The 57,671-nt window shown below is 69.7% G+C and carries 50 protein-coding genes (2 of these 50 only partly in view); 22 read left to right on the plus strand and 28 right to left on the minus strand.

Going from position 1 to position 57,671, the window contains the following annotated elements; translation table 11 throughout:
• Positions 1-384, plus strand: partial view of an META domain-containing protein gene (locus IC535_RS01020; protein ID WP_228884706.1) — the 3' portion only. It extends 381 nt beyond the left edge of the window; 384 of the gene's 765 nt are visible here — the last part of the coding sequence; the start codon falls outside the window, past its left edge; it ends in the stop codon at positions 382-384.
• 134 nt (positions 385-518) lie between these two features.
• Here IC535_RS01020 and IC535_RS01025 read toward each other — a convergent pair whose 3' ends face one another.
• The 12 genes from IC535_RS01025 to IC535_RS01080 form a co-directional block, all read right to left on the minus strand.
• Entirely contained in the window at positions 519-1,130 is a 612-nt protein-coding gene (locus tag IC535_RS01025; RefSeq protein WP_228884707.1) for a YbhB/YbcL family Raf kinase inhibitor-like protein, read from the minus strand.
• Positions 1,131-1,140: 10 nt separating this feature from the next.
• Positions 1,141-3,210 carry a tetratricopeptide repeat protein gene (locus IC535_RS01030; RefSeq protein ID WP_228884708.1) on the minus strand — a complete coding sequence of 690 codons (2,070 nt, stop codon included), beginning with the start codon at positions 3,208-3,210 and terminating at the stop codon, positions 1,141-1,143.
• A gap of 147 nt (positions 3,211-3,357) precedes the next feature.
• Complete coding sequence (locus tag IC535_RS01035) at positions 3,358-4,347, minus strand: YheT family hydrolase (protein WP_228884893.1); 990 nt, start codon at positions 4,345-4,347, stop codon at positions 3,358-3,360.
• A 57-nt stretch (positions 4,348-4,404) separates the two neighbouring features.
• On the minus strand, positions 4,405-5,196 hold the full coding sequence (locus IC535_RS01040) for a lysophospholipid acyltransferase family protein (RefSeq protein WP_228884709.1): 792 nt from the start codon (positions 5,194-5,196) through the stop codon (positions 4,405-4,407).
• Positions 5,197-5,386: 190 nt separating this feature from the next.
• Positions 5,387-6,226, minus strand: coding sequence for an MBL fold metallo-hydrolase (locus IC535_RS01045; RefSeq protein ID WP_228884710.1), 840 nt, complete (start codon positions 6,224-6,226; stop codon positions 5,387-5,389).
• Positions 6,223-7,215 carry an NAD-dependent epimerase/dehydratase family protein gene (locus IC535_RS01050; RefSeq protein WP_228884711.1) on the minus strand — a complete coding sequence of 331 codons (993 nt, stop codon included), beginning with the start codon at positions 7,213-7,215 and terminating at the stop codon, positions 6,223-6,225. The genes IC535_RS01045 and IC535_RS01050 overlap by 4 nt, the downstream gene beginning before the upstream one ends.
• Position 7,216: 1 nt before the next feature.
• A complete protein-coding gene (locus tag IC535_RS01055) occupies positions 7,217-8,233 on the minus strand; it encodes a 3-oxoacyl-[acyl-carrier-protein] synthase III C-terminal domain-containing protein (RefSeq protein WP_228884712.1) in 1,017 nt (338 codons plus the stop codon).
• A 132-nt stretch (positions 8,234-8,365) separates the two neighbouring features.
• Positions 8,366-8,803: a hotdog fold thioesterase gene (locus tag IC535_RS01060; RefSeq protein ID WP_228884713.1), complete on the minus strand. Its 438-nt coding sequence runs from the start codon at positions 8,801-8,803 to the stop codon at positions 8,366-8,368.
• A 26-nt stretch (positions 8,804-8,829) separates the two neighbouring features.
• Positions 8,830-10,872, minus strand: coding sequence for a phospholipase D family protein (locus tag IC535_RS01065; RefSeq protein WP_228884714.1), 2,043 nt, complete (start codon positions 10,870-10,872; stop codon positions 8,830-8,832).
• Complete coding sequence (locus tag IC535_RS01070) at positions 10,869-11,450, minus strand: YceI family protein (RefSeq protein WP_429000323.1); 582 nt, start codon at positions 11,448-11,450, stop codon at positions 10,869-10,871. Before IC535_RS01070 ends, IC535_RS01065 begins: the two co-directional genes overlap by 4 nt.
• A 12-nt stretch (positions 11,451-11,462) precedes the next feature.
• Positions 11,463-11,939, minus strand: coding sequence for a SixA phosphatase family protein (locus tag IC535_RS01075; RefSeq protein ID WP_228884715.1), 477 nt, complete (start codon positions 11,937-11,939; stop codon positions 11,463-11,465).
• Between the two features lie 16 nt (positions 11,940-11,955).
• Entirely contained in the window at positions 11,956-12,588 is a 633-nt protein-coding gene (locus tag IC535_RS01080) for a ParA family protein (protein WP_228884716.1), read from the minus strand.
• A gap of 130 nt (positions 12,589-12,718) precedes the next feature.
• On the opposite strand from IC535_RS01080, the gene IC535_RS01085 reads away from it, so the two are divergent.
• The 3 genes from IC535_RS01085 (at position 12,719) to IC535_RS01095 (ending at position 17,013) form a co-directional block, all read left to right on the plus strand.
• Positions 12,719-14,203 (plus strand): AAA family ATPase, encoded by a 1,485-nt coding sequence (locus tag IC535_RS01085; protein ID WP_228884717.1) that lies wholly within the window; start codon positions 12,719-12,721, stop codon positions 14,201-14,203.
• Positions 14,204-14,315: 112 nt separating this feature from the next.
• Positions 14,316-15,608, plus strand: a complete 1,293-nt coding sequence (locus IC535_RS01090) for an alkaline phosphatase family protein (RefSeq protein ID WP_228884718.1) — start codon at positions 14,316-14,318, stop codon at positions 15,606-15,608.
• Positions 15,609-15,765: 157 nt separating this feature from the next.
• On the plus strand, positions 15,766-17,013 hold the full coding sequence (locus tag IC535_RS01095) for an alkaline phosphatase family protein (RefSeq protein WP_228884719.1): 1,248 nt from the start codon (positions 15,766-15,768) through the stop codon (positions 17,011-17,013).
• A gap of 57 nt (positions 17,014-17,070) precedes the next feature.
• Here IC535_RS01095 and IC535_RS01100 read toward each other — a convergent pair whose 3' ends face one another.
• Together IC535_RS01100 and IC535_RS01105 are read right to left on the minus strand one after the other, a co-directional pair.
• On the minus strand, positions 17,071-17,721 hold the full coding sequence (locus IC535_RS01100) for a tetratricopeptide repeat protein (protein ID WP_228884720.1): 651 nt from the start codon (positions 17,719-17,721) through the stop codon (positions 17,071-17,073).
• Positions 17,722-17,891: 170 nt separating this feature from the next.
• Positions 17,892-18,518 carry a DUF938 domain-containing protein gene (locus IC535_RS01105; protein ID WP_228884721.1) on the minus strand — a complete coding sequence of 209 codons (627 nt, stop codon included), beginning with the start codon at positions 18,516-18,518 and terminating at the stop codon, positions 17,892-17,894.
• A gap of 141 nt (positions 18,519-18,659) precedes the next feature.
• On the opposite strand from IC535_RS01105, the gene IC535_RS01110 reads away from it, so the two are divergent.
• From IC535_RS01110 to IC535_RS01150, 9 genes are all read left to right on the plus strand, one after another.
• Positions 18,660-20,288, plus strand: coding sequence for a TldD/PmbA family protein (locus IC535_RS01110; protein ID WP_228884722.1), 1,629 nt, complete (start codon positions 18,660-18,662; stop codon positions 20,286-20,288).
• A 134-nt stretch (positions 20,289-20,422) separates the two neighbouring features.
• Entirely contained in the window at positions 20,423-22,057 is a 1,635-nt protein-coding gene (locus IC535_RS01115; RefSeq protein ID WP_228884723.1) for a TldD/PmbA family protein, read from the plus strand.
• A 21-nt stretch (positions 22,058-22,078) separates the two neighbouring features.
• Positions 22,079-23,413, plus strand: a complete 1,335-nt coding sequence (locus IC535_RS01120; RefSeq protein WP_228884724.1) for a TldD/PmbA family protein — start codon at positions 22,079-22,081, stop codon at positions 23,411-23,413.
• A gap of 66 nt (positions 23,414-23,479) precedes the next feature.
• Positions 23,480-24,181, plus strand: coding sequence for a DUF4159 domain-containing protein (locus IC535_RS01125; RefSeq protein ID WP_228884725.1), 702 nt, complete (start codon positions 23,480-23,482; stop codon positions 24,179-24,181).
• 64 nt (positions 24,182-24,245) lie between these two features.
• Positions 24,246-25,229: an AAA family ATPase gene (locus IC535_RS01130; protein WP_228884726.1), complete on the plus strand. Its 984-nt coding sequence runs from the start codon at positions 24,246-24,248 to the stop codon at positions 25,227-25,229.
• A gap of 11 nt (positions 25,230-25,240) precedes the next feature.
• Entirely contained in the window at positions 25,241-26,137 is an 897-nt protein-coding gene (locus IC535_RS01135; protein ID WP_228884727.1) for a DUF58 domain-containing protein, read from the plus strand.
• Between the two features lie 2 nt (positions 26,138-26,139).
• Positions 26,140-27,270 carry a BatA domain-containing protein gene (locus IC535_RS01140; RefSeq protein WP_228884896.1) on the plus strand — a complete coding sequence of 377 codons (1,131 nt, stop codon included), beginning with the start codon at positions 26,140-26,142 and terminating at the stop codon, positions 27,268-27,270.
• A complete protein-coding gene (locus IC535_RS01145; RefSeq protein WP_228884728.1) occupies positions 27,267-29,441 on the plus strand; it encodes a DUF4175 domain-containing protein in 2,175 nt (724 codons plus the stop codon). Before IC535_RS01140 ends, IC535_RS01145 begins: the two co-directional genes overlap by 4 nt.
• Positions 29,438-31,264 (plus strand): hypothetical protein, encoded by a 1,827-nt coding sequence (locus IC535_RS01150; RefSeq protein WP_228884729.1) that lies wholly within the window; start codon positions 29,438-29,440, stop codon positions 31,262-31,264. The genes IC535_RS01145 and IC535_RS01150 overlap by 4 nt, the downstream gene beginning before the upstream one ends.
• On the opposite strand, the gene IC535_RS01155 is transcribed toward IC535_RS01150, so the two are convergent.
• Together IC535_RS01155 and IC535_RS01160 are read right to left on the minus strand one after the other, a co-directional pair.
• Positions 31,261-31,698, minus strand: coding sequence for a hypothetical protein (locus tag IC535_RS01155; protein ID WP_228884730.1), 438 nt, complete (start codon positions 31,696-31,698; stop codon positions 31,261-31,263). The genes IC535_RS01150 and IC535_RS01155 overlap by 4 nt on opposite strands.
• A 124-nt stretch (positions 31,699-31,822) precedes the next feature.
• Positions 31,823-32,518: a hypothetical protein gene (locus IC535_RS01160; RefSeq protein WP_228884731.1), complete on the minus strand. Its 696-nt coding sequence runs from the start codon at positions 32,516-32,518 to the stop codon at positions 31,823-31,825.
• A 269-nt stretch (positions 32,519-32,787) separates the two neighbouring features.
• Here IC535_RS01160 and IC535_RS01165 point away from each other — a divergent pair, with 269 nt between their 5' ends.
• Together IC535_RS01165 and IC535_RS01170 are read left to right on the plus strand one after the other, a co-directional pair.
• Positions 32,788-35,268 (plus strand): DEAD/DEAH box helicase, encoded by a 2,481-nt coding sequence (locus IC535_RS01165; protein WP_228884732.1) that lies wholly within the window; start codon positions 32,788-32,790, stop codon positions 35,266-35,268.
• Complete coding sequence (locus IC535_RS01170) at positions 35,265-36,353, plus strand: ribonuclease H-like domain-containing protein (protein WP_228884733.1); 1,089 nt, start codon at positions 35,265-35,267, stop codon at positions 36,351-36,353. Before IC535_RS01165 ends, IC535_RS01170 begins: the two co-directional genes overlap by 4 nt.
• A 6-nt stretch (positions 36,354-36,359) precedes the next feature.
• Here the strand turns inward: IC535_RS01170 and IC535_RS01175 are convergent, their stop codons facing one another.
• A complete protein-coding gene (locus tag IC535_RS01175; protein WP_228884734.1) occupies positions 36,360-36,659 on the minus strand; it encodes a hypothetical protein in 300 nt (99 codons plus the stop codon).
• A 268-nt stretch (positions 36,660-36,927) separates the two neighbouring features.
• On the opposite strand from IC535_RS01175, the gene IC535_RS01180 reads away from it, so the two are divergent.
• Positions 36,928-37,257, plus strand: coding sequence for an I78 family peptidase inhibitor (locus IC535_RS01180; RefSeq protein WP_228884735.1), 330 nt, complete (start codon positions 36,928-36,930; stop codon positions 37,255-37,257).
• Positions 37,258-37,329: 72 nt separating this feature from the next.
• Here IC535_RS01180 and IC535_RS01185 read toward each other — a convergent pair whose 3' ends face one another.
• From IC535_RS01185 to IC535_RS01205, 5 genes are all read right to left on the minus strand, one after another.
• Positions 37,330-38,208, minus strand: a complete 879-nt coding sequence (locus IC535_RS01185) for a hypothetical protein (protein WP_228884736.1) — start codon at positions 38,206-38,208, stop codon at positions 37,330-37,332.
• 207 nt (positions 38,209-38,415) lie between these two features.
• A complete protein-coding gene (locus tag IC535_RS01190; RefSeq protein ID WP_228884737.1) occupies positions 38,416-40,215 on the minus strand; it encodes a M56 family metallopeptidase in 1,800 nt (599 codons plus the stop codon).
• A 3-nt stretch (positions 40,216-40,218) separates the two neighbouring features.
• Positions 40,219-40,605 carry a BlaI/MecI/CopY family transcriptional regulator gene (locus IC535_RS01195; RefSeq protein WP_228884738.1) on the minus strand — a complete coding sequence of 129 codons (387 nt, stop codon included), beginning with the start codon at positions 40,603-40,605 and terminating at the stop codon, positions 40,219-40,221.
• A gap of 282 nt (positions 40,606-40,887) precedes the next feature.
• Positions 40,888-41,976, minus strand: coding sequence for an SDR family oxidoreductase (locus IC535_RS01200; protein ID WP_228884739.1), 1,089 nt, complete (start codon positions 41,974-41,976; stop codon positions 40,888-40,890).
• 24 nt (positions 41,977-42,000) lie between these two features.
• Entirely contained in the window at positions 42,001-42,234 is a 234-nt protein-coding gene (locus IC535_RS01205; RefSeq protein WP_228884740.1) for a hypothetical protein, read from the minus strand.
• A gap of 152 nt (positions 42,235-42,386) precedes the next feature.
• Here IC535_RS01205 and IC535_RS01210 point away from each other — a divergent pair, with 152 nt between their 5' ends.
• Entirely contained in the window at positions 42,387-42,728 is a 342-nt protein-coding gene (locus IC535_RS01210) for a hypothetical protein (RefSeq protein WP_228884741.1), read from the plus strand.
• 28 nt (positions 42,729-42,756) lie between these two features.
• On the opposite strand, the gene IC535_RS01215 is transcribed toward IC535_RS01210, so the two are convergent.
• Complete coding sequence (locus tag IC535_RS01215) at positions 42,757-43,815, minus strand: DNA topoisomerase IB (RefSeq protein WP_228884742.1); 1,059 nt, start codon at positions 43,813-43,815, stop codon at positions 42,757-42,759.
• A gap of 160 nt (positions 43,816-43,975) precedes the next feature.
• On the opposite strand from IC535_RS01215, the gene IC535_RS01220 reads away from it, so the two are divergent.
• The 3 genes from IC535_RS01220 (at position 43,976) to IC535_RS01230 (ending at position 50,507) form a co-directional block, all read left to right on the plus strand.
• A complete protein-coding gene (locus IC535_RS01220) occupies positions 43,976-44,353 on the plus strand; it encodes an I78 family peptidase inhibitor (RefSeq protein ID WP_228884897.1) in 378 nt (125 codons plus the stop codon).
• A 165-nt stretch (positions 44,354-44,518) separates the two neighbouring features.
• On the plus strand, positions 44,519-48,973 hold the full coding sequence (gene gltB / locus IC535_RS01225; protein ID WP_228884743.1) for a glutamate synthase large subunit: 4,455 nt from the start codon (positions 44,519-44,521) through the stop codon (positions 48,971-48,973).
• Positions 48,974-49,061: 88 nt separating this feature from the next.
• Positions 49,062-50,507, plus strand: a complete 1,446-nt coding sequence (locus IC535_RS01230; protein ID WP_228884744.1) for an FAD-dependent oxidoreductase — start codon at positions 49,062-49,064, stop codon at positions 50,505-50,507.
• A 112-nt stretch (positions 50,508-50,619) separates the two neighbouring features.
• Here IC535_RS01230 and IC535_RS01235 read toward each other — a convergent pair whose 3' ends face one another.
• Positions 50,620-50,895 (minus strand): hypothetical protein, encoded by a 276-nt coding sequence (locus IC535_RS01235; RefSeq protein WP_228884745.1) that lies wholly within the window; start codon positions 50,893-50,895, stop codon positions 50,620-50,622.
• A 176-nt stretch (positions 50,896-51,071) separates the two neighbouring features.
• On the opposite strand from IC535_RS01235, the gene IC535_RS01240 reads away from it, so the two are divergent.
• Positions 51,072-51,944 carry a methylglyoxal synthase gene (locus tag IC535_RS01240; protein ID WP_228884746.1) on the plus strand — a complete coding sequence of 291 codons (873 nt, stop codon included), beginning with the start codon at positions 51,072-51,074 and terminating at the stop codon, positions 51,942-51,944.
• 189 nt (positions 51,945-52,133) lie between these two features.
• Here IC535_RS01240 and IC535_RS01245 read toward each other — a convergent pair whose 3' ends face one another.
• From IC535_RS01245 to ttcA, 3 genes are all read right to left on the minus strand, one after another.
• On the minus strand, positions 52,134-52,922 hold the full coding sequence (locus IC535_RS01245; protein WP_228884747.1) for a M48 family metallopeptidase: 789 nt from the start codon (positions 52,920-52,922) through the stop codon (positions 52,134-52,136).
• Positions 52,923-53,057: 135 nt separating this feature from the next.
• On the minus strand, positions 53,058-53,963 hold the full coding sequence (locus tag IC535_RS01250) for a recombination-associated protein RdgC (protein WP_228884748.1): 906 nt from the start codon (positions 53,961-53,963) through the stop codon (positions 53,058-53,060).
• A 46-nt stretch (positions 53,964-54,009) separates the two neighbouring features.
• Positions 54,010-54,924: a tRNA 2-thiocytidine(32) synthetase TtcA gene (ttcA, locus tag IC535_RS01255; protein ID WP_228884749.1), complete on the minus strand. Its 915-nt coding sequence runs from the start codon at positions 54,922-54,924 to the stop codon at positions 54,010-54,012.
• Positions 54,925-55,020: 96 nt separating this feature from the next.
• Here ttcA and IC535_RS01260 point away from each other — a divergent pair, with 96 nt between their 5' ends.
• On the plus strand, positions 55,021-55,224 hold the full coding sequence (locus IC535_RS01260; protein WP_228884750.1) for a YdcH family protein: 204 nt from the start codon (positions 55,021-55,023) through the stop codon (positions 55,222-55,224).
• Positions 55,225-55,266: 42 nt separating this feature from the next.
• On the opposite strand, the gene plsB is transcribed toward IC535_RS01260, so the two are convergent.
• Positions 55,267-57,671: the 3' portion of a glycerol-3-phosphate 1-O-acyltransferase PlsB gene (plsB, locus tag IC535_RS01265; RefSeq protein WP_228884751.1), read on the minus strand. The gene runs 322 nt beyond the window's last position; the window shows 2,405 of its 2,727 coding nt (coding positions 323-2,727); the start codon falls outside the window, past its right edge — the gene reads right to left on this strand; its stop codon occupies positions 55,267-55,269.

The following is a 57,671-nucleotide window of genomic DNA, read 5'->3' on the forward strand; positions in this document are numbered from 1 at the left end:
GACGGTACGCTGCACATGCGCAATGCCAGCGGCGACGTCCTGGTGTTCACCCCCGAACCCACCCCGGAAACACGCTATGGCAGCCCGGGCGAGGTGCTGTACCTGGACGTCGCGCCGCGCACGGGACCATGTCCGCCGCCCGCATCGAAGGACACGCGATGCCTGCAGGTCAGGCAGGTGCGCGACGACGACCACCGCGTCCTACCGGGAGCGCCGGGCGCCTATGCGCCCTTCCAGGGCGCCATCGAAGGGTTCACCCACCAACCGGGCATGCGCAGCGTGCTGAGGGTGAAGCGGTTCCGCATTCCCGGCTCACGCGCCGACGGCGCGGCATGGGCCTATGTTTCGCAGGGAGCGATCCGCACCGAAGCGGTTGAAGAATGAGCGGGCGGCCACGGCCGCCTTTTCATTGACCAGCAGCGCGCGATCAGGCGCGATCAGGCGCGACCACCACACACGTGACCACCAACGGTGGCCGCCTACCAGGGGGCGTGCCGGCGGTTGGCCGGCACGCGCGGTCACGCCAGCGCCGGGTTCAACGTGTAGGTGCCGTGCAATGCCGCTTCGGCCAGCACGTGGCCGTGCATGGCGCGCAGCACATCGGCGGCGGTGAACGGCGTGGGCAGGTCCAGCTGCGCCACGTCCAGGGCGAATACGCGGAAGAAGTAGCGGTGCACGCGTTCGTCGTTGAACGGCGGGTACGGGCCGTCATAGCCCAGGTACTGCCCGGCCATGTCCGGATTGCCGGCGAACCAGCCGGTGAAATCGTTCAAGCCCTGGCGCGCGCCGGCCGGGCCGGCCGGTGCGGTCTTGCCCTTCACGCTGAAACCGTCGCTGCAGCTGCCGGCGGCGATGGCCTGCACGTCTGCCGGGATATCGGCCATCGCCCAATGGGTGAAGTCGCCACGCGGCTGGTCGCGCGGCACCGTGCAGTCGCTGCGGCCGACCGTTGCGGCAACGGTCGGCACGTCCGGGTCGATGCACAGCAGGGCGAACGAACGGGTGCCGGCGGGCGCCTCGCTCCAGGCCAGCTGCGGGTTGCGGTTGGGGGCGAAGCCGGCGGTATCGCCGGCGGCGAATTCGGCCGGCATCGGCTGGCCGTTGTGGAAACTGGTACTGGTCAGACGCATGGGCGGTTCCTCACTCTTCCGGATAGCCAAGCCGTACCGCGACCGGGGCCAGCAGCGCGAACGCCGGGCCCATCACCTCGCGGTACTGGCGCCAGTGCCCGGCCGGCATGCGTGCCGGGCCGAGCGAAGGTGCCGGCGGGAAACGCATGCCGAACAGGCGGCCAAGGTGCTCGGCCATCACCTTCGGATCGTTGCCGATGCCGTCGATGTTCACCAGCGCGTGCGGGTACAGGTCCTGCTCGTGCAGGGTGGCCACCTGCGCCAGCGAGCGGACCAGCCATTCGGCGGCCTCGTTGACCGAGGTCACCGCGAACGGGGCCGGTGCGCCGTAGGCCAACCAGTGCAGCAGCATGTCGCGCGGGTCGCGCAGCACCACCAGCAGGCGACCTTCGGGCAGCTGCGGGCGCAGCGCCCACAACAGCGCGTTGTCCCACCACAGCAACCAGTCGATCACGTTGGCATCGGCCAGGCCGCGTGCCGGCAGCTGCGCGCGCCATTGCGCCACCAGCTGTTCCGGGCTGAGCGTGCCGTTGGAGAGGTTCTGCAGGGTGTGGTAGCTCTGCAACGCATCGTCGGGCGGAGTGGGGCCGAAACGATCGCCGCGCAGCACCGTGCTGGCCGCGTCAATCGCGGCGATCACCCGCTCCACGCCCGACCCCGGCGCGCCCCAGACGAACATCGGGCGGGCGGTGCTGTCTTCGCCGATGGCGGCCAGCTCCGGCCAGCTCGGCGGCGCCTTGGCCTGCGGCGGCAGCGGCAGGCGCTGGGGGGCCTGGGCAATATGCAGGTCGATCCAGGTGCGCAGCGCATCGGCGCGCAGGCCGGCCTGGTCCTGGACCGTGCCCAGCCAGGCGCGCAGTTCCGGCTTGGCGGCCTCGTCGGCCTGGTCGTGGATGCCGTGCACATGCGCAACCGCGGCGGCCGGGTCGCGCGCCAGCAGGGCCTCCACGATGCGGGTCTCGGCGCTGGCGCGGCCCGGCTCGATGGCGGCGATGCGGCGCGCCACCGCTTCGGCAGCGTCGCCTTCCCCGGCCATGTCATGCAGGCGCATGCGCGCTTCCAGCGCGGGCAGGTAGTCGGGCATGGCCTGCAGCCAGCGTTCGACCACGGCCACCGCCTCGGCGCTGCCTACGGCTTCGACCGACAGCCGCGCCATCCACAGGTCGTGCACCTGCGGGTGGGTTTCCAGGGCGGCATCGAGGGTGTCGCGGGCCTGCTGTTCGCGGCCCAGGCGCTGCCAGGCCATCAGCAGCAGCTGCAGGGTCTGGCGGTCGGCCGGCCACTGTTCCAGCACCGGCAGCAGCTGCTCCAGCGCCTGCAGCGGTTGCCCGGACTGCAGTTCCAGCTCGCCGGCCAGGCGACGCATGGCCGGGGTATCGCCATCCGGGCGGGCCAGCACCTGGCGCATCGTCGCCGCGGCGCCTTCGGTATTGCCCTGGCGCAGGGCCAGCTGTACCAGCAGCCCCTGCAGCGAGACCACCGCCGGGCTGAGCTCGAGCACGCGGCGCAACGCCTGTTCGGCGAAGGCCAGCATGTTCTTGCCCAGGTAGGCAAAGCCCAGCGCGTAGAGCACGCGCGGGTCGTCGGGCAGCGCCTGCGCGGCGGCCGACAGCAGCGCCAGCGCCCGGTCGCCATCGCCACGGCGCAGCGCGATCATGCCGTTCAACGCGGCCAGCTCCGGGTGGTCTTCGGCCACGCGGCTGGCGATGCGGGTGACCCGTTCGGCCTCGTCGACATCATTGCGGGCCAGCGCCATGTGCGCCTGCATCAGGTAGGCCGACAGTTCGTTGGGATTGAGCGCGGCGGTGCGGTCCAGCGCCGAATCGGCGGCCTCGAACTGGCGCAGCGCCAACAGCAGGCCGGCGTGCTGCAGGTGCAGGTCGGCATTGTCCGGGGCCAGCACCAGGGCCTGCTGCAGGCTGTCCAGCGCAGCCTCGTACTGGCCCTGCTGCTGCAGCGACAGGGCCAGCCAGCGGTGCGCCTGCGGCTGCTCCGGCTCGGCGCTGGTCCATTGGCGGGCGAGCTGCACCGCATCGTCGGCCGCGTTGCGGCGCAGGGCTTGGAGAATGTTGTCTTGCATGACGGTCCAGCGTGGGATCAAACCCCGATTGTAGGGTTGTGCGGGGCTGGATGCAGGGATCGGCCGCGATGGCAGGCCAACCGCACGGCGGCGCGGGCCCCTGCCCTGGCCGTGGCGGGGCGGCGGCGGCCGTCGACCCGGACGGGGTCAGCGCAGCGCTTCGATCCGCAGGCGCTGGGCGACCCAGCGTTCGGAGAAGCCATCGCCACGCCAGTTCTCCAGGAAGCCGCAGTGGCCGCCCCAGGGCGCGATTTCCAGGTGGGCGTGGGCCGGCAGCCGCCAGCCGTCGAAGGTGGCGAACGGAATCACCGGGTCGTCCTTGGCCATCAGGATGTCGGCCGGCACCTGCAGCCCGGCCAGGCGCTCGCCGGCGATCGAATAGCCGTCGAAGTAGGCCTGCAGCGAGCCGAAATCGGTGTGGTGCTCGACCAGCCAGGCGGTCAGCGCGCGGATGTCCAGCTTCAACACGTTGTCGTCCCAGTCGCTCAGCTCGGGGAACAGGTCGCGCTTGCGGCGCAGCGAAACCGCCCATTTGCGCCGGAAGTACCAGTCGTACATGGCCGGGCCGTTCTCGATGTTCTCCATGGTGATCGCCGGATCCAGCACCGGGCACACCGAGGCGACCCGGCACAGCGGTACCCCGGCAGCGGGCGCGCACAGCGCCAGGCGCAGCACGAAGTTGCCGCCCAGCGAGTAGCCGGCCGCCACCAGCGGCAGCTGCGGCCAGCGCCGCGCGATATCGCCGGCGGCGTGCACCACTTCGTCGATGCGGTTGGAGTGGAAGATGCCTGGATTGAGGTGGTGGGTATTGCCGTGGTCGCGGAAATTCAGCCGCACCACGTCGAAACCTTCGTCGAGCATGCGCGCGGCGGTCATGCGCATGTAGCTCGATTCGGCGCTGCCTTCCCAGCCATGCAGCAGCAGGGCCATGCCGATCGGCGCGCGGCCCTGGACATGGCTGTGCCAGCCCTGCAGGCGCACGCCCTGGCCCCCGTCCAGGATCAGTTCTTCGGTGACCGCGCCGGTGGCGGCGAGCAGGGCCAGCCCGCGCTGCATGCGCATGCGGCTGGAGCTGAGCATCGACTGCAGGTGCGGATTGCGCAGCCAACGCGGCGGCTGGTAGTCGGCGGCGGTCAACATGGGCCGCAGCCTGCTCCGGCAGCCGACGCTGGCGCGTGAAGGGACGCCATCGACCTACTCGGCCGTCATGGCCGCCAGGATGCGCGCACGCGAGGTTTCAGCGATGCGGCGACGGCCTTCCAGATCGTAGATGCCAATGGGTTCGAGGAAGTGCACCTCGGCCCGTCGTGCCGGTTCTCCCAGCAGGCGCAGGAAGTTGGCGAAGAAGCTCTCCCCCGGGCCGAACGCCACGATGGTCTGCGCGTCGCCGCGCCAGCCATAGCGCAGCGCCACCGGCTGCACCGGCACCTGGGCTTCGACCGCGGCCTGGAAGATGCGTGCATGGAACGGGCCGACCTCGTGGCCGCCGCGGGTACGGCCTTCGGGGAACACCCCGACCGCCTTGCCCTCGCGCAGCCGCTGCACCATCACCTGCATGACCCCGCCGAGCGACTCGGTGCTGCCACGCTGGTGGAAGATGGTCTGGCCGCGCCCGGCCAGCCAGCCCACCACCGGCCAGCTGGCGATCTCACGCTTGGCCACAAAGCCCATCATGCGCTGGCTGTGCAGCATGTTGATGTCGACCCAGCTGACATGATTGGCAACGAACAGGACCGCGCCCGGCAGCGGCGTGCCGATGCGGTACAGGCGGAAACCGAAGATCCACATCAGGCCGGCCGACCAGGTATTCACCGCGGCGTGTTCGAACAGACGCTTGCCCACGCGCATGCGTCCCCACGGCGGCAGCATGGCGATCAGCAGCATCGGCAGGAACAGCAACAGGTGGACCAGCAGCAGCGGTACGCGGTACAGATAACGGCACACACGCGCCACGCCGCCACGGGAGGCCGGAATGGGGGAAGTCATCCGCGAACGATACCCGAGCGCCGCGGGGTCTGCCAGCGTGAACCGGTCAATCGATGGCACGGGCGGGCCAGCCGCCGCAAGCGGTCAGGCCGATGCACCGCCTGGGCACAATGCCGCCGCCTTCAGTGCGCCGGTGCACTGTGCCGGCCGGTGCAACACAGCATCCATGCAGCGGGGCCGGGCGCGGGCATCACTGCTCGCCGTGTCCGCCCGGGCGCCATTCGCGGCAATGCGATGGCACCAGCTGCAGGTCGGGCAGGCGCGCATGGATGTCGCGCAGATGCGCCAGCGTCTGCCGGTATACCCGCGTGTTGCCGAGCAGGGAGGTGACCAGCGAAGGCGGCGGCACGCCGTCGCGGATCGCCCGGCTCGACCAGACCGCGTCGGCCAGCAGGAACACCGGCCGGCCATCGCTGCCATGGAACAGCAGGCCGTACTGCCCGATGGCGTGACCGGGCAGCGCGACGGCCAGCAGGCTGCCGTCGCCCAGCACGTCGCCACCGCTGCCGAGTGCTTCCATGCCGGCGGGCAAGGCGACCGCCGGCAATTCCTCGATCCAGCACATCCGTGCCTGCGCCGCGCGCGTCAACGCCGGCAACATGCCCATCCGCAACGCCCCCAGCCGGCTGCGGCCGGCCTGGTCGTCCCAGCCCGCGCGCGAGCAGAGCAGCCGGGTATCGGGAAAGTCGACAACCCCGCCGACATGGTCGCCGTGCAGGTGCGACAGGAAGATCAGCGCGATGTCGCTGGGCTGCAGGCCGCGCTGCCGCAGCTGCTGGCGCAGGCTGGCGCCCTCGGGCAGGTGGACCGGGGTGAGCAGCCGGTACAGCCGTTCGGGAAAGCGCGCGGTGGCCGCGAAGAAGGCCTCGGCGTAGCCGGTGTCGAACAGGATCGGGCCGTGCCGGGGGTGGTGGAGCAGGCCGACCAGGGCCGGGAACTGGCACGGCGACAGGCGCCCGCCACGGCGTACCGCGCGCTCGGGATGGGAGCAATGGCCGACTTCCAGCAGTTCCCACTGCAAGGGGATCATGCCGACCGTCCTGCATGCCAGGCATGGGCGAAGCGGGCCAGCGCCGCGTCGATGGAGAGCGCCGGCGCATAGCCCAGGTCGCGCCGGGCGGCACGGATGTCCAGGGTCTGCGAATAGCCCAGCACGCCCACGCCGTAGCGGGTCAGGCGCGGTTCGGGCCGGCCGGGCCTGCAGTGCGCGGCCAGCTCGGCGGCACCGGCCAGGGCGACTGCCAGTGCGCGCGGCACCGGAACCAGGCGGACCTGCATCTGCAACTGCTCGAACAGCGACTGGACCAGCGCGCGCACCTGCACCGGGGTGCCATTGCTGATGTTGTAGGCCCGCCCCCGGCTGGCCGGGCCGGCCTGCAATGCCTGGCCGATGGCGTGCACCGCGCTCTCCACCGGGGTGATGTCGATACGTGCGCGGCCGGCGTGGATCAGCGGGAAACGACCGGACCCGGCAACGGCCAGCAGCCGCGGCAGAATCGCCTGGTCGCCGTCGCCGAACACCGCGCGCGGACGCAGGATCACCGTGTGCAGGCGTCCGCAGTCGGCGCCACGCACCAGCTGTTCGGATTGCCATTTGCTGCGTGCGTAGGCGGTTATCCAGCGCCGCGGCGGCTGGAAGCTTTCGTCCAGGTCGTATTGGTCGGCAAAACGGAAATAGATGCTCGGCGAGCCCAGGTGCACGAAACGCGCGACACCGGTGCGCGCGGCCGCCGCCAGCAGGCGCGCGGTGGCCTCCACATTGGCCAGCGCGAATGCCTCCGCCCTGCCCCACGGGCTGGACAGCGCCGCGCAATGGACTACCGCCGTGCAACCGTCGACCAGCGCATCCAGTGGATCGGTGGCCAGGTCCGCGCGTACGGTCTGCGCGTACCGGCCCAGCGATGCCAGGCGGCCGGCATCGCGGCCGGTGGCGCGCACCGCATAGCCATCGCGGGACAGCTGCATGGCCACGTGCCGGCCGATGAACCCGGACGCGCCGGTGACAAGGACACGGGCCATGTCAGTAGCGCAGCACCATGCCGCCGAAGGACATGCCCGCGCCGGAGCCGATCAGCAGCACGGTGTCGCCACGGGCCAGGCCCTGATGCTGGATGGCATGGTGCAGGGCGGCGGGGATCGAGGCGGCCATCTGGTTGCCATGGTCGTGCAGGATGCCGGACATGCGCGCGGCTGGCAGCGCCAGCGCGCGTTGCAGGTGGGCCAGCGCCTTGCCGCTGGCCTGGTGCGGAATGATGCGGTCGATCGCCGCCAACGGCAGGCCGGCCAGGCCGAGCAGGCGGTCGAGGAAACCGGGCAGGCGCGCCGCGGCCTGCCGATACACCGCCTTGCCGTCCATCTCGAAGCGGGTACCGGCGATGAAGGCATCGGCCCCATCCTCGATGCGCAGGCGGGTACCGCAGGCACGTACCTGGCAGGCCGAGGCGGCCTCGGCATAGGTTTCCATGCGCGCGGCCAGCACGCTGGAACCGCTGTGAGGGTCGGCCGGCTCCACCAGGACCGCGGCCGCGCCATCGCCGAACAGCGGGGCGGTGGCCGGGTCGTCCGGGTTGACCCCGGCGGAGGGAAGCTCGCTGGACACGATCAACACGCACCGATAGCGCCCGCTGGCCAGCAACGTGGAGACCAGGTCCAGCGCCACCACGAAACTCAGGCAGGTGGCGTTGACGTCGAACGCGGGCACACCGCTTGCACCCAGGCCCAGCTCGCGTTGCAGCAGCGCGGCCGAACAGGGAATGGGCTGCTCCATGACGCTGCAGGCCGAGATGATGCAGTCGATGTCGGTCAGGTCGCGGCCTGCGGCGGCCAGGGCCGCCCGCGCCGCGGCCGCCCCCATCGCCGAGGCGTACTCGTCGGCACCGGCAACCGCACGCCAGGCTACGCCGCTGTGCCGCTCGGTCCAGCCTTGCGGCTTGTTCCAGCGCGCATCGAACGCGCTGGAGGGCACCTTCCGGCGCGGGCAGTACTCGCCGGTGCCGACGATGCGAAGCGGTAGGGCGGGTGGAGGAGCAACCTGCATGTCATCGGCTCGCTGGGAACAGGGGTGGAACGCACGCGTGGACAACCATCCGGGGCAGCAGGAATGGGTGCCCGGCCGGTGCGCGGCAAGGCCGATGCCGACGCCGGGCCGGCCTGCGGCGCGACCCCATGCTCAGCCCGGGCGGACGGCCGGCACTACCGCCAGGGTCAGCCGCGAGGTGCAGACCAGGCGGCCGGCGTCGTCTTCGATGCGGATGTCCCAGACGTGGGTGCTGCGGCCGACGTGCACCGCACGCGCGGTGCCGGTGACCTGGCCGCCGCGCGTGGCGCGGATATGGTTGGCGTTGATCTCCAGCCCCACGCAGACCTGCGCGCTGGTATCCACGCACAGATTGCCGGCGCTGCTGCCGAGGGTTTCGGCCAGCACCACCGAAGCGCCGCCGTGCAGGATGCCGTAGGGCTGGCGGGTGCGTTCGTCGACCGGCATGGTGGCGCTGATCCAGTCATCGCCGGCGGCGGTGAACACAATGCCCAGATGCTCGATCAGGGTGTTGCGGCTCATTGCGTTGAGTGCCTCGATCGACACCGCATCGCGGAATACCTGGGACATGCAGCGTCTCCGTCAGCGCAGAAGAATCAAAGAATGGGCACCAGCCCCGCGCCGAAGGCGGTGAGCATCCGCACCAGCAGCCACTTCGGCCCGACGTTGACTTCGGGGAAGTCGCCCACGGCGGTATAGCAGTGGTGGAAGTTCTGGTCCTGCCGGCGCAGCGGCGCCGGGCAGTCCGGACCGGGCTGGAATTCGTAATCGGTGGCGTAGCGCCAGGGCCAGAAATCCAGCACCGGCAGCGCCTCGGAGGCCTTGCCCACGCTGTAATTCAGGCCCGACAGCACCGGCGGCTTGATCCGCGGCGCCACCACCCAGGAATTCTGCGGGTGGATGTCGCGCAGGATGCTCTGGGCCAGGGCCTCGGCGAACACCGGGTCGTCGATGATCACCGCGCCTTCGGTGTTGTAGTTTTCGCTGCGCGGATCGAAGTTGTGGGTACCGATCACGCCGATGCGGCGGTCGACCACCAGCGACTTGGCATGCAGGCCCATGCGCGCGCCGGTGCGGGTGACCGGCAGCGGCTTGTTGACCGCCTTGGTGCCCAGGAACGAAGGCCGGGTTTCGGCACGCAGCAGGCGGCGCTCGACCACGCTGCCGTCGGTCCGGCGGCGCGCGGCCGGGCCCGGGCTGGGCGTGCGCGGGGCGGGGCTGTCGGTGCCGTCGCCATCGCTGCGATTGCTGCCGCTGCCGCTGCCGCGCGCGTTGCTGCCCGCCGCGCTGCCGCCGAGCAGGCTGTTGCGCTTGCCCGGCGAAGGGTCGGCGGTGCCGAGCGGGGCCGGCAGCAGGTTGCGGTAGTCCACCGGTGCATCCAGCGGGAACGGTTTGAACTCGTAGACGTTGAACCCCAGTTCGCGCAGGTTGCGGCGCTTGTACTTGTAGGACAGCGCATACACGACCGGGTTGTCGGTGGCGGCCAGGCTGTTGCTGGACACCACCACGCGCGGCGGCTGCGCGCGCCGGCGCAGGTCGCGGAACAGCTTGCGGGCCGGCTTGGACAGCACCAGGTACGGGGTCTGCAGCAGCACTTCGGTCTGCGCGCCGCTGATCAGCCCGTCCAGCTGCGGTTCGGTGACGTGCTGGCCGTTGGCCGGGCGGTTGGCGCGTTCGCGGCGGTGCTTGCGCGGCAGGTCGGCCACGTAGCGCACCGAGGCCACCGACAGCGCGGTGTCGACGAAGGTGCGTTCGATGTAGGCCGTGTCATCGGCTTCGGCGCTGACCCGCTCGACCCGCTCCGGGCGCCGGTAGGCGGCCGCCGGCATCGCCGGTGCGCCCTGCCTGAGCAGGGTCCGGCCGACATCGTTGAGGCGTTCGGCCGGCACGCTGCGCGGGGCATTCCAGAACGCATCGAAATTGACGGCCATTTCGCGCACTTCCGGGCCGGCGATCAGCACGTCGCGGTCGCGGAAGTTGTATTCGCTGTCCCAGTCGTAATAGTCGTCCTGGTAGTTGCGCCCGCCGACCACGCCCAGCGCGTCGTCGACCACCAGCAGCTTGTTGTGCATGCGCTGGTTGAGGCGGCGGAAGCAGCACAGCACGCTGGCGGCGTAGTCGTAGTAGTTCAGCCGCGCCTTGCCGAAGGTGGGGTTGTACACGCGCAGCTCGAAGTTCTGGTGGCTGCTGGCCAGTGCACCGAGGATTTCCAGGTCGGAGATCGCCGAGAGCTGGTCGATCAGCAGGCGTACCTTGACCCCGCGCCGCGCCGCGGCCAGCAGTTCGTCCAGGATCAGCCGGGCGCTGTCGTCCTTGTCGAAGATGTAGGTCTGCAGGTCGATGCTGCGGGTGGCGCTGCGGATCAGGTTCAGCCGCGCGACCAGCGCCACCTCGCCTTCGTCGATGATGGTGGCGTAGTGGCGCGGGCTGGCCTCGGTGGATTCGCTGAAGGCCCTGCCGCCCAGCGCGCGCAGCGGCGAGTCCAGCGCGCAGCGGTCGGCCCGGGTGCATTCGACCACGCTCGAGCGCGCCTGCACGGCAATGCCGGCCGCGCGTTCGCGCTGCGCACTGGACAGCGAAGCACAGCCGGTGCCCAGCAACAGGATTGCCAGCACGACCACCCGCAGCAATGGATTCACGGTTTCGGCGCCTCGTTCAGACGCGCACGCAGGACAAAGGTCACTCGATCACTCAAGGCAAGCTGCCAGCTATCCATCCCATACCGGCCACGCTGCACGGTACCGCGGCTGACAACGTCGCAATCATACCCGGCCCGTGGGCATTGCGCCGGTTCCACCCGCAACGTTTCCGGGTGGCTGACCCCGCGCAGGATCAACCGGCCCTGGACCCCGCCGCCGTGGTCGACCAGGTTCGGCCAGTACGGGATGGAGTCGAACTCGACCACCGGGTAGCGGTCCGCGTCGAAGAACTCCTCCCCGCGCATCCAGCCGGTATAGCGTTCCTTGCCGGGAATCTCGACATAGCGGGTGAACATCCGCAGGTGCACCTGGTGGCGGCCGTCGGGCAGCACCTCGATATGCCCCTCGAACCGCGGGAACACCCCCTCGATGCGCTGCCCGAGCCGGGTGCGGATCTCGAAACCGAAGCGCGAACGCGCGGTATCGAACTCCAGCACCTGGCGCGGCGGGGCGGCCGGCGGTTCAGCGCAGGCCGCTTCGGCCGCCAGTGCCAGCAGGCAACCCAGCAGCGCGCGCACTACTGCCACAGGCTACGGCCACCAGAAGGCGGTCAGGGTGGCCACACCGGGCTCGATGCTGGCTTCGCGGTCGAAGGCCAGCACCGCGATACCGGCCGGCGGCATGCCGCGGTAATCGCTGCTGGTGCCTTCGCTCATCAACGCCACCAGCTGCTCCAGGCCCGGGTTGTGCCCGACCACCAGCAAACGGTCGACGTCGCTGCGCGCCTCGATCAGGCCCATCAAGGTGCCCGGCGTAGCGTCGTAGGCAGCATCTTCGAGCCGCTTTTCGACAAAGCCGGTGATGCCCAGCACCGCTTCCAGGGTTTCCCGGGTACGCCGCGCCGGCGAGCACAGCACGCAGTCGGGCAGCAGGTTGTTTTCCTTCAGCCAGCGGCCGGCCGCTTCGGCCTCGGCCAGCCCCACCGGTGAAAGCGGGCGGTCCAGGTCGGCCTGGCCGGTACTGGCCGGTTCGGCGTGGGCATGGCGCAGCAGTATCAGTTCTCGCATCGGGACTCCTTCAAGCTCAGGCTTTCTTCAGCCACTTCAACAGTGGCTCCCAGTCACTCTGGTGCTCGCGCACCTGCGCGGAGCGGTAATCGAACAGGCTGCGTCCCAGCCCCACCATCACCACGTAGCTCTGGCTGTCGCGCAGCTGCGCGACCACCTCGTAAGGCCAGTCTGCCAACATCTGGATGGCCTGCTGGGAGGTCTGGGTCCAGGGCTTGGTGCGGTTGAGCACCAGCCCGACCGGCAGCGCCCGGCGGTGCACGCGGGGCACCTTGGACAGGCTGTTGAGGAAGCCGACGATGGCCTCGATATCCAGCGCCGAGGGCAGCACCGGCACCACCACGGCATCGGCAATGTCCAGAAAGTGGCCCAGATCGTCGGCCAATGCGCCGGCCGGGGCGTCGATGATGACGTCATCGGTGCCGTCCGGGATCAACCGCTCCCAGGCCTTCTTGCGATACACATCGACGGGCAGCACGGCGCTTTCCAGCACCGCACGGCGCTGCGCCCAGCGGGTGCTGGAGCCCTGCGGGTCGGCGTCGGCCAGTACCGTCCGCCTGCCTGCCAGGGCGGCATGGGCCGCCAGATGGGTAGCCACGGTGGTCTTGCCCACCCCACCCTTGGAACCGGCCACCAGGATCGTCTTCATGCCAGCCTCGCTTCCGGGGAACGTCGTCGCAGCCTACACCGGCATCGGTGACGGAGATAGTCGCCGTGCTGAACCACCTGCGGCAGCGGCGCTTTGCTATCGTGCGCGATCCAATGGACTGCAAGCCGGCATGAGCGAGTTACAGGACCTGAGCGCGCTGATCCGCGCCAACACCCCGCTGATCGTGATCGAGACCCAGGACGAGGGCCGCATCGTCGACCTGTTCCGGCAGACGCTGATGCACGTGTGGCGCGCGCTGCACCGCTGGTCGATCACCGAAGGCCTGCGCCGGATCGACATGGACCGCGAGGACGACCCGGTCGGCCCGCCCGACGCCAGCGCGGCCCTGCAGATGATCCGCCAGGCCGAACAGCGCGGGATCTACCTGCTGCTCGATTTCCACCCCTACCTGGGCTATGCCAGCCACCAGCGCGCGCTGCGCGACCTGATCCAGCGCCGCCATTGCCAGGCCCACGTACTGGTGCTGATCGGGGCCAAGGTGGAACTGCCGGCCGAACTGGAAGCCCTGGCCACCCGTTTCAACCCGCGCCTGCCCGACCCCAATGCGCTGCTGAAGATGCTGCGCGAGGAAGCGGAGGCCTATGCCCGCGAGAACGGCGGGCGCCGGGTCGAGGTGGACAACGAGGCGGTGCAGAAGATCCTGCACAACCTGCGCGGGCTGAGCATGGTCGATGCGCGGCGGATCGCCCGCCAGCTGATCTTCGCCGACGGCGCGCTCAGCCAGGACGACCTGCCGCAGCTGGCCCGGCTCAAGTTCGAGCTGCTCAACCGCGCCGGCCACCTGCACTACGAATACGACACCACCCGCTTTGCCGACGTGGCCGGCGCCAACCGGCTCAAGCGCTGGGTCAACCAGCGCCGGCCGGTGTTCCTGGGCGGCCAGGGCCCGGCCGGGCTGGACCCGCCCAAGGGCATGCTGCTGCTGGGCGTGCAGGGCTGCGGCAAGTCGATGCTGGCCAAGGCCACCGCGGCCGGCTTCGGGGTGCCGCTGCTGCGCCTGGATTTCGGCAGCCTGTACGACAAGTACCACGGCGAGACCGAGAAGAACCTGCGCGAGGCGCTGGCCTCGGCCGAGCAGCTGGCGCCGTGCGTGCTGTGGATCGACGAGATCGAGAAGGGCCTGGCCAGTGGCGGTGAGGACGGCGGGGTGTCGCGGCGGGTGCTGGGCCACCTGCTGACCTGGCTGGCCGAACGCAAGAGCACGGTGTTCATCGTCGCCACCGCCAACCAGGTGCACGAGTTGCCGGCCGAACTGCTGCGCAAGGGCCGTTTCGACGAGATCTTCTTCGTCGACCTGCCCGACGCCAACACCCGGGTGGAACTGCTGCGCCTGCACCTGGGCCGGCGCCAGCTCAACGCCGACGATTTCGCCCTGCCGGCACTGGCGGCGGCCAGCGACGGGTTCTCCGGCGCGGAAATCGAACAGGCGGTGGTGGCCGGGCTGTATGCCGCGCACGCCGAGCAGCGCAGCCTGGATACCGACCTGCTGATGCAGGAGATCCGCAGCAGCCGGCCGTTGTCGGTATTGATGGCCGAACAGGTCAACGCGCTGCGCGAATGGGCGCGCGGGCGCACGGTGTCGGCCGACGAATAGGGGCTGCGCGCCGCCAGAACCTCGACAGCTGCCGCAAGCTGTCGACCCGCCGCCATCGGCACGCCATCGCGGCAGCGCAGTCTGTTCATGCCCTTCCCCGCAAAGGAACATCATGACCTTCCTGCTGCTGCGCCCCCTGCTGGCGTTGGCTCTGTTGCCCGTCTCCACCAACCCGGCGCACGCCGATCAAGATCTTGCCGCCCCTGCCCATCCTGCCGCCGACCGCAAGGCGCTGCTGATCGGTGTCGACGGCATGCAGTACGAGCGCCTGCTGGATGCCATCGAGGCCGGCATGGCGCCCAACATCGGCAGCCTGCCGGTACTGGCCAAGAGCTATGTCGGCGGCATCAATGAGACCCAGACCGCCGTCACCAGCGGCAGCGGACCGGGATGGACCACGATGCTCACTGGCACCTGGGCCGATCGCCATCGCGTGCCATTCAACGATGACCTCAGCCGCAGCCTGGCTGACAGCGTGTTCAAGCAGATCAAGCTGGCAGCGCCAAGCCGCCGGACCGTCAGCATTGTCAGTTGGGACACCATCAACAACAATTTCGCCAACGACGTCGCCGATGGCTACCTCGACCTTGCCTACAAGTGCAGCAATAGCGATGCATGCGTGGTCAATCGGGTCATCGACGAGATCGAAACCGGCAATCCGGACTTCGTGTTCGCCCATACCAACGACCCCGATACCACCGGCCACGGCCACGGCATCGCCTCGCAGCAATACCTCAACAAGATCCAGCAGGTGGACCGCCAGGTGGGGCAGATCCTGGCTGCGCTGGAGCGGCGTCAGCTGCAGCATCCCAACGAAGACTGGCTGGTGATCGTCGCCACCGACCACGGCTTCAAGCTCGACCAGCCGACCTACCACGGTTGCAGAACGATCAGCGAAAAGACCACCTTCATCGCGATGAACAAGCCGGCCAATGCCGAATTGACCCACCCGATTCCCTACAGTGGGACAGCCCTGGCGGGCTGGCCGGAACCGGAATGGTGCGGCATGCATGACCCGATCGCCCTGCAGAACCTGTACGGGCATGCCAGCCAGGCCGACATCACCCCCACCATCCTGCGCCATATGGGCGTTGCGGTGGACATCAGCGGGCACCAGATGGCGGGCATTCCGCTGATCGGCACGCTCGGCGCGCGCCAGCTGTCCTACGTACTGGACCCGGCCGACGGCAGCGTGACCTTGGACTGGCGCCTGACCGGGCCGGATGCGGCCGCGCAGTTGGTGCGCGTGTTCCGCAACGGCGTGCCGATCGCCGCGCTGACCGGTGCCGAACACTACATCGATCGCAACCCGCCAGCCGGCACGGACAACCTGGACTATACGGTGGTGACCCGCAACACCGCCGCCTCGGTGCTGGCCCTGCGTGACGGCAGCGGCCTGCCATGAGCCCGCGCCACCCGGGCCGCGTGCTGCCTGGGCAGCCGGGGTCGGCTGTCTAGCCCGGTCCGCCATCGCGCAACCTGCCGCCAGCATGCTGGACCCTGCCACCTCCCGGCACCTGCGTGTCGCTGCAGCCCGTCCACCACCGTCCAGAGGGATCGCCATGCTCCGCCCGTCCGCCTCAACGAAATTCCCGCGCCACCCCATCCCGCCCGCCGGCCTGCGTACACTGCTGGCACTGACCCTGCTCGGCGCCGCGTTGGGCGCGCACGCGGCCGATTACAGCCACCGCAAAGCCCTGCTGATCGGCGTCGACGGCATGCAGTACGAACGCCTGCTGGAAGCCATCGACGAGGGCACCGCGCCCAACATCGCCGGCCTGCAGCTGGGCAAGAGCTACGTTGGCGGCGTCATCGGCAGTCAGACCCAGGCGCCTACCAACAGCGGGCCCGGCTGGGCCACGCTGCTGACCGGCGCCTGGGTCGACCGTCATGGCGTGCAGAACAACGGCAGCAGCTGGCGCAGCCTGGCCGACAGCGTCTTCAAGCAGATCAAGCGCAGCGACCCGATGCGACGCACCGCCAGCATCGTCAGCTGGGGCACCATCAACGACAACTTTGCCAACGACATCAGCGACGGCTATGTCGACCTGGCGTTGAAGTGCCACGACGTCGACCAGTGCGTCGCCGATGCTGCCAGCCAGGAGCTGGAACACGCCGACCCGGACTTCGTATTTGCCCATTTCGACGAGCCCGACCTGGCCGGCCACAGCCACGGCTTCACCGTGCCCTACCAGGACGCGATCCAGGGCGTGGACGCTCAGGTCGGCCAGGTGCTGGCCGCGCTGAAACGGCGCCAGCAACAGCATCCAAGCGAAGACTGGCTGGTGATCGTCGCCCCCGACCATGGCCGGGTGATGCCCGGCGGTTACGGGCATGGCAACCAGACGGTGTCGGAGAAGACCACCTTCATCGCGATCAACAAACCGGCCAACGCCCAGCTGACCACGCCGGTGGTGCGCTCCAGTACCGATCCGCTGGACAACCTGTACGGCCACGCCAGCCAGGCCGACATCACCCCGACCATTCTCAAGCACCTGGGCGTGCCGCTGGACATGACCGGGCACCGCATGGACGGCTTGCCGCTGATCGGTCAGGTCGGCGCGCGGCAGCTGGCGTATTCGATCGACCCGACCGGTGCCGCGGTCACCTTGAACTGGCGGCTGACCGGGGCCAATGCCGACAGCCAGCTGCTGCGGGTCTTCCGCAACGGCGAGCCGGTGGCGGTACTGATCGGCGCGCAGCGCTTCACCGACAGCACGCTACCGGCTGGCACCGGCGACCTCAACTACACCGTGGTGACCCAGCAGGTTGCAACCTCGCTGCTGGTCGAACGCGGCCAGGCCGACTGAGCTGCCGCGTGGCGGCGCCGGCATCGACCCAGACGGCGCGATGCCGGCTCATTGCGTTCACGGCCAGGCCGGCGGCTGCGCCGCCCAGGCCTGCTGCACCGCCACCAGGGTGGCCCGTTCGCTGTCGCGCCAGCCCGGCAGCAGCTGGGCATGGCGGCTGCTGTCGTTCCACAGGCCCGGTTCGGTACGCACCGCCGCGGCATACCAGCGCACGGCTTCGTCCTTGCGGCCCAGCGTCCACAACGCCAACGCGTAGGTCGGTGGCGCCCATGACGGGTTGCCGCGCATGCCGCCCACGGCCGCGTTCCATTGCGCCAGCGCGGCCTCGGCCTGGCCCAGCCGGAACAGGTCCCAGCCGTAGTTCCAGCGCACGGTGCGGCCCGGCACGGTGGTTGCCGGCGCCGTTGCCAATGCTTCCTGGTACAGCGTGCGGCCCAGTTCCGGCCGGCCCTGCGCCATCGCCACGCCGGCCAGCTGCACGGTCGCCTCCAGCGCCTTGCGGCCGCGCTCGCGCTGCTTCATCAGCTGGTCGACCAGGCCGCTATCGCTGCCCTGGATCAGCACCATCGGTGCGGCGGCGGCATCCTTGTCGAAGTAGAACTCCTGCAGCGCCGGCAGCGATTGCGCCGCCGCCCCGAACGCCGTCAATGCCATCGCCAGTCCTGCGGCCAGCATCACGCCGGCCCGCTTGTGTCTTGCCACTGCCATGCAAACTCCCCCAGGTTGTCACAACAACCTCCCACCACGATCCTAACCGCTGGGTGCGGCCTGGCGCGAGTGCCGGCGGGTGTGGGCGTAGCCGGGGGCGTAGTGGAGCCGGCCAGCGGCAAGCTGCTGGTGCTGCCCGAGCGGGATGCCGAGCCGGCCAGCGGCCGGCACTACCGGCGCTGGTACCGCCACAGCCGCAGCCGGTTGTTGGCCGGCATCGCCACGTCGTCGACCAGCCGCAGGCCCTGCGCGGCGGCCAGGGCATCCACCGCTTCGGCATCGCGGATGCCGGCGGCGGGGTCGCGCGCCTTCAGCCACGCATCGAACTGCCGGTTGCTGTCGCTGCTGAACTCCCCGGCGTAGTTGAACGGCCCGTAGATGCACAGCAGCGCGTTGTCGGCCATCACCGCCGGCAGCCCAGCGAACAGGGCCTGTACGTGCGCCCAGCTCATGATGTGCAGGGTATTGGCGCTGAACACCGCATCGAACCCCAGCGGCGCCTGCGGCAACGGGCCCAGCCCCGGCACCGGCGACAGCACCGCCTGCAACGGCCAGGGCGCCGGCGCATTGGGCAGGGCCGCCGCGGCCAGGCGTTCGGCGATGCCGGGCAGATGGTCGGGATGGTCGCTGGCCTGCCAGTGCAGCTGCGGCAGCTCGGCGGCGAAATACGCGGCGTGCTGGCCGGTGCCGCTGCCGATCTCCAGCACCCGCCGGCGCTGGCCCAGGTGCTGGCGCAGCACCGCCAGGATCGGCGCGCGGTTGCGTTCACAGGCTTCGGACCACCGCTGCTGGCTCATGGATGCTCAAGATGAATTCGACAACGCCCATCCAACCATGACTGCAGTCACTTGTGCCACCGGCGGGCGCCACCGAAAGTCGGGGACTTGTCCACTGCAGCGGTCTTCGGGCCTGCTGCCGTACCCGGGGAACCGCAAGCTGTGCAACGCCGTGAGTTTTTGACGCTGTCTGGGATGGGCCTGGCGGGCCTGATGCTGCCGCACTCGCACCTGATCGCCGCCGAGCAGTTGCTCGAACCGGGCGACCTGGGCCGCAGGAAGGCGCTGGCCGAGGCCGCCCTGGGCGCGGCCAGGCGGCTGGGCGCCAGCTACTGCGATGTGCGCATCGGCCGTTACCTCAACCAGGCGGTGATCACCCGCGAGGCGCAGGTGCAGAACATCACCAACAGCGAGTCCTCGGGCATCGGCATCCGGGTGATCGTCAACGGCGCCTGGGGCTTTGCCGCCACCCACCAGCAGACCCCGGCGGCGGTGAAGGCTACCGTCGAGCAGGCCGCGGCCATCGCCCGCGCCAACGCCGGCATCCAGACCCGCCCGGTGCAGCTGGCCCCGGTGACCGGGGTGGGCGAGGTGAGCTGGAAGACGCCGATCCGCAAGAACGCGATGGCCGTGCCGATCCAGGACAAGGTCGACCTGCTGTTGAGTTTGAACGCGGCCGCGCTCAACGCCGGCGCCGATTTCATCAACTCCACCCTGTTCCTGGTCAACGAGCAGAAGTACTTCGCCTCCAGCGACGGCTCGTTCATCGACCAGGACGTGCACCGGATCTGGCTGCCGTTCACCGCCACCGCGATCGACAAGGCCAGCGGCAAGTTCCGTACCCGCGCCGGGCTGTCCTCGCCGATGGGCATGGGCTACGAGTTCCTCGATGGCGATGCCAGCGGCAAGATCGCCCTGCCCGGCGGGGTGGTCGCCTACCGCGATTCGTACGACCCGGTCGAGGACGCCATCGCTGCGGCGCGGCAGGCGCGCGAAAAGCTCAAGGCGCCGTCGGTGAAGCCGGGCAAGTACGACCTGGTGCTGGACCCGTCCAACCTGTTCCTGACCATCCACGAGAACGTCGGCCACCCGCTGGAACTGGACCGCGTGCTGGGCTATGAAGCCAACTACGCCGGTACCAGCTTCGCCACCCTGGACAAGCGCGCCGCCGGCTACCGCTGGGGCAGCGAGCGGGTCAACTTCTTCGCCGACAAGACCGCCCCGGGCAGCCTGGGCGCGGTGGGCTACGACGATGAAGGCGTGAAAACCAAACGTTGGGACCTGGTCAAGGACGGCATCCTGGTCAACTACCAGGCCACCCGCGATGAGGTGCATATCCTTGGCGAGACCCAATCGCATGGCTGCAGCTACGCCGATTCGTGGTCCAGCGTGCAGTTCCAGCGCATGGCCAACGTGTCGCTGGCGCCGGGCAAGGCGCCGCTGAGCGTGGCCGAGATGATCAAGGACGTGGAGAACGGCATCTACATCCACGGCCGCGGCTCGTACTCGATCGACCAGCAACGCTTCAACGCGCAGTTCGGCGGGCAGTTGTACTATCAGATCAAGAACGGCCAGATCGCCGGCATGGTCGAGGATGCGGCCTACCAGATCCGTACCCCGGAGTTCTGGGCCGCCTGCAGCGCGATCTGCGATGAGCGCGACTTCCGCTTCGGCGGCTCGTTCTTCGACGGCAAGGGCCAGCCCGGCCAGGTCTCGGCGGTGTCGCACGGCTCCTCGACCGCACGCTTCGATGGCATCAGCATCATCAACACCGCGCGCAGCCTGGGATGAGCACACCCTGCCAGACCCGCGATGGCTGTCCTGTTTTCCGCTACACCCCACCGCCGGCGGCTGCCTGATCGTGCCTGCGGTGGCACCAATCCAGACGTTTCCCTGCCACCCCCACACCGACGTGGAGAGCTGCCTTGCAAAGACGTGACTTCCTGGCCCTGACCGGGCTTACCGCTGGCGGTCTGATCGTGCCGTCGTTCTTCGGCAAGGCGATCGCCGCCGAACAGCTGCACAGCACCCTGGACCTGGGCCTGAAGAAGCGCCTGGCCGATGCGGCGCTGGCCGCCGCCCGCCAGGCCGGCGCCACCTACTGCGATGTGCGCATCGGGCGCTACCTGCGCCAGTTCGTGATCACCCGCGAGGACAAGGTGCAGAACGTGGTCAACACCGAGTCCACCGGTGTGGGCATTCGGGTGATCGTCAATGGCGCCTGGGGCTTTGCCGCCACCAACCAGCTCGGCACCGCCGACGTGGCCCGCGCCGCGCAGCAGGCCGCGGCGATCGCCAAGGCCAACGCCGGCGTGCAGACCGCGCCGGTGCGGCTGGCCGCCACCCCGGGCGTCGGCGAGGTGAGCTGGAAGACCCCGATCCGCAAGAATGCGATGGACGTACCGATCAAGGAGAAGGTCGAGCTGCTGCTGGACGTCAATGCCGCCGCGCTCGGCGCCGGCGCCAGCTTCGTCAACTCGATGCTGTTCCTGGTCAACGAACAGAAGTACTTCGCCTCCACCGATGGCTCCTACATCGACCAGGACGTGCACCGCATCTGGGCGCCGATGACGGTCACCGCGATCGACAAGGCCAGCGGCAAGTTCCGCACCCGCGAGGGTCTGTCCGCGCCGATGGGCATGGGCTACGAGTACATGGACGGCGCCGCCGCCGGCAAGGTGCTCACCCCCAACGGGGTGGTCAACTACAGCTCCTCCTACGACATGAAGGAAGATGCGATCGCCGCGGCCAGGCAGGCACAGGAAAAGCTCAAGGCGCCCTCGGTCAAGCCGGGCAAGTACGACCTGGTGCTGGACCCGTCGCATACCTGGCTGACCATCCACGAATCGGTCGGCCACCCGCTGGAACTGGACCGCGTGCTCGGCTACGAAGCCAACTACGCCGGCACCAGCTTTGCCACCCTGGACAAGCGCGAACAGCATTTCCAGTACGGCAGCGACAAGGTCAACATCTTCGCCGACAAGACCCAGCCGGGCAGCCTCGGCGCGGTGGCCTACGACGACGAAGGCGTGCAGACCAAGCGCTGGGACCTGATCAGCGACGGCAAGCTGGTCGACTACCAGACCATCCGCGACCAGGCGCATATCCTGGGCAAGACCGCCTCCGATGGCTGCTGCTATGCCGATTCCTGGTCCAGCGTGCAGTTCCAGCGCATGGCCAACGTGTCGCTGGCGCCGGGCAAGACCCCGCTGAGCGTGGCCGACCTGGTCAAGGACGTCGAGAACGGCATCTACATCATCGGCGACGGCTCGTTCTCGATCGACCAGCAGCGCTACAACGCGCAGTTCGGCGGCCAGCTGTTCTACGAAATCAAGAACGGCAAGATCACCCGCATGCTCGAGGACGTGGCCTACCAGATCCGCACGCCGGAGTTCTGGAACGCCTGCAGCGCCGTGGCCGATGAGCGCGACTACCGCCTGGGCGGTTCGTTCTTCGACGGCAAGGGCCAGCCGGGCCAGGTCTCGGCGGTCTCGCACGGCTCGTCCACCGCGCGCTTCAACGGTATCAACGTCATCAACACCGCGCGCAGCCTCGGCTGACCGGTCAGGAGCCTACCAACCATGAGTATCTTCACCGAAGCACAGGCCAAGGCCATCCTCGACAAGGTCATCGCGCTGTCCAAGGCCGATGAGTGCACCGCCGTGCTGGGCGGCACGATCAATGGCAACATCCGTTTCGCCCTGAACAACGTGTCCACCAGCGGCATCGTGGACAACACCGAGCTGGCGGTCACCGTGGCCTTCGGCAAGCGCGTGGGCACCGCCTCGATCAACGAGTTCGACGATGCCGCGCTGGAGCGGGTGGTGCGCCGCGCCGAAGACCTGGCCCGGCTGGCCCCGGAGAACCCGGAATTCCTGCCGGCCATCGGCAAGCAGACCTACACTCCCAGCCCGACCTTCAGCGCCTCCACCGCCGCCATCGACCCGGCGTTCCGCGCCAAGGTCGCCGCCGACTCGATCGCCCCGTGCCGCGGCAACGGCCTGATCGCCGCCGGCTTCCTGGAGGACGGCCAGGGTTTCTACGCCACCGCCAACAGCAACGGCAATTTCGCCTACCAGCGCAGCACCAGCTTCGACTACACCTGCACCGTGCGCACCGAAGACGGCCGCGGGTCGGGCTGGGTCGGCCGCAACCTCAAGGATGCCGCCGACTTCAAGGCCGACCAGGACATCCGCATCGCGATGCGCAAGGCCACCGAATCGCAGGAAGCCAAGGCGCTGGAACCGGGCAAGTACACGGTGATCCTGGAACCGGCCGCCGCCGCCGGCCTGATCAGCTTCATGATGAACTTCTTCAGCGCCCGTTCGGCCGACGAAGGGCGCAGCTTCCTGTCCAAGAAGGGCGGCGGCAACAAGCTCGGCGAGCAGGTGTTCGACCCGCGGGTGAACATGCATGCCGACCCGTGGCACCCCGACGCCCCGGTGCTGCCATGGGACAGCGAAGGCCTGCCGCGCACCAAGCTGCCGATCATCGAGAACGGCAAGATCGCCAACCTGGAGTACTCGCGCTTCTGGGCGCAGAAGCAGGGCAAGACCGCCAATGCCAGCCCGGGCAACCTGCTGATGAGCGGCGGCGACAAGAGCACCGCCGACCTGGTCCGCGGCACCCAGAAGGGCATCCTGGTCACCCGTACCTGGTACATCCGCATGGTCGACCCGCAGACCGTGCTGCTCACCGGCCTGACCCGCGACGGCACCTTCTACATCGAGAACGGCCAGATCAAGTACCCGGTGAAGAACTTCCGCTTCAACGAATCGCCGGTGATCATGCTCAACAACATCGAAGAACTGGGCAAGCCGGTGCGCGTGGCCGGCGACGAGTCCAGCTTCGTGATGATGATTCCGCCGATGAAACTGCGCGATTTCACCTTCACCTCGCTGTCCGACGCGGTGTAAGCGGGAGACGGAACGGCGCATGCGACCGATGACCACTGCCGCTCCGTTCCTGCAAGGCCTGCGCGCGTGAACCGCGCGCAGTTCCTGCGCTTGCTGCTGGGCAGTGCCGCCTTCGCGGCGCTGCCCACCGCGGCGCGCGCCCAGGCCGGGCGCTACGACTTCTGGTTCACCCGCCTGAAGTACGATTCCGGCGACTGGGACGTGGACGCGCGCATGCCGTCCAACCTGATCACCTCGCTGATCGACTACACCTCCCTGCGGGTGGACCCGAACGAGCATGTGGTCGCGCTGTCCGATCCGCGCATGCTGCAAGCGCCGTTCTGCTACCTGGCCGGGCACAAGCTGGTCGAGTTCAACGCCGCCGAGCGGCAGAACTTCGTGCGTTACGTGCGCAATGGCGGCTTTGTGTTCGTCGATGACTGCAACCACGATATCGACGGCCTGTTCGCCAAGTCCTTCGAAGCGCAGATGGGCAAGCTGTTCGGCGCCAGCGCGCTGAAGAAGCTGCCCAACACGCATGCGCTGTACCGCAGCTTCTTCCGCTTTCCCGATGGCCCGCCGGCGACCGGCTTCGAGCTCAACGGCTGGGGCGACGACCTGGTCCACGACTACCTCAAGGGCATCGAGGTGGACGGCCGGCTGGGCCTGCTCTACAGCAACAAGGACTACGGCTGCGAATGGGATTACGACTGGCGCAACAAGCGTTTCCTGGCCGAAGACAACACCCGTTTCGGGGTCAACATCGTGATGTATGCGTTGAACAACTGAGTTTCTTCATGCTTCCTCAGCCACGCATGGCGTGGCTCTACGCCGATTTTCCTGCGAGCGCCCTATGAATACCGACAGCCTTGATGCCCTCCTTCCCAAACTGCAGCAGCTGCGCGACGCGCTGGGCCAGGCCGTGGTCGGGCAGCACGCGGTCGTCGAACAGCTGCTGATCGGGCTGCTGGCCGGTGGCCACTGCCTGCTCGAAGGCGCGCCCGGGCTGGGCAAGACCCTGCTGGTACGCTCGCTGGGCCAGGCCCTGGAATTGCAGTTCCGGCGCGTGCAGTTCACCCCCGACCTGATGCCCAGCGACATCCTCGGCACCGAACTGCTGGAAGAAGACCACGGCACCGGCCACCGCCATTTCCGTTTCCAGCAGGGGCCGGTCTTCACCAACCTGCTGCTGGCCGACGAACTCAACCGCACCCCGCCCAAGACCCAGGCCGCCCTGCTGGAAGCGATGCAGGAACGCACCGTGAGCTATGCCGGCACCACCTACGCGCTGCCGGCACCGTTCTTCGTTCTGGCCACGCAGAACCCGATCGAACAGGCCGGCACCTATCCCTTGCCCGAAGCGCAGCTGGACCGCTTCCTGCTGCACGTGCGGGTGGACTACCCCAGCGAGCAGGAAGAGCGCGACATCCTGCTGCAGACCACCGGCAGCAGCAGTGGCACGGTGCCGCAGGTGATGCATGCCGATGACGTGCTGGCGCTGCAGGCCGCGGTGCGCCAGGTGCATGTCAGCGATGACGTGTTGAGCTGGATCACCCGGCTGGTGCGCGCCAGCCGGCCCGGCCCGGACGCGCCGCAGGCGGTCAACCACTGGATCAAATGGGGCGCCGGCCCGCGCGCCGGGCAGTCGCTGGTGCTGGCGGCCAAGGCGCGGGCGTTGCTGCAGGGCCGTTTCGCCACCACCCGCGAGGACGTGCAGGCCCTGGTCGCCCCGGTGATGCGCCACCGCCTGCTGCTGTCCTTCGCCGCCGAAGCCGAACAGAAGGGCGCCGATGATGTGATCGCCGCGCTGTTGCAGGCCGTGCCGTTCCCGGCCTGATCCGCACGCCCGTGAACCGCCACGCCCCGATCGCCATCCCCGCCGATGTCCGCAACCGCCTGAAGGCGTTGCGGCTGGCGCCGCGGCGCGCGTCCGGGGCGCACGGCATCGGCCAGCACGCCAGCCGCAGCCGTGGTGCCGGGCTGGAGTTCGCGCAGTACCGCGCCTATGAGCCCGGCGATGAACTGCGCCAGATCGACTGGAAGCTTTACGCGCGCTCGGACCGCTTCTTCGTGCGCGAATCCGAACGCGAAAGCCCGGTCACGGCATGGGTGCTGGTCGACGCCAGCGCATCGGCGCGCCAGCACGACCGCGCGCGCCCGGACTGGTCGCGGCTGGACCATGCCTGCGCCACCGCCGCCTGCCTGGTCGAACTGGCCCTGCAACAGGGCGACCGCTTCGGCGTGATCGCGCTCAACGGCGATGGCGTGCAGCTGCTGCCCGCCGGCAGCGGCCTGCGCCAACGCGACCGCGTGCACCTGCTGCTGCGCCAGCTGCGCGCGCAGGGCGGCTGGCCGGACGTGGCCGCGCTGCGCCCGGTCTGGGAACGCGTACAGGCCGGCGACCTGCTGGTCGCGCTCGGCGATGGTTTCGACGAGGCCGGCACCGCGCTGCTCGAACGCCTGGCCGGCGCACGCCGCGATGTGTTCCAGGTGCAGCTGCTCAGCGCCGAGGAACGCGATTTTCCGTTCACCGACGGCCATCGCTTCCATGATCCGGAAACCGGCGAGGAACTGCTCGGCGACGGTCGCGCGCTGCGTACTTACTACCTGGCCCGCTTCGACCAGGCCCAGCGCGCGTTGCAGGCGCGGCTGCAGGCCGCTGGCATCGCCCACGCGATCGGCTACCTGGACCAGCCGCTGGATGCGCCGCTGCGCGCCCTGTTCGGCCGCGGCGGCACGCGATGAGCCTGGGCCTGCTGTTCCCGCTGGGGTTGCTGGCGCTGGCCGCCTGGCTGGTGCCGCTGTTGATCCACCTTGCCCGCCGGCAGCACGACGCACCGCTGGAGTTCGCCGCGCTGCGCTGGCTGCGGGCCAAGGCCCGCCCGCGCCAGCGCATCCGTTTGGACGAATGGCCGCTGCTGCTGGTGCGCTTGCTGCTGCTGGCCGCGTTGGCATTGCTGCTGGCACGCCCGCTGCTGCATGGCGGTGCGGTCGACACCCATCCGGTCACGGCGGTCGCCCCCGGGCTGGATGGCGCGGCACTGCGCGGTGCCGACCGCGACGCCGACTGGCGCTGGCTGGCGCCCGGCTTCCCTGCGCTGCAGGCGGCATCGCCGCCGGCCGCGCAGCCACTGGCCAGCCTGCTGCGCGAGCTGGACCAGACCCTGCCGGCCGGTACGCCGCTGACCGTCTACGTGCCCGACCCGATGCCCGGGCTGGATGCGCAGCGCCCGCGCCTGTCGCGCCCGGTCACCTGGCGCACGGTGACGGCCGCCGTGCCCGCCACGCCGTCCGGCAAGCGTGGCGTGCAGCTGCAGCCGGGCGGCGCGCCGCCCGATGCACAGGCCCTGCGCGTACTCGATGCGCTGCAGCGTGCGTGGACCGGCCAACCGCTGGCAGCGCAGCGCGCCGACGGCGTGCCCCCCGATGACGCGCAGACCGGTGTGTGGCTGTCCGATGCGCCCCTGCCGGCGGCATGGCAGGCCTGGCTGGAGCGCGGCGGCACGGTGCTGACCACGCCGCCCGCACCCCGTCACGACGCGGCCTGGTCGGTGCTGCTGCGCGACGCCGATGACCTGCCGGTGCTCGAACAACGCGCGGTTGGCGCCGGCCGCCTGCTGCGCTTTACCGCCCCGCTGGCGCCGGCCGAACTGCCGGTGCTGCGCGAGGCAACGTTCCCGCAACGCCTGTTGGCCATCGTCAGGCCGGCCCCGGCGCCACGACTGGCCATGGCCGGCGCGCACACCCCGCTGACCGGCGCAGCCGCGCCCCGCGCGCAGCCGCGCGAGCTGGCGCCGTGGTTGCTGTTGGCGATCGTGCTGGTGTTCGCGTTGGAGCGCTGGCTGGCCACCGCTGCGCGCCGCAGGGCCAGCGCATGAGCCCGGTGGTGCAGCAGGCCTGGCAGCGCGCGCGGCGGCGCCAGTGGTGGACCGGCATGCTGATCGGCGTGCCGGTTGCGCTGGCATCGACCGCGCTGGCCCTGCGCCTGGGCGGCTTCAATGCGGCCACGGCGGTACTGCTGCTCAGCCTGCTGGCCACCGCCGGCATCGCCACCTGGCGCGTGCGGCAGCTCGACCGGCGCTGGCTGGTGCGCCAGCTGGACACCCATGCCATCGTGCAGGACAGCGCCGACCTGCTGTTCGCCGCAGCGGAAACGCTCAACCCGCTGCAGCAGCGCCAGCGCGCGCATGTCACCAGCGCGCTGCAGGCACGCATGCCCGACCTGCGCGCGCCCTGGCCCGGGCGCGCGTTGCTGCTGGCCTGGACCGGCGCGATGCTGCTGGCGGCACTGGCGCTGGGCTGGCCGCGCGCCGGCGGCCCCTCGCCCCTGCTGCCGGCCAGCCGCGCCCCCGCCGCCACCCCGGCGCAGCCGCCGCGGCTGCAATCCACCCGCCTGCAGATCGACGCACCGGCCTACACCGGCCAACCCACGCGCGTGCAGAGCACGCTGGATGCCAAGGTTGCGCAAGGCAGCCGGCTGCAATGGGCGCTGCGTTTCAGCGCGCAGCCGAGTGCGGCCGTGCTGCAGTTCCACGATGGCCAACGCATCGCACTGCAGCGCGACGGCGAGCAGTGGCACGCGCAGTGGACCGCAGCGCGCCCGGCGCTGTACCGCATCGTCACCACCCCCGCACTGCGCGACAGCCGCCTGTACCGGCTGGACGTGGTGCCCGACCAACCCCCTACCGTGCGCGTGATCACCCCCGACCGCAGCCTGGTGCCGGGTACGCCCGGGCAACGCCAGTGGGCGCTGGCGTTCGAAGCCAGCGACGACCACGGCGTGGCTGCCAACGCCGAGCTGAAGGTCACCCTGGCCCAGGGCAGCGGCGAGAACATCAGCTTCCGCGAGCAGCGCTTCAGCCTGTCCGGCAGCGGCCCGGCCACCCAGCGCCGCTTCGCGCGCACGCTGGACCTGGCCGCGCTGGGCGCCGCACCGGGCAACGATGTGATCGCCCAGCTGCAGGTGCGCGACAACCGCAGCCCCACGCCGCAGACCGCGCAGAGCACCAGCTTGATCCTGCGCCTGCCCAGCGCCGAGCAGATCCAGGGCACCGACCTGGAAGGCATGGTCAAGAAGACCCTGCCGGCCTATTTCCGCAGCCAGCGCCAGATCATCATCGACGCCGAGGCACTGATCAAACAGCGCCGCCAGCTGTCGCCCGAGGAATTCACCAAGCGCGCCGATGCGATCGGCGTGGACCAGCGCATCCTGCGCCTGCGCTATGGCCAGTTCCTCGGCGAGGAGAGCGAAGGCGCGCCCAAGGCGCCGCCACCGACCAGCGATGCCTTGCCGACCAGCGATGCGCCCACTGCGGCGCATGACGACCATGACGGGCACGCGCATGACGATGGCCACGACCACGCGCAGGCCGGCCACGACGACCACGCCCATGGCCCGGACAAGGGCGAGGCCAACCCGGTATTCGGCAGCGCCACCGACGTGCTGTCCGAGTACGGCCACACCCATGACCACGCCGAAGCGGCCACCCTGCTCGATCCCAAGACCCGCGCCACCTTGAAGGCCGCGCTGGACCAGATGTGGTCGTCCGAAGGCGAACTGCGCCAGGGCCAGCCCGAGCGCGCCCTGCCGTTCGCCTACAAGGCGCTGGGCTTCATCAAGGAAGTGCAGCAGGCCGAACGCATCTACCTGGCGCGGGTAGGGCCGGAACTGCCACCGATCGATGAAGGCCGCCGGCTCAGCGGCGACCGTACCGACCTGGCCAGCCGCACGTTGCCCGTCACCGCCGTGGCAGCGCCGGATCCGTCGATCGTGGCGGTCTGGCAGCAGCTGGCCGACAGCGCTGCCGCGCCGGACCTGGACGCGTTGACCCGGTGGCTGCGCGGCAACCAGGCGCGCCTGCCCGACCCGCTCAGCCTGGCGGCGGCGATCGAGGAACTGCGCGCAGCGCCGGACTGCGTGCACTGCCGCCATGCCCTGCGCGCGCAGCTGTGGCGTGCCTTGCTGCGGCCGCTGCCACAGGTGTCGCGGCGCACCGCGCCCGGGCGCATGGAGCAGACCTACCTGGATGCACTGGAGGACAGCCGATGAGCGCGACGCACGGAATCGCCCTCGCGCTGGCCGTGATCGTGCTGCTCGGCAGCGCCCGCCTGCTGTGGCCGCCGCGGCAAGGATCGCGCCTGCGCCTGGCGGCCCTGCTGGTGCTGCAGGCCGCCAGCGCGGCGTTGCTGTACCTCACGCTGGTGCCACCGTCGGTCACCGCCGTCGCCCACCGGTTGACGGTACTGACCGCCAACGCTGCTGCGTTGCAGGCAACCACGGCGGTTGGCGATACCGTCATCGCCCTGCCCGAAGCGGCGCCTGGCGCCGGCAGCATGCGCGCGCCCGACCTGGCCACCGCGCTGCGCCAGCACCCGGGCACGCAGTCGTTGCGCGTCATCGGCGATGGCCTGCCCGCCCGTGATCGCGATACCGCGCTGACCGCGCAGGTCAGTTGGATCGCCTCCGCGCCGCCACGCGGTTGGGTGGCGTTGCAGCCACCGGCGATCACCGCACCGGGCGCGGTATTCGCCGTGCGCGCGCGTGCGCAGGGCGTGGCCACGGCCAGTGCCGAGTTGTTGGATCCGGCCGGGGTGGTGGTCGATCGCGCGCGCATCGCCGGCGACGGCCGCGTGCGCCTGCAGGGCGTGGCGCGCGCCAGCGGACGCAGTGAATTCAGCCTGCGCCTGCTCGACGCCGGGCAGCACGTGGTGGACACCATGGTGGTCCCGCTGCGGACCGTGGACCAGCCCGCACCGCGCGTGCTGATCGTGGCCGGTGCACCGGGGCCGGAACTCAAGTACCTGCGCCGCTGGGCCACCGACACCGGGCTGGCCGTGCAGGCGCAGGCCAGCGCCGGTGGCGGAGTCATGCTGGGCGATGCCCCGGTTGCGCTCAACGCCGCGCGCCTGGCCGCCAGCGACGTGCTGATCCTCGACGAACGCAGCCTGGCCGCGCTCGATGGCGCCCAGCGTGGCGCCGTGCAGCAGGCATTGCGCAACGGGCTGGGGGTGCTGGTGCGTACCTCCGGGCCGCTTTCCGACAGCGCGCGCCAGGCGCTGCGCCGCTGGGGCCTGGCGATAAGCGGCAGCAACCAGAGCGTGTCGTTGACCTTGCCGGCCGATCCCGACCCGGCGCTGCTGCAGGCACGGCGTGGACCGCAGCGCCCGGCCAGCCAGCGCACCGCCCATACCGACGAGGCCGACACCGCATCACGCAGTGCCGCCGCTCCGGCGCTGGAGCAACTCAGCCTGCGCGCGGCCGATGCCGGCGCGCTGCTGCACGATGCCAAGGGCGCAGCGATCGGTGGCTGGCGCAGCATCGGCCAGGGCCGGCTGGCACTGCTGCCGGTCACCGACAGCTATCGGCTGGTACTGGCTGGCCGCGATGACCGCCATGCCGAACTCTGGAGCGGCGTGCTGACCACGCTGGCCCGCCCGCTGCCGGCCAGTGCCACGATCCGCCCCGGCAGCGGAACACCCTGGGCCGGCGAACGCATCGCGCTGTGCAACCTGCCCGGGCCCATCCAGGTGCGCGCCCCGGACGGCAGCGGCACCACCCTGGTCATCGACCCGTCCAGCGGTGCCGAGCACTGCGCCGGCTACTGGCCGCAGCAGCCGGGCTGGCATCAGCTGCAGCACGGCGATGCCATCCAGGCGTTGTACGTCTTCGATCCCGCCGGCGCGCGGGCGTTGTACCGCCAGCAACTGCGCGACGCCAACGCCGTGCACCTGGGCGATGCCGCACATGCTTCGGCGGCCACCCATCGCGTGCCCGGCCCAGGCTGGCCGTGGCTGCTGGCCTTCGTGCTGGTCAGCGGCCTGCTGTGGTGGCTGGAGCGGCGGCGACCGCGCGCGGATTCGGCGCCGGCCTAGTTTCCGGGCGGCGCCGCGCAATCCCCCTGCGCGCACAACTGCTGCGCGCGGCGTCGCTGGTCGGCGTTCAGCTCCGGCGGCGGACGGGCGATGGCCGGCTGGATCTGGTCCGGGCCGCCGCTCAGCTTGTGCAGGCCCTGCGCGGCCTTGGACAGCCCGTAGTTGATGCCCATCATCAGGTAGCCGCCGCTCATGCTGACCTGCTCGGGCGAGGGCGGCTCGCTCCAGCTACGGCTGAAGCGGTTGGGCGGTGGCTGCACCGGATTCCTGAAGCGGTACAGATCCAGCGGCTGGTCGTCCTCGGGCTTGAGCGCACGCACTTCGCCCAAGGTGGTGACATCGGCAGGCGCAGCGGCCGGCGCTGCAACCTCCGGCGAGGGCCGGGTCTGCGGCGGTGGCGGCGCTGCGGTCTGCGCGCCGGCCGTACCTGCCATGAGCAGCGCGCTCAGTACCACTGCCTGGGATCCACGTCGTACCACGGCCGATCATCCCTGCGCGTTGAATGCTGCACCCAAGGATACGGGTGCAGGCTTCAGATTTCGTTGGTTGCCCTGGCGGTCACGGCGCCGGGCGCTTGCCGGCCTGGCGCCGGTACACGCCGTTGAAGCGCACGTTCATGCCGCCGCAACCACTGTTGTCGGACACGATCAGATAGCCGCCCAGCAGCCGTGCCTGCAGTTGGCAGCCCGCATCATCGCCGTCGACGAAGTCCACCACCGCGCCCTGCGGGCGCGCGACCGCGTCGATCTGCCCCAGGTTGGGCCCGTAGGGCCGCTGCGGGGTAGGCTTGGCCGAGGGCCAGAACGCCTCGCCGGTGACGGCCAGTTGGCCGTCACGCACGCCCAGCACCAGGCTGTCGTCGCCATTGCTCCAGTGGCCGGCCCAGTCGCGCAGGGCCGGCGCGGCCTGCACCGGCAGCGGCTGCAGGCGGGCGGCATCCACCCAGCCGGCACTGCCGCCCACCGCGTTGGGGAAGAACGCGCAACGGTAGCTGCCGTGCATGCGCCCGGTGATCACGGTATCGCCGGCCACCACATAGCTGCGCTGACGGCACGCCGGTTCGCCCTTGGCCGGGCAGCCGTCCAGGTCGCCCAGCAGGTACAGCCGCGCCCCGCCGGTGACCCTGGCCACGGCGAAGTCGCCCTGTTCGGTAGGGAAGGCACCGTTGCGGCAGGTGCCGCTGTCGGCGCTGTCCTGCGCCAGCGCAACGCCTGGCAGGACGGACAGGGCCACGAGGAAGAACAGACGCTGCATGCGCGGTGGAACTCCAGTCGGGAAGATCGCCGGTGCGCCCTGGACATGGATCGAAGGCGCACCGCACCTGCCTATTCTGCCGCGTTGCAGGGCCCGTCGCCGATGTCGCGTGTCCGAAGGCGCGTCCGCGAAGCGCTCGACGACGCGGTCAAGAGGCCAGGCGCTGCCGACGCACCGCAGCGCTGAACCATTCACGCGTCGACCCGGCCGATCTCAAACATTGAGACGCCGCTGTGTTTCCATGGCGTCCTTTGCAGACCGTTGTTCCCATGGCCTACGAACTTGCCAAGCGCACCGAAGACGCCGAGCGCCGCCTTGCCACCACCGACGGGCTGCCCTCGCGCAACGGCGCACTGCTGACCGCACGGCTGCAGCAGCGTTACGCCGACCGCATCACCGGCAGCTTCACCATTCCCGGGCGCGACGGCCGCTATGCACCGATGCCGGCCGACGTGCCGGCGGCATTGGCGTCCGCCTTGAAGGCCCGCGGCATCGAGCAGCTCTACAGCCACCAGGCCGAGGCCTGGGAGGCCAGCCAGCGCGGCGAGCACGTAGCCATCGTCACCCCCACCGCCAGCGGCAAATCGCTGTGCTACACCCTGCCGGTGGTCAGCGCGGCGATGCAGGGCAAGGCCAAGGCGCTGTACCTGTTCCCCACCAAGGCATTGGCCCAGGACCAGGTGGCCGAGCTGCTGGAACTCAACCGCGCCGGCGACCTCGGGGTCAAGGCCTTCACCTTCGACGGCGACACCCCCGGCGATGCGCGCCAGGCGATCCGCCTGCACGGCGACATCGTGGTCTCCAACCCGGACATGCTGCATCAGGCGATCCTGCCGCACCACACCAAGTGGGCGCAGTTCTTCGAGAACCTGCGCTATGTGGTGATCGATGAAGTGCATACCTACCGCGGCGTGTTCGGCAGCCACGTCACCAACGTGCTGCGCCGGCTCAAGCGGATCTGCGCGTTCTACGGGGTGGAGCCGCAGTTCATCCTGTGCTCGGCCACCATCGGCAACCCGCAGGCGCATGCGCAGGCGCTGATCGAAGCGCCGGTCACCGCCATCACCGAGTCCGGCGCGCCCAGCGGGCCCAAGCATGTGCTGCTGTGGAACCCGCCGGTGATCAATGCCGACCTCGGCCTGCGCGCCTCGGCGCGCTCGCAGAGCAACCGCATCGCGCGCATCGCGATCAAGTCCGGGCTGAAGACCCTGATCTTCGCCCAGAGCCGGCTGATGGTCGAAGTGCTGACCAAGTACCTCAAGGACATCTTCGACCACGACCCGCGCAAGCCCGCGCGCATCCGCGCCTACCGCGGCGGCTACCTGCCCACCGAACGCCGCGAGACCGAACGGGCGATGCGCGCCGGGCAGATCGACGGCATCGTCAGCACCTCGGCGCTGGAGCTGGGCGTGGATATCGGCAGCCTGGACGTGGTGGTGCTCAACGGCTACCCGGGCAGCGTGGCCGCCACCTGGCAGCGCTTCGGCCGCGCCGGGCGCCGCCAGCAGCCGGCGCTGGGGGTGCTGGTGGCCAGTTCGCAGCCGCTGGACCAGTACGTGGTGCGGCACCCGGACTTCTTCGCCGATGCCTCGCCCGAACACGCCCGGACCGCGCCGGACCAGCCGCTGATCCTGTTCGACCATATCCGCTGCGCCGCTTTCGAGCTGCCGTTCCTGGCCGGGGATCCGTTCGGCCCGATCGACCCGCTGGTGTTCCTGGAAGCCTTGGCCGAAACCGAGGTGGTGCATCGCGAAGGCGAGCGCTGGGAATGGATCGCCGACAGCTACCCGGCCAACGCGGTCAGCCTGCGCTCGGTGGCCGACGGCAACTTCGTGGTGGTGGACCGCAGCGACGGCAAGCAGCAGATCATCGCCGAGGTGGATTATTCGGCCGCCGCGCTGACACTGTACGAAGGCGCCATCCACATGGTGCAGTCCACCCCCTACCAGGTGGAACGGCTGGACTGGGACGGCCGCAAGGCCTACGTCACCCGCACCCATGTGGACTACTACACCGACAGCATCGACTTCACCAAGCTCAAGGTGCTGGACCGCTTCGACGGCTGCATCGCCGGACGCGGCGATGCGCACCACGGCGAGGTGCACGTGGTGCGCCGGGTGGCCGGCTACAAGAAGATCCGCTATTACACCCACGAGAACATCGGCTACGGCCCGGTCAACCTGCCCGACCAGGAGCTGCACACCACGGCGGTGTGGTGGCAGCTGCCGCAGGCCTTGCTGCTGACCGCGTTCGACAGCAAGCAGGAAGCGCTGGACGGTTTCCTCGGCGCCGCCTACGCGCTGCACATCGTCGCCACGGTGGCGGTGATGGCCGATGCGCGCGACCTGCAGAAGGCGGTCGGCAATGGTGATGGTGCGTGGTTCGCGGTGGCCGACCAGAGCGGGCGCGGGCAGCTGCGTGGCGCCGAGTTCGATGCCAGCGCGATCGAACTGCAGCAGCAGTTCGTGCCCACGGTATATCTGTACGACAACTTCCCCGGCGGCGTGGGCCTGAGCGAGCCACTGTGGGTGCGCCAGGCCGAGCTGCTGCTACGCGCGCGCGAACTGGTGCAGGGCTGCGACTGCAAGGCCGGCTGCCCGGCCTGCGTCGGCCCGGTGCTGGCCGGCCAGGAAGACGATGCCACCACGCCGAAGGCGCTGGCGTTGAAGGTGCTGGACCTGTTCGACAGCGCGGCGCTGCCGTCCGCGGCCGAACGTGAGCGCCAGCACGCCGAGGTGGTCGCCCCGTGAGCCTGAGCCTGGACAAGCTGCGCCTGCTGCGCCGGCAGGCCGGTGATGCGACGGCGGCGACGCCTGAAAATCCGGTAGGTGCCGACCGTTGGTCGGCACACCCCACCGAACCCGCAGCCGCGCTTCCGGCCGCCGCCAACGACGCGCGTGCGCGCACGCCTGCGCCCGCCTCCGTTTTCGGCTGGGTCGAGCAGGAGATCCGGCACAAACCGACCGGCGCCGCCGCACGCGAGACCGCACCGGCGGTTCCCGCTGTTCCTGTTGCTGTCCCCGCGCCCGCGCTGCGCAAGCCGGAGATTGGTGGCCTGCGCCGCCTGCTCGGGCTGCGCGAACGCGGCAGCAGCGCAGCCGCACCGCGCGAAAACGCCAGGGACCGCCACGTGCCCGGCGAGGAAATCGCACCGGGCCTGTTCCTGATCGAATCGTTCGTCGCCCAGGCCATCCCCACCGAACCACTGTCGCTGGCCTTTGCCAAGCGCGAGGGCGAGCAGGTGCGGCCGCAGGACCTGCTGTTCTTCGATACCGAAACCACCGGCCTGGCCGGCGGCACCGGCACCCGCGCCTTCATGATCGGCGCGGCGGACTGGCAGGCCCATCCCGAGCGCGGCGACGGCCTGCGCATCCGCCAGCTGCTGATGACCACGATGGCGGCCGAAGCCGCGATGCTGCGCGAGTTCGCCGGCTGGCTTCAACCCAGCACGGTGTTCTCCAGCTACAACGGCCGCTGCTACGACGCCCCGCTGCTCAAGACCCGTTACCGGCTGGCACGGCAGCGCTGCCCGATCACGCCGCTGGACCACGTCGACCTGCTGTTCCCCACCCGCCGCCGCTACCGCGGCACCTGGGAGAACTGCCGGCTGGCCACCATCGAGCGCCAGCTGCTGCAGATCGTGCGCGAGGACGACCTGCCTGGCTCGGAAGCGCCGGCGGCGTGGCTGAACTACCTGCGCGGCGGCAGTGCGGTGAACCTGCGCCGCGTGGCCGAGCACAACCACCAGGACGTGGTCACCCTGTCGCTGCTGATGCTGCGGCTGGTGGCCGAACAGCAGCGCGAGCGCGACACGCTGGCGCTGCAGCCGCAGTAGGCCGGCTCAGGGATCGCGACGGAAGGTGAACCGGTGCTCGCCCGGCCCGGTCACTTTTTCCACCTTGACCAGGAAGGTGGCGCTGGGCACGGTATCGTCGCCGGGCATGCCCGGCTGGCGGTAGACCCGGCACAGCGCATGGAAGGTCGCCGCGGTCGTGGCGGCCGGCGCGATGTCCAGCTTGGTCCAGCGCAGCCAGTGGCGGCCATGTTCCTCGTAGACCAGCCCGTCGCCGGCCACGCCGGGCACGCTGATATCGCGGTCGTTGGGCGCCGCATAACCCGGTGGCAGGGCAGGAAAGTTCAATGCGACACACACCGAATCGGCCAGTTCATCGCCGGCCGGGTCGGCCTGCGCCGGGGCCGTGCCAGCGGCCAGCGGCCAGCGCCAGCAATACAGGGATCAGCACGGTTTTCATGGGCAGCAGCCTTGTGGGAGGTGGACCTGTGTTGTAGCCGGCCCGGCGCGGCCAATCCATCGGAATCCATGCAATTGCCCTCCTGCCTTCGGCGTTGACGCCGGCTGACGGCGCCATCGGCCACACTGTGGGCCTACCCCGTCGGAAGTCCCTGCCATGCGCTTGAATATCCTGCTTGCCCTCGGCTGTGCGCTGCCGTTGGCGGCCTGCAGCCAGCCACACAAGAGCACCGCAACGCCCACCGTTTCGGCCGACCCGGTGGCCGCCGGTGCCGATGCCGGCGCACGCTGCGACCCGGAAAAGCTCACCGGCCTGGCCGGCCAGACCGCCACCGAGGCGGTGATCAAGAAGGCCGTGCAGGACAGCGGCGCGCGCCACGCGCGGGTGTTGAAGCCGGGCATGGCGATGACCATGGATTTCCGCGAGGACCGCCTCAGCATCGAAGTGGATGCGCAGAACCGGATCGTGCGCGCCAACTGCGGCTGAGCGCAGCGCGCTGCCTGCATCGGTGGCAGGCAGCGCGATGGCATCACCGCGCCGGAGCCGCGCCCGGCGCGCTCATCCCTGCACCGGCGCAGCGCCTTCCACGACATGGTCCGGTGCGTCGGCGGGGGATACCGTGGTGTCGAGCGGCGCGCCGGGTGCATCCGCGTCGAGTGGCTCGGCCGAGGGTTCCGGCTCCGCTGCCACGGCCGTATCGGTATCGGTATCGGCCACAGCGTCCGGCATGCCGGGTGCGCCGATCAGCGCGGTGATCGTTTCCCGGTCGGCAAGCCCCAGCATGTGTGCGATCACCACCGCGCATTCGGGGCCAATCTCCCGCGAGGCTGCCGCTACCGCGGCATGGTCGTCGGCCTGCCATTCCTGCAGCGGTCGCTTCTGTTCGAACTGCCCCTGGCAGCTGCCGCGCGCGCTGGCGCGCCGGGCGCCCGGCGCCTTCAAGGTGGCGGTGACGGTGTAGGACAGGATGTAGTCGTCCTTGAACATGCCTTCGTAGTCCAGCGACCATTGCTCCTGGCGCAGCGCAATCTCGTAACCGGCCTTGGCATCGCGTGCCACCGGCACGCCGGCCGACCCCGCCCATGCCTGCAACGCCGCCTGGACCAGCACCGCCGGCCCCTGCTGCGCCACCCGCTGGTGGCCGAATTCATTGATGCTGCGCTGGGTCAGGTCGCTGGATATCTGGGCGACCTGCATCGCGTCCTGGAGGTTGCCGACCGGGCTGCCCATCGCATTGCCCACCACCATGCCCAGGCCGAACGCCACCATGCGCTGGCCCTTGGTCCTGACCGCAACGGTGCCGGCGCCCTTCAACGGCTGGAACACGATGCCGGCCGCCTTCACTCCTTCGACGGTCTCGGCATGCACGGCGCCTGCGGACGGGGACACCAGCATGGCGCACAGCGCCATCGGCAGTAGCGCGATCGGAAATTTCATGAACATCCTTGTCGAATCGGGAAAGAATGCAGGGCGCGCGGACGCGACGCGTACCGCGCGCCTGCACAGGCCTATCGGCAGCGCCCAGGCGAACTTGAGCGGCCGTGTCGCGCTGGCGCGCTACGGCCCTGCGCTGCGCGCCATGGCGCCGATCCGCGTCACCAGGTCCGTCGGCGGGCGACGGCCCGCCCGCCGTGCATCCCCCACTCAATCGCCCATGCGCTGCGCCTTGCCGCTGGACAGCGCCTGGTCGATCGCCACGCGCACCTCGCGTGCGGCACGCGCCGAGGCGACCGCCTGCAGCCGTGCCAGGCGCGCCTGCTCCTTGCCCAGTTCGGCCTGCTGGCGGGCGATCCGCGCGATCTCGCGGTCGTCCACCGCGCGCCGTGCGTCCTGGCGTGCCTGCTGCGCGGCCCGGTTGGCGATCTCGGCGACGTCGACCGAGGCCATGACATCGGCGGTCACATCGACCGACATCGCCGCGATGCGCTCGCCCAGCGCGCCCTGGCGCTCGCCGATCTGTCCCTGCCGGGTGCCGAGCACGCCGACCTCGGCATAGGCCTGGGACAGCTGCTGCAGCACTGCCCGGTCGCGGATCAGGTAACGCTGATGGCCGCGGCGCACCCAGAGCGCCGGGTCGCCGTCGCCGGCATCGCGCCGGGCCTGCTTGAGGTCGGCCAGCGAGGCGTCGACGAAATTGTCGCCATTGCCCATCAGCACGAACGCCTGCGCCGGCTGCCGCGACAGGTCCAGGCGACCGTGGGTGACCATCCCGTCACCGCTGTCGGCATGTTCCTCGTGCTCCTCATGTTCCTCATGCGCATCGGGCTCGGCTGCGTCGGCTGCGTCAGCCGCTTCGGCCACTTCGGCCACTTCGGCTGCTCTAGCCGGTGCGGCCGGCGCGGCGGGCGCCGCCGGTGCAGCGGGCGCCGGCAGCACGGCCGATGCCCTCGGTGGGGCCGGCGGTGCTGGCGGTACCGGCGCGCGCGGCGCTGGCGGCGGCGATGGCACTGCCGCGACCAGCCTGAGCGGCGCCACTCCGACCAGCACGAACACCGCCGTGATCGCCAACGCTGCCACGCGTGGGAAGCGGCGGGTGTGCTGCAGGCTCAACAGGCGCCGCTTCAGGCTGCGGAAGTTCGGCGACGCGCTGGCCACCCCCAGCGCTGGGCGCGGCGCCACGCCCAGTTGCAGCAGCAACCGGCCATAGTCGTGGCGGCAATGCCCATGGCCGGCCACCACCGCGCCGTCGCAGGCTTCTTCGCGCGCCAGCGAATATTCGCGCCCGGCCAGGTGCACCAGCGGGTGGAAGAAGAACAGATGCTGCGCCAGCGCCGGCAGCAGGCCCCACCACAGGTCGCGGCGCTGCAGGTGGACCAGCTCATGGGTCAACGCCATGTCCAGCGCATCGGCGCTCATCGCCGGTAGCTCGCGGGCGGGCAGCAACAGCACCGGATGCCACGGGCCGATCAGCTGCGGCGAATGGATCTGTGCGGACATCTTCAGCCGTGGCGCATGGCGCAGGCCGTGCGCTTCGGCCGCCAGTTGCAGTGCCTGCTGCAGGGTGGCATCGGTGCAGTCCACGGCGCTGCGCACCAGCGCGCGGCTGTGCCGGTACTGGCGCAGGGTGTGCAGCAGCATCAGCAGCACGCCGGCCGCCCAGGCCGCCAGCAGCAGGGCCGGCCACGACCACAGTGCGGAGGGCGGCGCGGCGGGGCTGGCCGCATCGAGCGCGGCCGGAGCCAGCGTCAGTGCGCCCTGCACCGCCGGCAGTGCCAGCGGGGCGCCGTACACTACCGGTGCCGGCAGCACGGCCAGTTCCAGCGGGCTGCTCCAGACCAGGCCGAGCACGGCCTGCGCGGCCACCAGCCACCACAGCCGGCAACGGGTGGCCGCCGGCAACGCCGGCAGCGCCCGGCAGACGGCCCAGACCAGGGCCACCAGCAGTAGGCTCTGTACGCTGGTCCAGCCCAGCCGCGCCAGCATCTCGGCAATCATGTTGTCCATTGTTCAGCCCTCCCGCTTGCGCGATTGCAGTTGTGCCACCAGGGCTTCCAGCTCGGCCAGTTCCTGGTCGCTGACTTCGGCCTTGTGCGACAGGAAGGCCACGAACGGCGACACCGAACCCTGCAGGGTCTTTTCCACGAAGCTGGCCACCGCTCCCTGCACCACGCTGTCCTGGCCGCGGGTAGCGGCGTAGCGGTACAGGCCGGCGACCTGGCTGCGCTGCAGGTAGCCCTTGCTGCGCAAGCGTTCCATCATGGTCAGCACGGTCGAGCGGGCCAGCCCGCGCTCCTCGCCGAAGCCGGCCGCCACCTCGCCGACGCTGGCGCTGTCGTGTTCCGCTACGTATTGCAGCAGGGCCAGCTCCTGGTCCCCGATAGTCTTGCCGCGCATGACGCTCTCCGATGACTACACGTGTCGCTACCGTGCCTGTGACTACATCTGTCGTCAAGTGCCGGATGGTAGCGCGCCGACGAACGGTCATTACCCCGGCAACCGTCCTGCCGTCCGCCTCCCGGTGCCGACCGTTGCGCCACGCGCGCAAACCAGTGGCACCGCCGGTGCGGCGCCATGGCGGTCGTATGGGGGCCACGACATGCTCCCCGGGGGTAGCCGGATCGTGTCCGGCGGGACGTCATCCGAAAATCGCCGCCTTCCATGGCGACCGCCCCGCCCTCAACCGTGCGGCCCGCCCATCACCGGCAGGATCACCCCGCTGATGTAGCTGGCGGTGACTGGCGAGGCCAGGAACACATAGGCCGGGGACAGTTCCTCCGGCTGCGCCGGGCGGCCCATGTCGCTGTTCCTGCCGAACTCGGCCACATCGGCGGCCTGCTTGTCGGCCGGGTTGAGCGGGGTCCAGACCGGGCCGGGCGCCACCGCGTTGACCCGGATCCCACGCGGCAGCAGCTGGCTGGCCAAGGCCTTGGTGAACGCATGGATGGCGCCCTTGGTGGCCGAATAGTCGATCAGCGCCTTGCTGCCGAACAGGCCGGTCTCCGAACCGGTGTTGATGATGCAGTCGCCTTCCTGCAGGTGCGGCAGCACCGCGCGCGCCATCTGGATGTAGCCGGCGATGTTGGTCTGCAGGGTTTCCTGCAGATGCGCGTCCTCCAGGTCTTCCAGGCGCTGGCAATGCAGCTGGAAGGCGGCGTTGTTGACCAGGATGTCGATCCCGCCGAACGCCTTGACCACCTGCTTCACCGCCTTGTTGCAGAATTTCGGGTCGCGCACGTCGCCGGAAATCACCACGCAGCGGCCGCCTTCGGCTTCCACGTGCCTGCGGGTGAGCTGCGCATCGGCATCTTCATCCAGGTGCAGTACCGCCACATCGGCGCCTTCGCGCGCGAACAGCACCGCCACCGCGCGGCCGATGCCCGAATCGGCGCCGGTGATGATCGCGCGCTTGCCCTGCAGCTTGCCGCTGCCCTGGTAGTCGGGAGCAAGGAAGCGCGGTGCCAACTGCAGCTCGTGTTCGTTGCCGGGCTTGGCCAGGTGCTGGGCCGGCATCTTCTCCGGTTGCCGGCGGGTGCCGGCCTGGGTCGCCTTCTTGGCGGTCTTCTTGCCGGCCTTCTTCGCCGTGGCGCGTGCGTCCTTGGCGGCCTCCTGTTCCTGCAGGCGACGTTGGCGCGCGGCCACGCGGTCGGTGCGCGAATCGCCTGCCACGGCCTTGCCGGAGGCGACGCTGGCCACCGCGGTAGATCGCTTGGGTGGGGCTTTGGTGGCCTTGGCGGGGCGTTTACGGGTCTTGTTGGCAGTGGCCATGGTCGGCTCCTTCAGGCAGGGGCATCAGGCGCGATCGGCCACGCCCTGGACGCCGGCGTGGCTGGCGCAGTGCGCACAGCAATAGATGGCCCCATTGCCCTCGCTGCCGTGGCCGATGACGGCGCACCGGCAGTGCGCGCAACGGGGCGCAAAGGCGTGGATGGCGCATTCGAAGGAATCGTAGGTGCCGCTGCGCTCGCCCTGGGTCAGGGTGAAACTTTTGTCGTAATCGTTGCCGCAGACATCGCAGATGGCCATGGGTGTTCTCCACGCATGATGGTTGCCCACAGTGTGGTCGAGCACCGGCCCGGACCCGGTGAATGCGGTGTGGGTGCGGTGTAAACGGCATTCATCCGCTGCATACGCCGGCCGCTGCACCCTGAGTGCCAGAACCCCGTTGGAGTCATCCCATGTATCGCCCCCTCTTCGCGGTTGCCGCGATCGCCGGCCTTGCCGCCTGCAGCACTACCCCGGTCGCCCAGGTGCAGCCGATCGACGGCGTCATTTCCGGCCAGTGCCATGTCGACAAGGTGCGCGGCGCGGTCGGCCTGGCGGCCTCGGCGGCCACCATCGAACGTGCGCGGGTGGACAGCGACAGCCTGCAGGTGGCGGTGGTGCGCGGCCAGCGCCGCGAAAGCGGACCGACCGCCAGTGGCGCGGCCGACCCCAGCCCCGGCGCGCAAAGCGGTGGCGAGCGGCTGACCATCGAAACCGGCGCCACCAACAACATCACCGCGATCTACTGCGGCTGACCCTACTGCGGCTGACCGCCGCGCCGGCTCAGCGCGCGCGCCGGCGCGCGCTGCGCAGGAAGCGCAGCGCCGCCTGTTCCCACTGGCGCTCGCCACGCAGCCCGGCCAAGCCGGCCAATGCGCCGGCCCGCCAGCCCTCGAACACGCACGGGTCGATATAGGCCTTGCGGCACACCGCCGGGGTATTGCCGAGCACCTTGGCCACCTCGCACACCACCTCCTTCTGCAGCGCCGCCAGCGCGCGTTCGCTGGGCGGTTCGGGCAATGCGGTGGCCGCCAGCTGGCGCAGCGCCGCCACCGTGCCGCCCCAGGTCCGGAAATCCTTGGCGCTGAAGTCGCTGCCCATCGCCGCATGCAGGTAGTCGTTGACCTGGCCCGAATCGACCGGCTGTACCGTGCCGTCATCGTCGCGGTACTGGAACAGCGCCTGTCCGGGCAGCTGCTGGCAACGCCGGATCAACTGCACCAGGCGGCGGTCGTCCACCTCCACTTCCTGGGCCTGCCCGGACTTGCCGCGGAAACGCATCCGCGCCCGGCCGCCCTTGAGCACGGCCAGGTGGTGGTTGCGCAGCGTGGTCAGCCCGTAGGAACGGTTGTCGCGGGCATAGGCGCTGTTGCCGATGCGCACCAGGGTGCCGGCCAGCAGGGCGACCACGATCGCCAGCACCTTGTCGCGCGGCAGGCCGGGCAGCTTGAGATCGCGCCGCAGGCGCCGGCGCAACGCCGGCAGCGCCTTGCCGAAGGCGATCACGCGGTCGAACTTGCCCTCCCCGCGCACCCGCGCCCAGTCGGCGTGGTAGCGGTACTGCTTGCGCCCGCGCGCATCGCGGCCGGTGGCCTGCAGGTGGCCGTTGGGCAGCGCGCAGATCCACACCTCGGTGTAGGCCGGTGGAATGGCCAGGGCACGGATCCGCGCCAGCGTGGCCGCATCGCGCACCGCCGCGCCATCGGCATCGCGGTAGGCAAAGCCCTTGCCGGCGCGGCGGCGGGTGATGCCCGGCTGGTCGTCGCTGACGTAGCGCAGACCGGCCTGGCGGGCGGCGGCGGCTTCGGGGCTTGCGGGGCTTGCGGGGCGGGGTGCTGTCATGGGCGGCGTGCGTCGGAAATGATCCGCAGTGTGGTTGCTGCCGCTGCGGCAGCGCGTCAATAACGCAAGACAAACACCTCGGCGGCCATCAGCGGATATGCTCCATCGTTTCCTGGTTGGAATGTCTGGAGTTCCGATGTCGTCATTGTCGTTCCGCCGCATGCGGCGTTCCATGGGGCTGATGGCCCTGTTCCCCGCCCTGCTGGCCCTGTCGGCCTGCCAGGCGCCGCCGATGGACGAGCAGGAAGCCGTCGCCAGCCATGCCCAGAAGGCTGCCGAAGCGGCCGCTGCGCCCACCGACGAAACCGGCAAGGCGACCGAAGCGCCGCCGGTGGGCAGCTGCGATGCAACCCAGGTGCAGAGCCTGGTCGGCCAGCCCTACACCGACGCGATCGGCGGCCAGGCCCAGCAGGATGCCGGCGCCAAGCAGAAGCGGGTGCTGCGTCCCAGCGATATCACCACCATGGAGTTCGTCGGTGAACGGCTGAACATCGAAGTGGACGAAAAAGAGACGATCAGCGGCCTGCGCTGCGGCTGAATCGGGGCGGCGGGAGGCAGGATCTGCAGGGGGTTGGTTGCGCCTGCAACCGTGTATTGCGGCGTTGCAGCAACTATGCTCTAGTCGAATCATCCGGTGCCTCCAGATGCGCTCAACGGATTGAGCGGGGACGAGTGTCGCCGCTCACCCGACTTTGAGGCAGAGATGGCCCCCCGCAACCGCCAAGGGCTTTACGACCCGCAAGATGAGCGCGATGCCTGTGGTTTCGGCATGGTCGCCCAGCTCGACGACCAGCCGTCCCGGCTGCTGGTCGACACGGCTATCGCCGCACTTTCGCGCATGACCCACCGCGGCGGCGTTGCCGCCGACGGTGTCACCGGCGACGGCTGCGGCCTGCTGCTGCGCCGTCCGGATGTATTCCTCAAGGCACTGGCCGCCGAAGCCGGCATCGCCTTGGGCGTGCGTTTCGCCGCCGGCGTGGTGTTCCTGCCGCACGAGGACGCTGCCGCACAGGCCTGCCGCGACACCCTTGAACAGCAGTTGCGCGATGCCGGCTGCCAGCCCGCGGGCTGGCGCGTGGTGCCTACCGATCCCAGCGTCTGCGGCCAGCTCGCACGCGACACCCTGCCGCGGATCGAACAGGTGTTCGTCGATGCCGGTGCGGAGCAGGACGAGGCCGCCTTCACCCTGGCCCTGTTCCTGGCCCGCCGCCGCAGCGAACAGCAGCTGCGCGAACACGCCGACTACTACGTCACCACGCTCAGCCCGAACGCGATCAGCTACAAGGGCATGGTGCTGCCGGACAAGCTGAGCCGCTTCTACGTGGACCTGCAGCGCAACGACCTGGCCTCCAGCGCCATCGTGTTCCACCAGCGCTTCTCCACCAACACGCTGCCGCGCTGGCCGCTGGCACACCCGTTCCGGATGCTCGCCCACAACGGCGAGATCAACACCATCGAAGGCAACCGGCGCTGGGCGCAGGCGCGCAGCAAGGTGTGGAAGACCCCGCGCTTCGACATCGGCCAGTTCGACCCGGTGATCTCCATGCATGGCTCGGATTCGCAGAGCCTGGACAACATGCTCGAGCTGATGGTCAGCGCCGGCATGGAGCTGATCCAGGCGCTGCGCATCCTGGTGCCGCCGGCGACCCAGTCGCTGGAGTTCAAGGATCCGGACCTGGCCGCGTTCTACGAGTTCTACGGGCTCAACAGCGAGCCCTGGGACGGCCCGGCCGGCATCGTTGCCTGCGACGGCCGCTATGCCGCCTGCACGCTGGACCGCAACGGCCTGCGCCCGGCGCGCTGGATGCTCACTTCCGACCGTCACTTCCTGGTCGCCTCCGAAGCCGGGGTATGGGAAGTGCCGGCCGAGCGCGTGGTGCGCAAGGGCAAGCTCGGTCCGGGCGAGATGATGGCCATCGACCTCAAGCGCGGCGACCTGCTCGATTCGGATGCCATCGACCGCATCAACCGCGGCCGCGCGCCGTACAAGCAGTGGCTGCAGCAGGGCGTGACCTACCTGCAGACCGAGCTGATCGATCCGTCGCTGGTCGAGGAACCGTTCGACGAGCGCACCCTGCGCAGCTACCACAAGCTGTTCCAGCTCAGCACCGAGGAAGTGGAGCAGATCCTGCGCCCACTGGCCGAGACCGAGCAGGAGGCCACCGGCTCGATGGGCGATGACACGCCGATGGCCGTGCTCAGCCAGCACAGCCGCCCGCTCTACGATTATTTCCGCCAGGCGTTCGCGCAGGTCACCAACCCGCCGATCGACCCGCTGCGCGAAGACTGCGTCATGTCGCTGACCACCCAGCTCGGCAAGGAGACCAACATCTTCCATGCCGGCGCGGAGACGGTGAACCACGTCATCCTCAATTCGCCGGTGCTCAGCCAGCGCAAGCTGCGCCAGCTGATCAAGATGGAGCAGTACGCCGACAGGAACCGGCTGATCGACCTGTCCTACAGCCTGGACGAAGGCCTGAAGGCCGGCATCGAGCGCATCTGCGCCGAAGCCGAAGCCGCCGCGCGCGAAGGCATCGTGATGCTGCTGCTGAGCGACCGCTACCCGGTGGCCGACCGCCCGATGGTGCATGCGCTGCTGGCCACCAGCGCGGTGCATCACCACCTGTCCAACGCCGGGCTGCGCTGCGAGGTCAACCTGATCCTGGAAACCGGCACCGCGCGCGATGCGCACCACATGGCCTGCCTGCTCGGCTTCGGTGCCACCGCGGTGTACCCGTACCTGGCCTACCAGACCCTGTTCGACCTGGGCCGGCGCGGCATCCTGCAGCTGAGCAAGGGCGGCGAGCAGTCGCAGATCGGCCGCCGCTACCGCAAGGGCATCTACAAGGGCCTGTCCAAGATCATCTCCAAGATGGGCATCTGTACCGTGGCCAGCTACCGCGGCGCGCAGTTGTTCGAGATCGTCGGGCTCGACGACGAGGTGGTCGACCTGTGCTTCCCCGATACCGCCTCGCGCGTGGCCGGGGTCGGCTTCGAGCGGTTGGACCATGAAGCGCGCGAACTGACCGTGCGCGCCTGGAACGACCTGCTGCGCCCGGACGTGGGCGGCGTGCTCAAGTACGTGCACGGCGGCGAATACCACATGTACAACCCCGACGTGGTCATGACCCTGCAGCGCGCCGCGCGCAGTGGCGAGGCCGCCGACTGGCAGCGCTACTGCGAGGCCGTGCACGGCCGCCCGGTGTCGGCGCTGCGCGACCTGCTGCAGCTCAAGGCCGCGCCCACGCCGACCCCGCTGGAGGAAGTGGCCCCGGCCGAAGACCTGTTCCGCCGCTTCGACACCGCCGCGATCAGCCTGGGCGCGTTGTCGCCCGAGGCGCACGAAGCGCTGGCGATCGCCATGAACCGCCTCGGCGGGCGCAGCAATTCCGGCGAAGGCGGCGAAGACCCGGTGCGCTATGGCACCGAAAAGCGCAGCAAGATAAAGCAGGTGGCCTCGGGCCGCTTCGGCGTCACCGCCGAATACCTGGTCAACGCCGAAGTGCTGCAGATCAAGGTGGCCCAGGGCGCCAAGCCCGGCGAAGGCGGCCAGCTGCCCGGGCACAAGGTCAACGAACTGATCGCGCGGCTGCGCTATGCCAAGCCGGGCATCGGGCTGATTTCGCCGCCACCGCACCACGACATCTATTCCATCGAAGACCTGGCCCAGCTGATCTACGACCTCAAGCAGGTCAACCCGACCGCGCTGGTCTCGGTGAAGCTGGTCAGCCATGCCGGTGTCGGCACCATCGCCGCCGGCGTGGTCAAGGCCGGCGCCGACCTGATCACCGTGTCCGGCCATGACGGCGGTACCGGCGCCAGCCCGGTCAGCTCGATCCGCTATGCCGGCGTGCCGTGGGAGCTGGGCGTGGCCGAATCGCACCAGGCGCTGGTGGCCAACGACCTGCGCGGGCGCACCCTGCTGCAGACCGACGGCGGGCTGAAGACCGGCCTGGACGTGATCAAGGCCGCACTGCTCGGCGCGGACAGCTTCGGCTTCGGCACCGCGCCGATGATCGTGCTGGGCTGCAAGTACCTGCGCATCTGCCACCTCAACAACTGCGCCACCGGCGTGGCCACCCAGGACGAGCGCCTGCGCGCGCAGTACTTCACCGGCCTGCCCGAGCGCGTGGAGAACTTCTTCCGGCTGCTGGCCGAGGAAGTGCGCGGCTGGCTGTCCTACCTGGGGGTGCGCTCGCTGGACGAGATCGTCGGCCGCACCGACCTGCTGCAGCAGCTGGAGGTATCGCCGCGCCCCGGCGTCAAGGTCGACCTGTCGCGCCTGCTCAACCCGGCCCGCTATGTCGGCAGCCACTGCGCCGCGCAGCGCCTGTACGAATCGCCGGACAGCTTGGCCACGCAGATGGACGGCCTGCTGGCCCCGGCCATCGCCGGCAAGCTGGGCGGCGAACACCGCTTCCTGATCCACAACACCGACCGCTCGATCGGCACCCGCCTGTCCGGCGAGATCGCGCGCACCCATGGCAACCAGGGCATGAGCGATGTACCGCTGACCCTGCGCTTCCGCGGTACCGCCGGGCAGAGCTTCGGCGCGTTCAACGTCGGCGGCCTGCAGCTGGAAGTGGAAGGCGAAGCCAACGACTATGTCGGCAAGGGCATGGCCGGCGGCCGGCTGGTGGTGCGTCCGCCGCGCGGCGCGCGCTTCGAGGCACGCAACACCGCGATCATCGGCAACACCTGCCTGTACGGCGCCACCGGCGGCGAGCTGTTTGCCGCAGGGCGTGCCGGCGAGCGCTTCGGGGTGCGCAACTCCGGCGCGCTGGCGGTGATCGAAGGCGCCGGCGACCACTGCTGCGAGTACATGACCGACGGCATCGTGCTGGTGCTGGGCAAGGTCGGGCTGAACTTCGGCGCCGGCTTCACCGGCGGGCTGGCCTATGTGCTGGATATCGACCGCGACTTCGTGGACCGCTACAACCACGAGCTGATCGACATCCACCGCATCTCGGCCGAGGGCTTCGAGAACCACCGCCAGCACCTGCATACGCTGATCAGCCGCCACCGCGAACTGACCGGCAGCATCTGGGCGCAGCAGATCCTCGACGAATTCCGCGACTACGTCGGCAAGTTCTGGCTGGTCAAACCCAAGGCGGCCAGCATCGAATCGCTGACCGAATCGCTGCGCCGCGCTGCGTGATCCATCCCGGTAGTGCCGGCCGCTGGCCGGCACCCTCAACCTGTAGCGCCGGCCGCTGGCCGGCAGATCACCATCCCAGGGCCCGCCCATGAGCCGCAAGCAAGCTTTCCAGTTCCTCGATCTGCCCCGGACGATGCCGCAGCGCATCCCGGTCGAACTGCGCACCTCCGGCGACTGGGGCGAGCTGTACGGCAAGTTCGGCAAGGAAGACGCGCAGTTCCAGGCGGGGCGCTGCCTGGATTGCGGCAACCCGTACTGCAGCTGGAAATGCCCGGTGCATAACGCCATCCCGCAGTGGCTGCAGCTGGTGCAGGAAAACCGCATCCACGAGGCCGCCACGCTGTGCCATTCGACCAACCCGCTGCCGGAAGTGTGCGGCCGGGTGTGTCCGCAGGACCGCCTGTGCGAAGGCAGCTGCACGCTGGAGGAGTTCGGCGCGGTCACCATCGGCGCGGTCGAGAAGTACATCGTCGACACCGCGCTGGCCACCGGCTGGCGCCCGGACATGACCGCGGTGGAGCCCACCGGCAAGCGCGTGGCGGTGATCGGCGCCGGTCCGGCCGGACTGGCCTGCGCCGACCAGCTGGCGCATGCCGGCATCCAGGCGGTGGTGTATGACCGCTACGAACAGATCGGCGGGCTGCTGCAGTTCGGCATCCCCAGTTTCAAGCTGGACAAGGCGGTGATCAGCCGCCGCCGCAACGTGCTCGAAGGCATGGGCGTGCAGTTCCGGCTCGGCGTGGAAATCGGCCGCGATGTCAGCGTGGACCAGCTGCTGGCCGAGTACGACGCGGTGTTCGTCGGCACCGGTGCCTACCGCTACACCGACGGCGGCCTGCTCGGCCAGGACCTCAAGGGCGTACTGCCGGCGCTGCCGTTCCTGGTCCAGAACAGCCGCATCGTCGGCGGCAGCGACGCGCATGGCCGGCCGATCGCCGGCTGGGAAGACCAGATCGCCCTGCCCGACCTGGACGGCAAGCGGGTGGTGGTGCTGGGCGGTGGCGATACCGGCATGGACTGCGTGCGCAGCGCGGTACGGCTGGGCGCGGCCAAGGTCACCTGCGCCTACCGCCGCGACGAAGCCAGCATGCCCGGCTCGGCGCGCGAGGTGGCCAATGCGCGCGAAGAAGGCGTGCGCTTCCTGTTCAACCGCCAGCCGCTGTCGATCGAAGCCGGTGCCGACGACGAGGTGATCGGGGTGATGGTGGTGGAAACCCAGCTCGGTGCACCCGACGCCAGCGGCCGCCGCAACGCGGTGCCGGTGGAAGGCAGCGAATCGCTGCTGGAAGCGGACGTGGTGATCATCGCCTTCGGCTTCTCGCCGTCGACCCCGGCGTGGCTGATCGAACGCGGCGTGGAGGCCGGCCACAACGGCCGGATCATCGCCGGCGGCCAGGGCCGGCTGCCGTTCCAGACCGCCCACCCGCGCCTGTTCGCCGGTGGCGATGCGGTGCGCGGTGCCGACCTGGTGGTGACCGCGGTGGCCGAAGGCCGCGATGCCGCCGCCAGCATCGCCCAGCTGTTGTCGGCCTAGCGCGCGCCTGCAGGGTCGGGCGAGGAAGGCGTCGTGGCTGCCGAGCATGGCTCGGCACCACCCCGGATGGCTTGAGTGCCAGCTGGTAGTGCCGAGCCATGCTCGGCTGCGGTTACGCCGCGTTGGACAGCAACGCCGCAGTCCGCATCCCGGCGCGCTCGATCTCCAGCGCCAGCAACAGCTCGATATCATCCAGCTGGGCGCGGATGCTGGCATTGCTGGCACGGTCTTCATGGCCACGGTCGATATGCGCATCGAGCATGCGCGCCAACCCGGCCAACAGCACGTCGGCATCGCCGTGGGCGGCATGCCGCAGCAGGCGGCCCAGCGCCTGGATACGGGCGCTGCGCTGTTCAACGGTGGGGGCAGTGCAGGCAGGCGTTGCCATGGAGATTCCTTGGTGGACGAACGGCCTCTACTGTCGGTTACGGCCTTGAAACCTGCCATGCAAAAAATACGAAAAATTGTGAAGACGATGTGCAGGGCCAGCCGCCGCGCTGCAACCCGAGCGGCTTACACTGGCGGCCGGACCGCCTCCCTACCGCCCCTTACGGAACCCTGCCCATGCGCATCGGCCTGGCCGCCAACCGCCTGCACCACCACGACAAGCACGCCGCGCTGTTCCGCTGGCTGCGCGCCTGCGATGCCGGGCTGCGCGAACTGGGGGTGGAACTGCATGCGGTGGGCCGCACCTTCGATGCGATCCAGCGGCTCGGTTTCCTGCCCGGCTTCGCGCCGTTGCAACGCTATCCCAACGGGCGCCAGGGCGGGCTGATGAAGCTGGTCGCCGAAGTGGTCGGGATGGGCACGCCCGAGCGCACCCTGGACGGGGCGATCTACCTGATGGATCCGGTCGACCCTTCCTCGATCTTCCCCGAGGCCACCGCGCTCAAGCGCCAGTGCGTGATCCACGGCAAGCCGTTCATTTCCACCGTGGCCACCGCGCGCGACTGGATCGAGGTGGAACGGGTGCATGCCGGCCTGGCCGCCGATCCCGGCGCCGACGACCTGCATGCCTTCGGTGCGCAGACCCTGGCGCTGATCGCCCACGATGCGATGAAGCCGGCGATGCTGGCCTTCGCCGATGAACACTTCGACCTGCTGTCGCGGTTCGGCCACCGGGTCGGCACCGGCACCACCGGCCAGCGCCTCAACGAACTGGCCTGGAGCCGTGGCTGGGCACGGGACCAGGAATGGGTGACGCGCTACCAGAGCGGCCCGATGGGCGGCGATGCGCAGATCGCCGACCGCGTGCTGGAAGGCCATTGCCAGCGCGCGATCTTCTTCGAAGACCCGCATGTGGCCCGCCAGCACGAAGCGGACATCCAGCTGCTAGAGCGCGCGGTCACCACCGTCACCGACCAGGCGGTGTGCATCACCGCCCCGCGCGTGGCCGAACGCTGGGCGCAGGCGGCGACGTTGCGGATCGGGAACTGACGACGCACCGCATAGGTAGTGCCGGCCGCTGGCCGGCAATCGCGCGAGGGTGGGTTTGATGAGGAGCCGGCCAGCGGCCGGCACTACCCTGACTACGCAACCACGCGTATCCCGTGGATCCAGATGCCGCTTCATGTGGCGACGCGCTCAACGCATCGGCAACCATCGTTCATGAGGCGCGGCGTGGCGTCAGCCGGCCGGGGTCAGCAGTTGACGCAGCATCGCCTTGAGGCGCCGCCCTTCGAGCTGGAAATAGTCGCGCTCGGCGCGCCAGTCCGGAAAACGCTGCTCCACCTCGGCCCAGAACGCCGGCGAGTGGTTGGCCTGGATCAGGTGGCAGAGCTCATGCACCAGCACGTACTCGAACGCCGACGGCCGCCCCAGCACCAACGCCAGGTCCAGCGCCATGCTGCCGTCAGGGGCCAGCGAGCCCCATTGCGAGGACATCACCTTCAGCCGCAGCCGCGCCGGCGCGCGCGGCAGGCCGGGCAGGTAGCGCGGCAGCCAACGGCCCACGTCGGCGCGGGTCCGCGCTTCGTAGAACTCGCGCAGGGTGCGCCGCAAGGTGGCCTCGGTGCCACGCGCCGGCCAGTGCAGGCAGGCGCCGTCGGCGTCGATCTGCATATGCGCATAGCGGCCGGTTTCCCAGCGCAACGGCAGCAGTTGGCCGCGCAGCGGCAACAGCCCGGGCGTACCGATCACCAGCGGCGGCGGCAGGTTCTGCGCCTGGTAGCTGCGCAGCTGCAGCGACAGCCAGTCGCGGTGCAGCTGCAGGAAACGTTCGCCCATCACCAGGCTGGCCCGCGGCGGCAGGGTCAGGCGCACGCCGCGCTCGTCGACGCTGAGCTTGATCCGGCGCGCACGCGGATCGCGCACGCGCAGGACGTCGATCTCGGTGTCGTCCAGGCGCAGTCGTACCGTGTCGCGCTGCAGGGTGGGGGCAGCCGGCGAAATCAGGCGGCGGAGGAATCCGGACATGGGTACAGCATAGCGCCCGCGGTGACCGGCGCATGACTGCGGGCTGTTCATGCGATGCCGGCCCCGGCCGGTAGAGCGGGGCTCTGCCCCGCTGTTCCGGGTGCGTGGCGCAGCGGGGCAGAGCCCCGCTCTACGTCAATCCGCCTTGCTGAGCTTGAAGGCCTCTTCCAGCAGCAGGAACAGGCGCCGCACTTCGCCGCTCTGCAGCGCGAAACGGGCGTCCAGCTCGGCGCGGCGGCCATCGTCGTCGGCGTGTTCGAGCTGGTCCAGCGCCCCGTCCAGGAACTTCAGCTTGCGCACGATCAGGTCATCGCCAAGCACGAAGGACAGGTTGTCCTCGAACACCAGGGCCAGCTTGGTGACCTGCTTGCCGGCATCCAGGTGCTTGTCGATCTCGTCGCAGCGCAGTTCCTGGTGCTGGCACTTGACCACCGCGCCGCCCTCGGCCGGGTCCTTCATCTCGCATTCTTCGCCCAGGCTCAGCCCGGTCGGCAGGGGTTCGCCGGCGATCCAGCCGGTCAGGATCGAGCGCGGCGCCACTTCGGCGTTGAGCGGCATCGCCGGGAAGCTGCCGAGCAGGCCGCGGATGTCGGACATCATGTTCTCGCCCTTCTTGCTGCTCGAGCAGTCCACTGCGACGTAGCCGTGGGTGAGGTCGATCAGCGCGTCGGTACGCGAGCTCTTCACGAAGGCGCGCGGCATCAGCTCGTGCAGCAGGTCGTCCTTCATCCGCTTGCGCTCGCGGCCGCCGGGCTTGCGCCCTTCCTTCTCCTCGATTTCCTCCAGCTTGCGCGCCAGCAGGTCGTTGACCACCGCGCCCGGCAGGATCTTGTCCTCACCGCCCACGGTCAGCCACAGCGCATCGCCGACGCGGTGCGAGAACACGGCCTTTTCCTCGCGGCCGAACGGGGAGATGAAGCCACGCGAATTCATTTCGAGCGGACCGACCGGCTTGAGCAGCACCTGCGGCAGCAGGGTATCCACCTCGGAGAAATCGGTGGCGGTCGGGAAACGGAACAGGGTCAGGTTGCGAAAGAACATGGAAGTCCGAAGTAGGTCGTGAAGGGAAGGCGGGGCGTTGGCCGGCTCAGGCCGGCGCGGACGCGCCGCCGCTGTCGGGGGTGGCCTCGGCCCAGGCCGAGGGCGTGGGCGGCGCCGCGCTGGCGCCGGCGCGGCCCAGCGCCATGAAATCGAACAGGGCCGGGTCGGCCAGCTGCGAGGGGTGGATATTGCCCAGCGCGCGCGCGATCTGCTCGATCCGGCCCGGATGCTGCTGTTCCCACTGCTGCAGCATCTGTTCGACCTGGCGCCGCTGCAGGTTGTCCTGGCTGCCACACAGATTGCACGGAATGATCGGGAACGCGCGCGCCTGCGCATAGGCGGCGATGTCGGCCTCGGCCGCGTAGGCCAGCGGGCGGATCACCACGTGGCGGCCGTCGTCGCTGCGCAGCTTGGGCGGCATCGCAGACAACTTGGCGTGGTGGAACAGGTTGAGGAAGAAGGTGGCCACGCTGTCGTCGCGGTGGTGGCCCAGCGCGATCTTGCTGAAGCCGTGTTCGGCGGCATGGCGGTACAGCGCGCCACGGCGCAGCCGCGAGCACAGCGAACACATCATGCGGCCTTCGGGGATCACCCGGCTGACCACCGAATAGGTGTCCTGCTCGATGATCTGGCAGGCCACGCCGATCGATTCCAGGTACTGCGGCAGCACGTGCGCGGGGAAACCCGGCTGCTTCTGGTCCAGGTTGACCGCCACCAGTTGGAACCGCACCGGGGCCTTCTTCTGCAGCTGCAGCAGCAGGTCCAGCAGGGTGTAGCTGTCCTTGCCACCGGACAGGCAGACCATCACCCGGTCGCCGTCCTCGATCATGCCGAAGTCGGCAATGGCCTGGCCAACCTGCCGGCGCAGGCGCCGCGCCAGCCTGTCCTGCCCAGCATCGGCCGCGCGCGCGGCGCAGGCACGCGGGACGGGATCGGGCAGGTGGATGACGGCGGCGCTCATCCACGCATTCTACCGGCTGCCACGCCTCCACACAGGGCCGAAGTAGTGACTGCGTTCACCCCCGGGGGCCGGTGCGGATGTGTATGCTCACAGGCTGTGGATACCCTTACGCCCGAACAGATCAGTGCCCGCCTTGCCGAGTTCCGGCAGGAACACCGCGCCCTGGACGAACAGATCCAGCGCATGGCCGCCAATGGCGAGGACGAGCTGGAAGCCAAGCGCCTGAAACGGCGCAAGCTGCAGTTGAAGGACTGCATCGCCAGGCTGGCGGACATGCTGATTCCCGACGAGCCGGCCTAGCCGGTGTACCGACCAACGGTCGGTACCTACCGTCCGTGGTGGTCAATCCTGGGTGACCGGTTCCTCGGGCTTGGCCGCTTCCGGGCTGACCCGTTCGATGGTGTGGCGCAGTTCGCGGCCGAGGATGAACTTGGCGTCCTTGGCCCAGGCATCGAGGCGGTCGTCGAACAGCAGTTTGCTGTTTTCGTCCGGCCATACCAGGCGCAGCTCGCGCAGCTTCTGGATGAAGCCACGGAACAGGGTACGGTCGAAGAACTCCGGCGCGGCCGGCGCATAGAGCAGGCTCAGGCGCTGGGCGGCCTGCTGGCACAGGCTTTCCAGCTCGGCCGCACCCAGGGTGCCCGGGCCGTTCTTGACCAGCACCGAAATGGCGATGTAGTAGCGCTCGAACGCCTGCTGCAGCGAATGGCCGATCGCACGCAGGCGGAACACCTCGTCGGTCTGCCCGGTGTTGCGCGCCAGGATGCCGCCGTCGTCGTCGTTGACGTTCTGCAGCAGCCCTTCGCGCACGAACACATTGATGGTCTGCTCGATGCGCTGGGCGAACTCGTCCTCGGTCCACGGCAGGAACAGCTCGGCCTGCAGGAACGGGTACACCGTGCGGCCCAGCTGGACCAGCCCGCTGCGACTCATGCGGCGGTTGTTCTGGAAGCAGCACGCCACCCACGAAGACGCGGTGAACAGGTGGATGACGTTGTTGCGGAAGTAGCTGAGCAGCACTGCGGTATCGCCGCTGACGCTGAGCACATCGCCCAGCGGGTGCTTGATGCGGGTGAGGACGTTGATTTCCTCGGCGTGGGCGATGATCCGCTCCGGCGAGTGCGGGGTCACCGTGACCCGGTCCGAATACGGCATTTCCACCAGCAGGGTCTTGCACAGCTCGATCTGCGCGATCAGGTCGGCCTCGCCCATCGCATGCTTGGGCGTGGACAGCAGCGCCAGCGCCAGCAGGTTGATCGGGTTGACGTCGGCGGCGCCGTTGATATGCACCTGGATGCGTTCGGCCAGGTGGTCGACCGTGCCGGACAGCCACGACGGCTTTTCGTCCTCGCCCACCGGCTGCCCGTCCCAGTCCGGCGCCTGCCGGGCCAGCACGTCGTTGAGCGCGATCGGCTCGCCGAAGTTGACCACCACCTGGCCGTAGTTCTGCTTGAGCACCTTGGGGATCGACCACAGCAGCGACCAGATCGATTCCTTTTCCTTGGGTCGGCCGGACAGTTCGTCCAGGTAGCTGCCGCCTTCCATCAGCTTTTCATAGCCGATGTAGACCGGCTGGAACAGCACCGGCTTGCGCGGCTGGCGCAGGAACGCGCGCAGCGTCATCGAGATCATGCCGCCCTTGGGCTGCAGCAGGCGCCCGGTACGCGAGCGGCCGCCTTCGACGAAGTACTCGATCGAATAACCGCCGGCCACCAGCTGCGCCACGTACTCGCTGAGCACCGCCGAATACAGCGCGTTGCCGCGGATCGAGCGGCGGATGAAGAACGCCCCGCCCTTGCGCAGCAAGGTGCCCACCACCGGCAGGTTGAGGTTGATGCCGGCCACGATGTGCGGCGGCACGATGCCGCGGTCGTACAGCAGGTAGGACAGCAGCAGGTAATCCATGTGGCTGCGGTGGCTGGGCACGTAGACCACTTCGTGCCCGGGCGCGGCGGCCTTGAACTTGTCCAGGTGGTGCACCAGCACGCCGGCGTAGATCCGGTTCCAGACATGGCTGAGCATGAAGCTGGCCGAACGCACCGTCGGGCTGGAATAGTCCGCGGCGATCTCCCAGGCGTAGGCATGCGCCTTCTTCCAGGCATCGGCCGGCTTGGAGTTGTCGCGCTTGGCCTGCGAGGCGATCGCTTCGCGCACGGTGTCCGCGTCCAGCACCTTGTCCACCAGCAGGCGGCGGGTGGACAGGTCCGGGCCGATCACCGATTCGCGGATGCGGCGGAAATGGGTGCGCAGGACGCGCTGCAGCTTGCGCACGGTGCGCTCGGGGTCCAGCCCCTCGTCGATCGTGCTGCGCAGCGAGATCGGCGGGGCGAACCGCACGATGGTGCTGCGGCCGTTGAGCAGCACCGCCAGCAGGCGGCGGAAACGGCCGACCAGCGCCCAGTTTTCCGAGAACAGCACCGCGAACCAGCCGCTCTGCTTGTCCGGTGCGCGGCCGACGAAGATCGACACCGGCACCAGGTGCACGTCCAGCTCGTCGCGGGCGCGATGGGCCTGCAGCACCTTGGCCAGCGAATCGGAGTGGGTCTTGGCCCCGCGCTGCTCGGGGAGCAGCGAGTTGCTGCTGCTCCGTCGCGACAGCGCCACGTAGGCGCGCCGGCGCCCGGTCGGGTCGCCGGCGATCGGCACCAGCGGCGAGGGCAGGCCGGCTTCGCGGCAGGCCTTGTCCAGGATCAGCGCGTTGGACAGGCCGTAGTCTTCCAGCACGTACACCACCGGCCGGCCATCGT

Source organism: Stenotrophomonas rhizophila (genome assembly GCF_020857975.1).
Lineage (GTDB): Bacteria > Pseudomonadota > Gammaproteobacteria > Xanthomonadales > Xanthomonadaceae > Stenotrophomonas > Stenotrophomonas rhizophila_C.

Excerpts from the sequence above, each read along its gene's own strand:
- IC535_RS01050 (WP_228884711.1), bottom strand. The coding sequence starts at position 7,215 with ATGGCCCGTGTCCTTGTCACCGGCGCGTCCGGGTTCATCGGCCGGCAC.
- IC535_RS01025 (WP_228884707.1), bottom strand. The coding sequence starts at position 1,130 with ATGCGTCTGACCAGTACCAGTTTCCACAACGGCCAGCCGATGCCGGCC.
- IC535_RS01205 (WP_228884740.1), bottom strand. The coding sequence starts at position 42,234 with ATGGCCATCTGCGATGTCTGCGGCAACGATTACGACAAAAGTTTCACC.
- IC535_RS01130 (WP_228884726.1), top strand. The coding sequence starts at position 24,246 with ATGAATACCGACAGCCTTGATGCCCTCCTTCCCAAACTGCAGCAGCTG.
- IC535_RS01245 (WP_228884747.1), bottom strand. The coding sequence starts at position 52,922 with ATGTCCGGATTCCTCCGCCGCCTGATTTCGCCGGCTGCCCCCACCCTG.
- IC535_RS01200 (WP_228884739.1), bottom strand. The coding sequence starts at position 41,976 with ATGGCCACTGCCAACAAGACCCGTAAACGCCCCGCCAAGGCCACCAAA.
- ttcA (WP_228884749.1), bottom strand. The coding sequence starts at position 54,924 with ATGAGCGCCGCCGTCATCCACCTGCCCGATCCCGTCCCGCGTGCCTGC.
- IC535_RS01060 (WP_228884713.1), bottom strand. The coding sequence starts at position 8,803 with ATGTCCCAGGTATTCCGCGATGCGGTGTCGATCGAGGCACTCAACGCA.
- IC535_RS01040 (WP_228884709.1), bottom strand. The coding sequence starts at position 5,196 with ATGACTTCCCCCATTCCGGCCTCCCGTGGCGGCGTGGCGCGTGTGTGC.
- IC535_RS01075 (WP_228884715.1), bottom strand. The coding sequence starts at position 11,939 with ATGCGAGAACTGATACTGCTGCGCCATGCCCACGCCGAACCGGCCAGT.
- IC535_RS01030 (WP_228884708.1), bottom strand. The coding sequence starts at position 3,210 with ATGCAAGACAACATTCTCCAAGCCCTGCGCCGCAACGCGGCCGACGAT.
- IC535_RS01055 (WP_228884712.1), bottom strand. The coding sequence starts at position 8,233 with ATGCAGGTTGCTCCTCCACCCGCCCTACCGCTTCGCATCGTCGGCACC.
- IC535_RS01195 (WP_228884738.1), bottom strand. The coding sequence starts at position 40,605 with ATGCGCGGCAAGACTATCGGGGACCAGGAGCTGGCCCTGCTGCAATAC.
- IC535_RS01220 (WP_228884897.1), top strand. The coding sequence starts at position 43,976 with ATGCGGCGTTCCATGGGGCTGATGGCCCTGTTCCCCGCCCTGCTGGCC.
- IC535_RS01090 (WP_228884718.1), top strand. The coding sequence starts at position 14,316 with ATGACCTTCCTGCTGCTGCGCCCCCTGCTGGCGTTGGCTCTGTTGCCC.
- IC535_RS01150 (WP_228884729.1), top strand. The coding sequence starts at position 29,438 with ATGAGCGCGACGCACGGAATCGCCCTCGCGCTGGCCGTGATCGTGCTG.
- IC535_RS01100 (WP_228884720.1), bottom strand. The coding sequence starts at position 17,721 with ATGGCAGTGGCAAGACACAAGCGGGCCGGCGTGATGCTGGCCGCAGGA.
- IC535_RS01095 (WP_228884719.1), top strand. The coding sequence starts at position 15,766 with ATGCTCCGCCCGTCCGCCTCAACGAAATTCCCGCGCCACCCCATCCCG.
- IC535_RS01215 (WP_228884742.1), bottom strand. The coding sequence starts at position 43,815 with ATGACAGCACCCCGCCCCGCAAGCCCCGCAAGCCCCGAAGCCGCCGCC.
- IC535_RS01045 (WP_228884710.1), bottom strand. The coding sequence starts at position 6,226 with ATGATCCCCTTGCAGTGGGAACTGCTGGAAGTCGGCCATTGCTCCCAT.
- IC535_RS01235 (WP_228884745.1), bottom strand. The coding sequence starts at position 50,895 with ATGGCAACGCCTGCCTGCACTGCCCCCACCGTTGAACAGCGCAGCGCC.
- IC535_RS01160 (WP_228884731.1), bottom strand. The coding sequence starts at position 32,518 with ATGCAGCGTCTGTTCTTCCTCGTGGCCCTGTCCGTCCTGCCAGGCGTT.
- IC535_RS01105 (WP_228884721.1), bottom strand. The coding sequence starts at position 18,518 with ATGAGCCAGCAGCGGTGGTCCGAAGCCTGTGAACGCAACCGCGCGCCG.
- IC535_RS01250 (WP_228884748.1), bottom strand. The coding sequence starts at position 53,963 with ATGTTCTTTCGCAACCTGACCCTGTTCCGTTTCCCGACCGCCACCGAT.
- IC535_RS01240 (WP_228884746.1), top strand. The coding sequence starts at position 51,072 with ATGCGCATCGGCCTGGCCGCCAACCGCCTGCACCACCACGACAAGCAC.
- IC535_RS01085 (WP_228884717.1), top strand. The coding sequence starts at position 12,719 with ATGAGCGAGTTACAGGACCTGAGCGCGCTGATCCGCGCCAACACCCCG.
- gltB (WP_228884743.1), top strand. The coding sequence starts at position 44,519 with ATGGCCCCCCGCAACCGCCAAGGGCTTTACGACCCGCAAGATGAGCGC.
- IC535_RS01180 (WP_228884735.1), top strand. The coding sequence starts at position 36,928 with ATGCGCTTGAATATCCTGCTTGCCCTCGGCTGTGCGCTGCCGTTGGCG.
- IC535_RS01185 (WP_228884736.1), bottom strand. The coding sequence starts at position 38,208 with ATGAAATTTCCGATCGCGCTACTGCCGATGGCGCTGTGCGCCATGCTG.
- IC535_RS01165 (WP_228884732.1), top strand. The coding sequence starts at position 32,788 with ATGGCCTACGAACTTGCCAAGCGCACCGAAGACGCCGAGCGCCGCCTT.
- IC535_RS01190 (WP_228884737.1), bottom strand. The coding sequence starts at position 40,215 with ATGGACAACATGATTGCCGAGATGCTGGCGCGGCTGGGCTGGACCAGC.
- IC535_RS01080 (WP_228884716.1), bottom strand. The coding sequence starts at position 12,588 with ATGAAGACGATCCTGGTGGCCGGTTCCAAGGGTGGGGTGGGCAAGACC.
- IC535_RS01230 (WP_228884744.1), top strand. The coding sequence starts at position 49,062 with ATGAGCCGCAAGCAAGCTTTCCAGTTCCTCGATCTGCCCCGGACGATG.
- IC535_RS01120 (WP_228884724.1), top strand. The coding sequence starts at position 22,079 with ATGAGTATCTTCACCGAAGCACAGGCCAAGGCCATCCTCGACAAGGTC.
- IC535_RS01145 (WP_228884728.1), top strand. The coding sequence starts at position 27,267 with ATGAGCCCGGTGGTGCAGCAGGCCTGGCAGCGCGCGCGGCGGCGCCAG.
- IC535_RS01155 (WP_228884730.1), bottom strand. The coding sequence starts at position 31,698 with ATGGCAGGTACGGCCGGCGCGCAGACCGCAGCGCCGCCACCGCCGCAG.
- IC535_RS01210 (WP_228884741.1), top strand. The coding sequence starts at position 42,387 with ATGTATCGCCCCCTCTTCGCGGTTGCCGCGATCGCCGGCCTTGCCGCC.